This is a genomic window from Leifsonia sp. CL147 (assembly GCF_900114565.1).
Classification (GTDB): domain Bacteria; phylum Actinomycetota; class Actinomycetes; order Actinomycetales; family Microbacteriaceae; genus Leifsonia.
In genome coordinates this window covers 1-55,822 of sequence record NZ_FOTM01000006.1, presented here as the reverse complement: position 1 = coordinate 55,822, position 55,822 = coordinate 1, and the positions used below count along the sequence as shown (strand labels likewise).

General features: G+C 70.8%; 55 protein-coding genes and 1 tRNA gene (1 of these 56 cut by a window edge). 23 read left to right on the top strand and 33 right to left on the bottom strand.

Features of this window, described 5'->3' with window-relative positions; genetic code table 11:
- Positions 1-238: the 3' end of a DNA recombination protein RmuC gene (rmuC, locus tag BM287_RS07255; protein WP_090037623.1), read on the top strand. Its footprint begins 1,172 nt before the window's first position; only the last 238 of its 1,410 coding nucleotides appear in the window; the start codon falls outside the window, past its left edge; the stop codon is at positions 236-238.
- On the opposite strand, the gene glpX is transcribed toward rmuC, so the two are convergent.
- Positions 239-1,240, bottom strand: coding sequence for a class II fructose-bisphosphatase (glpX, locus tag BM287_RS07250; RefSeq protein WP_090037626.1), 1,002 nt, complete (start codon positions 1,238-1,240; stop codon positions 239-241).
- 226 nt (positions 1,241-1,466) lie between these two features.
- On the opposite strand from glpX, the gene fbaA reads away from it, so the two are divergent.
- Entirely contained in the window at positions 1,467-2,510 is a 1,044-nt protein-coding gene (gene fbaA / locus BM287_RS07245; RefSeq protein ID WP_090037630.1) for a class II fructose-bisphosphate aldolase, read from the top strand.
- Positions 2,511-2,590: 80 nt separating this feature from the next.
- A complete protein-coding gene (locus BM287_RS07240; RefSeq protein WP_244528000.1) occupies positions 2,591-3,313 on the top strand; it encodes a DUF6264 family protein in 723 nt (240 codons plus the stop codon).
- Between the two features lie 22 nt (positions 3,314-3,335).
- Here BM287_RS07240 and BM287_RS07235 read toward each other — a convergent pair whose 3' ends face one another.
- A complete protein-coding gene (locus BM287_RS07235; protein ID WP_090037633.1) occupies positions 3,336-4,199 on the bottom strand; it encodes an SDR family oxidoreductase in 864 nt (287 codons plus the stop codon).
- Between the two features lie 92 nt (positions 4,200-4,291).
- On the opposite strand from BM287_RS07235, the gene BM287_RS07230 reads away from it, so the two are divergent.
- Positions 4,292-4,675, top strand: a complete 384-nt coding sequence (locus BM287_RS07230; protein WP_090037636.1) for a winged helix-turn-helix transcriptional regulator — start codon at positions 4,292-4,294, stop codon at positions 4,673-4,675.
- Between the two features lie 32 nt (positions 4,676-4,707).
- Here the strand turns inward: BM287_RS07230 and BM287_RS07225 are convergent, their stop codons facing one another.
- Positions 4,708-5,730 (bottom strand): 4-hydroxy-3-methylbut-2-enyl diphosphate reductase, encoded by a 1,023-nt coding sequence (locus tag BM287_RS07225; protein ID WP_090037807.1) that lies wholly within the window; start codon positions 5,728-5,730, stop codon positions 4,708-4,710.
- Between the two features lie 132 nt (positions 5,731-5,862).
- On the opposite strand from BM287_RS07225, the gene xseA reads away from it, so the two are divergent.
- Genes xseA through BM287_RS07200 form a run of 5 tightly spaced genes read left to right on the top strand, consistent with a single transcriptional unit; the run spans position 5,863 to position 10,197 of the window.
- Entirely contained in the window at positions 5,863-7,197 is a 1,335-nt protein-coding gene (xseA, locus tag BM287_RS07220) for an exodeoxyribonuclease VII large subunit (protein ID WP_244528029.1), read from the top strand.
- Position 7,198: 1 nt separating this feature from the next.
- Positions 7,199-7,468 (top strand): exodeoxyribonuclease VII small subunit, encoded by a 270-nt coding sequence (locus BM287_RS07215; protein WP_090037639.1) that lies wholly within the window; start codon positions 7,199-7,201, stop codon positions 7,466-7,468.
- Complete coding sequence (locus BM287_RS07210; protein WP_090037642.1) at positions 7,465-8,124, top strand: DUF4245 domain-containing protein; 660 nt, start codon at positions 7,465-7,467, stop codon at positions 8,122-8,124. Before BM287_RS07215 ends, BM287_RS07210 begins: the two co-directional genes overlap by 4 nt.
- A complete protein-coding gene (locus BM287_RS07205) occupies positions 8,124-8,756 on the top strand; it encodes a carbonic anhydrase (protein ID WP_090037645.1) in 633 nt (210 codons plus the stop codon). The genes BM287_RS07210 and BM287_RS07205 overlap by 1 nt, the downstream gene beginning before the upstream one ends.
- Positions 8,757-8,790: 34 nt before the next feature.
- Positions 8,791-10,197: a class II fumarate hydratase gene (locus BM287_RS07200; RefSeq protein ID WP_090037648.1), complete on the top strand. Its 1,407-nt coding sequence runs from the start codon at positions 8,791-8,793 to the stop codon at positions 10,195-10,197.
- A gap of 107 nt (positions 10,198-10,304) precedes the next feature.
- On the opposite strand, the gene BM287_RS07195 is transcribed toward BM287_RS07200, so the two are convergent.
- The 3 genes from BM287_RS07195 to BM287_RS07185 all read right to left on the bottom strand — a co-directional run bounded on the left by BM287_RS07195 (position 10,305) and on the right by BM287_RS07185 (position 13,924).
- Positions 10,305-11,669, bottom strand: a complete 1,365-nt coding sequence (locus BM287_RS07195) for a PhoH family protein (RefSeq protein ID WP_244528020.1) — start codon at positions 11,667-11,669, stop codon at positions 10,305-10,307.
- A 296-nt stretch (positions 11,670-11,965) separates the two neighbouring features.
- Positions 11,966-13,084 (bottom strand): aminotransferase class V-fold PLP-dependent enzyme, encoded by a 1,119-nt coding sequence (locus BM287_RS07190; protein WP_090037654.1) that lies wholly within the window; start codon positions 13,082-13,084, stop codon positions 11,966-11,968.
- A gap of 42 nt (positions 13,085-13,126) precedes the next feature.
- The gene (locus tag BM287_RS07185) at positions 13,127-13,924 is read right to left on the bottom strand and encodes an isoprenyl transferase (RefSeq protein WP_090037657.1); all 798 of its coding nucleotides are present in this window, start codon (positions 13,922-13,924) and stop codon (positions 13,127-13,129) included.
- Between the two features lie 74 nt (positions 13,925-13,998).
- Between BM287_RS07185 and BM287_RS07180 the strand changes: the two genes are divergently transcribed.
- The gene (locus BM287_RS07180; protein ID WP_090037660.1) at positions 13,999-14,844 is read left to right on the top strand and encodes a PAQR family membrane homeostasis protein TrhA; all 846 of its coding nucleotides are present in this window, start codon (positions 13,999-14,001) and stop codon (positions 14,842-14,844) included.
- A gap of 16 nt (positions 14,845-14,860) precedes the next feature.
- Here the strand turns inward: BM287_RS07180 and greA are convergent, their stop codons facing one another.
- On the bottom strand, positions 14,861-15,352 hold the full coding sequence (gene greA, locus BM287_RS07175; protein WP_090037810.1) for a transcription elongation factor GreA: 492 nt from the start codon (positions 15,350-15,352) through the stop codon (positions 14,861-14,863).
- Between the two features lie 123 nt (positions 15,353-15,475).
- Positions 15,476-15,877: a DUF4307 domain-containing protein gene (locus tag BM287_RS07170; RefSeq protein WP_090037663.1), complete on the bottom strand. Its 402-nt coding sequence runs from the start codon at positions 15,875-15,877 to the stop codon at positions 15,476-15,478.
- A 140-nt stretch (positions 15,878-16,017) separates the two neighbouring features.
- On the opposite strand from BM287_RS07170, the gene BM287_RS18060 reads away from it, so the two are divergent.
- Together BM287_RS18060 and BM287_RS18055 are read left to right on the top strand one after the other, a co-directional pair.
- Positions 16,018-16,413, top strand: coding sequence for a hypothetical protein (locus BM287_RS18060; RefSeq protein WP_244527998.1), 396 nt, complete (start codon positions 16,018-16,020; stop codon positions 16,411-16,413).
- Positions 16,410-16,880: a hypothetical protein gene (locus BM287_RS18055; protein WP_244527996.1), complete on the top strand. Its 471-nt coding sequence runs from the start codon at positions 16,410-16,412 to the stop codon at positions 16,878-16,880. The genes BM287_RS18060 and BM287_RS18055 overlap by 4 nt, the downstream gene beginning before the upstream one ends.
- A gap of 9 nt (positions 16,881-16,889) precedes the next feature.
- Here the strand turns inward: BM287_RS18055 and BM287_RS07160 are convergent, their stop codons facing one another.
- Together BM287_RS07160 and BM287_RS07150 are read right to left on the bottom strand one after the other, a co-directional pair.
- Positions 16,890-18,977, bottom strand: a complete 2,088-nt coding sequence (locus tag BM287_RS07160; protein ID WP_170857465.1) for a cell wall-binding repeat-containing protein — start codon at positions 18,975-18,977, stop codon at positions 16,890-16,892.
- A gap of 266 nt (positions 18,978-19,243) precedes the next feature.
- On the bottom strand, positions 19,244-19,873 hold the full coding sequence (locus BM287_RS07150; protein WP_090037669.1) for a LysE family translocator: 630 nt from the start codon (positions 19,871-19,873) through the stop codon (positions 19,244-19,246).
- A 110-nt stretch (positions 19,874-19,983) separates the two neighbouring features.
- Between BM287_RS07150 and BM287_RS07145 the strand changes: the two genes are divergently transcribed.
- Entirely contained in the window at positions 19,984-20,454 is a 471-nt protein-coding gene (locus tag BM287_RS07145; protein ID WP_090037672.1) for an Lrp/AsnC family transcriptional regulator, read from the top strand.
- On the opposite strand, the gene BM287_RS07140 is transcribed toward BM287_RS07145, so the two are convergent.
- Positions 20,451-21,356 (bottom strand): SDR family oxidoreductase, encoded by a 906-nt coding sequence (locus BM287_RS07140; RefSeq protein ID WP_090037675.1) that lies wholly within the window; start codon positions 21,354-21,356, stop codon positions 20,451-20,453. The genes BM287_RS07145 and BM287_RS07140 overlap by 4 nt on opposite strands.
- Positions 21,357-21,457: 101 nt before the next feature.
- On the opposite strand from BM287_RS07140, the gene BM287_RS07135 reads away from it, so the two are divergent.
- Positions 21,458-22,024 carry a TetR family transcriptional regulator gene (locus tag BM287_RS07135; RefSeq protein WP_090037678.1) on the top strand — a complete coding sequence of 189 codons (567 nt, stop codon included), beginning with the start codon at positions 21,458-21,460 and terminating at the stop codon, positions 22,022-22,024.
- A 498-nt stretch (positions 22,025-22,522) separates the two neighbouring features.
- Here the strand turns inward: BM287_RS07135 and ilvA are convergent, their stop codons facing one another.
- The 6 genes from ilvA to BM287_RS07105 form a co-directional block, all read right to left on the bottom strand.
- The gene (gene ilvA, locus BM287_RS07130) at positions 22,523-23,785 is read right to left on the bottom strand and encodes a threonine ammonia-lyase (protein ID WP_090037682.1); all 1,263 of its coding nucleotides are present in this window, start codon (positions 23,783-23,785) and stop codon (positions 22,523-22,525) included.
- Between the two features lie 58 nt (positions 23,786-23,843).
- Entirely contained in the window at positions 23,844-25,157 is a 1,314-nt protein-coding gene (locus BM287_RS07125) for an AI-2E family transporter (protein WP_090037685.1), read from the bottom strand.
- A gap of 103 nt (positions 25,158-25,260) precedes the next feature.
- Positions 25,261-26,328, bottom strand: a complete 1,068-nt coding sequence (locus tag BM287_RS07120; protein WP_090037688.1) for an ABC transporter ATP-binding protein — start codon at positions 26,326-26,328, stop codon at positions 25,261-25,263.
- 1 nt (position 26,329) lies between these two features.
- Complete coding sequence (locus BM287_RS07115) at positions 26,330-27,187, bottom strand: ABC transporter permease (protein ID WP_090037690.1); 858 nt, start codon at positions 27,185-27,187, stop codon at positions 26,330-26,332.
- A complete protein-coding gene (locus tag BM287_RS07110) occupies positions 27,175-28,170 on the bottom strand; it encodes an ABC transporter permease (protein ID WP_090037693.1) in 996 nt (331 codons plus the stop codon). The genes BM287_RS07115 and BM287_RS07110 overlap by 13 nt, the downstream gene beginning before the upstream one ends.
- The gene (locus BM287_RS07105; protein ID WP_090037696.1) at positions 28,149-29,285 is read right to left on the bottom strand and encodes an ABC transporter substrate-binding protein; all 1,137 of its coding nucleotides are present in this window, start codon (positions 29,283-29,285) and stop codon (positions 28,149-28,151) included. The genes BM287_RS07110 and BM287_RS07105 overlap by 22 nt, the downstream gene beginning before the upstream one ends.
- Positions 29,286-29,426: 141 nt before the next feature.
- Between BM287_RS07105 and BM287_RS07100 the strand changes: the two genes are divergently transcribed.
- The gene (locus BM287_RS07100) at positions 29,427-30,656 is read left to right on the top strand and encodes a winged helix-turn-helix domain-containing protein (RefSeq protein WP_090037699.1); all 1,230 of its coding nucleotides are present in this window, start codon (positions 29,427-29,429) and stop codon (positions 30,654-30,656) included.
- Positions 30,653-31,099 carry a hypothetical protein gene (locus BM287_RS07095; protein WP_090037702.1) on the top strand — a complete coding sequence of 149 codons (447 nt, stop codon included), beginning with the start codon at positions 30,653-30,655 and terminating at the stop codon, positions 31,097-31,099. Before BM287_RS07100 ends, BM287_RS07095 begins: the two co-directional genes overlap by 4 nt.
- 24 nt (positions 31,100-31,123) lie before the next feature.
- Here the strand turns inward: BM287_RS07095 and BM287_RS07090 are convergent, their stop codons facing one another.
- The 3 genes from BM287_RS07090 to BM287_RS07080 are packed head-to-tail and all read right to left on the bottom strand — an operon-like array spanning position 31,124 to position 33,401.
- Positions 31,124-31,858, bottom strand: a complete 735-nt coding sequence (locus BM287_RS07090; RefSeq protein WP_090037705.1) for an ABC transporter permease — start codon at positions 31,856-31,858, stop codon at positions 31,124-31,126.
- The gene (locus tag BM287_RS07085; RefSeq protein WP_348271698.1) at positions 31,855-32,739 is read right to left on the bottom strand and encodes an ABC transporter ATP-binding protein; all 885 of its coding nucleotides are present in this window, start codon (positions 32,737-32,739) and stop codon (positions 31,855-31,857) included. The genes BM287_RS07090 and BM287_RS07085 overlap by 4 nt, the downstream gene beginning before the upstream one ends.
- A gap of 35 nt (positions 32,740-32,774) precedes the next feature.
- Entirely contained in the window at positions 32,775-33,401 is a 627-nt protein-coding gene (locus BM287_RS07080) for a TetR/AcrR family transcriptional regulator (RefSeq protein WP_244527992.1), read from the bottom strand.
- A 164-nt stretch (positions 33,402-33,565) separates the two neighbouring features.
- On the opposite strand from BM287_RS07080, the gene BM287_RS07075 reads away from it, so the two are divergent.
- From BM287_RS07075 to BM287_RS07065, 3 genes are all read left to right on the top strand, one after another.
- A complete protein-coding gene (locus tag BM287_RS07075) occupies positions 33,566-34,132 on the top strand; it encodes a LemA family protein (protein WP_090037708.1) in 567 nt (188 codons plus the stop codon).
- A gap of 7 nt (positions 34,133-34,139) precedes the next feature.
- Entirely contained in the window at positions 34,140-35,021 is an 882-nt protein-coding gene (locus BM287_RS07070; protein WP_090037711.1) for a M48 family metallopeptidase, read from the top strand.
- A gap of 667 nt (positions 35,022-35,688) precedes the next feature.
- Positions 35,689-36,630 (top strand): patatin-like phospholipase family protein, encoded by a 942-nt coding sequence (locus BM287_RS07065; protein WP_090037714.1) that lies wholly within the window; start codon positions 35,689-35,691, stop codon positions 36,628-36,630.
- Positions 36,631-36,746: 116 nt separating this feature from the next.
- Here BM287_RS07065 and BM287_RS07060 read toward each other — a convergent pair whose 3' ends face one another.
- Genes BM287_RS07060 through BM287_RS07045 form a run of 4 tightly spaced genes read right to left on the bottom strand, consistent with a single transcriptional unit; the run spans position 36,747 to position 41,279 of the window.
- A complete protein-coding gene (locus BM287_RS07060) occupies positions 36,747-38,060 on the bottom strand; it encodes a D-arabinono-1,4-lactone oxidase (protein WP_090037717.1) in 1,314 nt (437 codons plus the stop codon).
- Positions 38,057-39,346, bottom strand: a complete 1,290-nt coding sequence (locus BM287_RS07055; RefSeq protein WP_090037720.1) for a type III PLP-dependent enzyme domain-containing protein — start codon at positions 39,344-39,346, stop codon at positions 38,057-38,059. Before BM287_RS07055 ends, BM287_RS07060 begins: the two co-directional genes overlap by 4 nt.
- Positions 39,346-40,602, bottom strand: a complete 1,257-nt coding sequence (locus tag BM287_RS07050; RefSeq protein ID WP_090037723.1) for an MFS transporter — start codon at positions 40,600-40,602, stop codon at positions 39,346-39,348. The genes BM287_RS07055 and BM287_RS07050 overlap by 1 nt, the downstream gene beginning before the upstream one ends.
- Positions 40,599-41,279, bottom strand: coding sequence for a TetR/AcrR family transcriptional regulator (locus BM287_RS07045; RefSeq protein ID WP_090037725.1), 681 nt, complete (start codon positions 41,277-41,279; stop codon positions 40,599-40,601). Before BM287_RS07045 ends, BM287_RS07050 begins: the two co-directional genes overlap by 4 nt.
- 152 nt (positions 41,280-41,431) lie before the next feature.
- Here BM287_RS07045 and BM287_RS07040 point away from each other — a divergent pair, with 152 nt between their 5' ends.
- Positions 41,432-43,825, top strand: a complete 2,394-nt coding sequence (locus BM287_RS07040) for an Ig-like domain-containing protein (protein ID WP_170857464.1) — start codon at positions 41,432-41,434, stop codon at positions 43,823-43,825.
- Positions 43,826-43,921: 96 nt separating this feature from the next.
- On the opposite strand, the gene BM287_RS07035 is transcribed toward BM287_RS07040, so the two are convergent.
- Positions 43,922-44,299 carry a YchJ family protein gene (locus BM287_RS07035; RefSeq protein ID WP_090037731.1) on the bottom strand — a complete coding sequence of 126 codons (378 nt, stop codon included), beginning with the start codon at positions 44,297-44,299 and terminating at the stop codon, positions 43,922-43,924.
- A gap of 375 nt (positions 44,300-44,674) precedes the next feature.
- Here BM287_RS07035 and BM287_RS07030 point away from each other — a divergent pair.
- Positions 44,675-44,748: transfer RNA gene (locus tag BM287_RS07030), tRNA-Leu, on the top strand.
- Between the two features lie 315 nt (positions 44,749-45,063).
- On the opposite strand, the gene BM287_RS07025 is transcribed toward BM287_RS07030, so the two are convergent.
- Positions 45,064-45,741, bottom strand: a complete 678-nt coding sequence (locus BM287_RS07025) for a response regulator transcription factor (RefSeq protein ID WP_090037734.1) — start codon at positions 45,739-45,741, stop codon at positions 45,064-45,066.
- 15 nt (positions 45,742-45,756) lie between these two features.
- Positions 45,757-47,046 (bottom strand): sensor histidine kinase, encoded by a 1,290-nt coding sequence (locus BM287_RS07020; protein ID WP_090037737.1) that lies wholly within the window; start codon positions 47,044-47,046, stop codon positions 45,757-45,759.
- A 162-nt stretch (positions 47,047-47,208) separates the two neighbouring features.
- Here BM287_RS07020 and BM287_RS07015 point away from each other — a divergent pair, with 162 nt between their 5' ends.
- Together BM287_RS07015 and BM287_RS07010 are read left to right on the top strand one after the other, a co-directional pair.
- Entirely contained in the window at positions 47,209-47,916 is a 708-nt protein-coding gene (locus tag BM287_RS07015) for an ABC transporter ATP-binding protein (protein WP_090037741.1), read from the top strand.
- Positions 47,913-49,205, top strand: coding sequence for an ABC transporter permease (locus BM287_RS07010; protein ID WP_090037744.1), 1,293 nt, complete (start codon positions 47,913-47,915; stop codon positions 49,203-49,205). Before BM287_RS07015 ends, BM287_RS07010 begins: the two co-directional genes overlap by 4 nt.
- Positions 49,206-49,901: 696 nt before the next feature.
- Here the strand turns inward: BM287_RS07010 and BM287_RS07005 are convergent.
- From BM287_RS07005 to eno, 6 genes are all read right to left on the bottom strand, one after another.
- Positions 49,902-51,320, bottom strand: a complete 1,419-nt coding sequence (locus BM287_RS07005; RefSeq protein WP_090037747.1) for an NAD(P)/FAD-dependent oxidoreductase — start codon at positions 51,318-51,320, stop codon at positions 49,902-49,904.
- Positions 51,321-51,358: 38 nt separating this feature from the next.
- Positions 51,359-52,621: a S8 family serine peptidase gene (locus BM287_RS07000; protein WP_090037750.1), complete on the bottom strand. Its 1,263-nt coding sequence runs from the start codon at positions 52,619-52,621 to the stop codon at positions 51,359-51,361.
- Between the two features lie 21 nt (positions 52,622-52,642).
- Positions 52,643-53,158, bottom strand: coding sequence for a DUF501 domain-containing protein (locus tag BM287_RS06995; protein ID WP_090037753.1), 516 nt, complete (start codon positions 53,156-53,158; stop codon positions 52,643-52,645).
- 34 nt (positions 53,159-53,192) lie between these two features.
- Positions 53,193-53,720, bottom strand: a complete 528-nt coding sequence (locus BM287_RS06990) for an FtsB family cell division protein (protein ID WP_090037756.1) — start codon at positions 53,718-53,720, stop codon at positions 53,193-53,195.
- Between the two features lie 108 nt (positions 53,721-53,828).
- On the bottom strand, positions 53,829-54,080 hold the full coding sequence (locus tag BM287_RS06985; protein WP_244527990.1) for a hypothetical protein: 252 nt from the start codon (positions 54,078-54,080) through the stop codon (positions 53,829-53,831).
- Positions 54,081-54,367: 287 nt separating this feature from the next.
- Positions 54,368-55,648, bottom strand: coding sequence for a phosphopyruvate hydratase (eno, locus tag BM287_RS06980; protein ID WP_090037762.1), 1,281 nt, complete (start codon positions 55,646-55,648; stop codon positions 54,368-54,370).
- Between the last annotated feature and the right edge of the window lie 174 nt (positions 55,649-55,822).

Here is a 55,822-nt window from a genome sequence, read left to right as displayed (position 1 = left end):
GTTCGAACGTCAGGTGTTCCCCGCGGCCCGCAAGCTCAACGCGCTCGACGAGTCGAAGGTCATCGGCGTGATCGACGGCATCGAGGAAGCACCCCGCGAGCTGACCGCCTTCGAACTCGTCAGCGAGCTCGAGCCGCGCGACCTGCACGGGATCGACAAGCTCGCGATCGAAGAGAAGGAGCGGGCTCACGCGATCGAGACCGAGCGCGATGCCGAGCGCGAGCCCGGCGTGGCGTGATCAGAGCTGGTCGGGCTCCAGCCACTTCTCGGCGAGGTGGTCGGCCAGCACCCGGCGCACGGTTCCCGACTTGGAGCGCAGCACGATCGACTCGGTGCGGATGATCGGCCCCTTCCGGCGCACGCCCTCGACCAGGCCGCCGTCCGTGACGCCTGTCGCGACGAAGAAGGTGTTGTCCCCCTTCACCAGGTCGTCGGCGCCGTAGATCCGGTCCATCTCGAGCCCGGCGGCGATCCCGGCGGCGCGCTCCGCGTCGTCCTTCGGCGCCAGCCGCCCCTGCATGAAGCCGCCCAGCGCCTTGATCGCGCAGGCCGTCGTGATGCCCTCCGGGCTCCCGCCGATGCCGACGCAGAGGTCGATGCGCGACTCGTAACGGGCCGCGTTGATGCCGCCGGCCACGTCGCCGTCCAGCATGAGGCGCGTTCCCGCACCCGCCGCCCGGATCTCCTCGATCAGGCCCTCGTGACGCGGCCGATCCAGCACAGCCACCCGGATCTCGCCCACGGGCTTGCCCTTCGCCTTCGCCAGCTCGCGGATGTTGTCCCCGATCGACTGCGACAGGTCCACCACCCCGCGGCCCTCCGGCCCGGTCACGATCTTCGACATGTAGAAGACGGACGACGCATCCAGCATGGTGCCGCGGTCGGAGACCGCGATCACCGACAGCGCGTTCTGGCGGCCGGCCGCGGTCAGCGACGTCCCGTCGATCGGGTCCACCGCGATGTCCACCGACGGCCCGCGACCGTTGCCGACGTGCTCGCCGTTGAACAGCATGGGCGCGTTGTCCTTCTCGCCCTCGCCGATCACGATCACGCCGTCGAAGTTGACCGTCCCGAGGAACTTGCGCATCGCATCCACTGCGGCGCCGTCGGCCGCGTTCTTGTCGCCGCGCCCGATCCACGGTGTCGCCCGGATCGCCGCCGCCTCCGTCGCCCGCACCAGCTCCATCGCGAGGTTCCGGTCGGGCTGGTGGTAGTTCGTGGCGATGTCGCTGATGGTCATGATGGGTCCTCCCGGACGGATTCGGAACGTCGTCGTCGATTCCGGCGCCGTATCGCCGCAGCCGGACGCTGTCAGTGTATCGACCGGCCCTCCACGCGGGACCCCGAGCGCGACGGGATGTGCACGAACGTCCACAGGCCAGCCCCTGTGCGCCGCCGGCTGGGTCGGCGCCGAGGGCGCCTCGGTATGATGAGGGCGTTCGACACCCACATCCCTAGGAGCTGTAATGCCCATCGCCACGCCGGACCAGTATGCAGAGATGCTCGACAAAGCGAAGGCCGGCGGATTCGCCTATCCCGCGTTCAACGTGTCGTCGTCGCAGACCATCAACGCGGTGCTGCAGGGGCTGACCGAGGCGGGCAGCGACGGCATCATCCAGGTCACCACCGGTGGCGCCGACTACTTCGCGGGCCAGACCGTCAAGGCCCGCGCGACCGGCGCACTCGCCTTCGCCCGCTTCGCGACCGAGGTCGCCAAGAACTACCCCGTCACGGTGGCGCTCCACACCGACCACTGCCCGAAGAACGCCCTCGACGACTTCGTGCTGCCGCTCATCGCCGCCTCCGAGGAGGAGGTGAAGGCCGGCCGCAACCCGATCTTCCAGTCGCACATGTGGGACGGCTCCGCCGTGCCGCTCGCCGAGAACCTCGAGATCGCGCAGCAGATGCTGAAGCGCACGCAGGCCATCAACGCGATCCTCGAGGTCGAGATCGGCGTCGTGGGCGGCGAGGAGGACGGCGTCAGCCACGAGATCAACGAGCACCTCTACACGACGCTCGACGACGCCATCCAGACCGTGGAGGCGCTCGGCTTCGGCGAGAAGGGCCGCTACATGGCCGCCCTCACCTTCGGAAACGTGCACGGTGTGTACAAGCCGGGGAACGTCAAGCTGCGTCCGGAGCTGCTCAAGGAGATCCAGGACGGGCTCGCCGCACGGTATGGATTAACAGCAACGAACGGCAACAGCCCCAAGCCGCTCGACCTCGTCTTCCACGGCGGCTCCGGCTCGACGGACGAGGAGATCGCGGAGGCCGTCCGCAACGGTGTCGTGAAGATGAACATCGACACGGACACCCAGTACGCGTTCACCCGTTCGATCGCCGGCTACATGTTGAGCAACTACGACGGCGTGCTGAAGATCGACGGCGAGGTCGGCAACAAGAAGCTGTACGACCCGCGCGCGTGGGGCAAGGTCGCCGAGTCGGCCATGGCGGCCCGCGTCGTCGAGGCCACCCAGCAGCTCGGCTCGGCGGGTCACTCCGGGAAGTAGTGGTCACGGGCGGCGGTCGCCGGACGCGCCGTCGCCCTCCCACCAGCACCCGCACCAGCATCAGCGAGGAGGCGGCCGCGATGGCCGAGCAGGAACCGCAGCCGGACGACCGGCCGCGGCCGAAGTACGGCGAGCTGGCCCCACCGGGCTGGGTGTGGCATCCGCCGGCCGACGCCGACCGGCTCGACACTTCGCGTCCGGCGCCGCACGACGAGCCGTCGGAGGCGCCGGCAGGTGCGCTTCCCCGTTTCGGCGAGTCGCAGCCGGGCGGCGCGCCGCATCCGGGTCCGGCCGGTCATCCGGCCCCGGGCGGTCAGTCGAGCCCGACGGCCCGGCCCGTGCCCACCTGGAACGTGACGCTCACCGTCATGCTCGCGGTCTTCGGCTTCTTCGGGATGCTGTACTCGATCGCCGCGCTGCAGGCGATCCCCGCATCCATGCAGCTGCTGCACACCACGAACGACCTCGGCGACTACACGCCCGCTCCGATCGTCGGCACGCTGATCCTCATCGGCTCGATCATCCTGGGCGCCGTCTGGGCGGCCTCGGCCGTGATCGCCGCGTGGCTGCTCATGAAGCGCCGCCTGGCGTTCTGGGTGCCGCTCGTCGCCGGGATCGTCGCGATGACGGTGCTGCTGATCTTCTCGGGCGCGGTGCTTGCCACGGACCCCGCTCTGCTGAGCTTCTACAGCGGCGTCACCCCGCCGGCGACGACGCCGACGACCCCGACGACCCCGCCGACGCCGACGACCCCGCCGACGCCGACGATCCCGCCGACGCCGGCATCGACCCCGACGCCATAGCGCCGGCGGGGTGACCCCAGGTTCAGGCCGCCGCGCGCGCCTGCGCCAGCCCGTCCGCCAGAGGCGTCGTCGGCCGGCCGATCAGCTCCCGCAGCGTCGGCGTGGCCTCTGCAAGCGCTCCATCCCTGATGTTGCCGTCGAGCGCGACCACGAAACCGGCGGTGCCGGCGTCCAGGCCCACCCCGGTCAGGATGCTGCCGTGCTCCTCCGGGGTCACCGACCGGTAGACGACCTCGCGGCCGAGGAGCTCGCTGGCCACCTCGGCCAGGTCGGCGAAGGTCCACGCGGTGTCGCCGCTCAGCTCGTACACGGCGCCCTCGTGGCCCGGCGTGGTGAGGACGACGGCGGCCGCTTCGGCGTAGTCGGCCCGCGTGGCGCTGGCGACGCGGCCCTCTCCCGCGCTTGCCACGATCTCGCCGGTCGCGGCCGCGGTGTCGAGGGTGCCGAGGTAGTTCTCGGTGTACCAGTTGTTGCGCAGCACCGTGACCGGCAGGCCGGACGCGGCGAGCAACCGCTCCGTCTCGGCGTGCTCGGGAGCGACCACCAGGTCGGTGTCCGTCGCCTTCGACGCACTGGTGTAGACCACGCGGCCGACTCCGGCGCGGACGGCCGCGTCGATCGCGTTGCGGTGCTGCTGCAGCCGCTGGCCGACCTCCGAGCCGGACACGAGAAGGAGGGCGTCGGCGCCGCTGAACGCCGCATCCAGAGTCTCGGGCTGCGCGAAGTCGATGACCCGGGTGTCGATGCCCTGCGCCGCGAAGGAGGCGAGCCGGTCGGCGTTGCGCCCCAGAGCGCGAAGATCGGAGGCGGGGATTCCGCGCTCGAGGAGGGACTCGATGACGAGACGGCCGAGCTGCCCGGTCGCGCCGGTGATGACAATGGTCATGTGGGTTCCTTTCGGTTGTTCATGGTCGGCAACCGGCAGGCTCGCACAATACTTCCCGAGGGGAGGTACCCACTTTTTGGTAAGCTACTGACGTGGACACCGGAATTCAGGCGTTGAACGGGCACGGCTTCACCGATGGCGTGCTCCCCTCGGAGTGCCCGAGCCGCATCGTGCTCAATCACATCACCAGCACCTGGGGCGTCCTCATCCTCGTCGCGCTCTCGCAGAGCGACCTGCGCTGGGGTGAGCTGCGTCGCACGGTGCAGGGCATCAGCGAGAAGATGCTGGCCCAGACGCTCCGGACCCTCGAAAAGGACGGCTTCGTCCTGCGCACCGCTCAGCCGACCGTCCCGCCACGGGTCGACTACAGCCTGACCGAGCGCGGCCGGGACGTGACCACCCACCTGATGCCCCTGATGGAGTGGATCTCGGACAACGCCGACGACATCCTCAGCGGGACCTCGCGCCCGAGCTGAGGGCTGAGGGCTGAGGCGGGGATCCGCCGCGCTCAGTGCACGCGGCCGCCGAGCGCCCGCGCGTCCTGCTTGCCGGTGATGTCCTTGCGGAGCTCCTTCGGCAGCGAGAACATGAGGTCCTCCTCGGCCGTCTTGACCTGCTCCACGTCGCGGTAGCCGGCACCGGCGAGGTCGTCCAGCACCTCCTGCACGAGCACCTCGGGAACGGACGCGCCGCTCGTCACACCGACGGAGGCGACGCCGTCCAGCCACTCCTGCTTGATCTCGCTCGCATAGTCGACGCGGTACGCCGCCGACGCGCCGTACTCGAGGGCGACCTCCACCAGGCGGACCGAGTTGGAGGAGTTGGCCGAGCCGACGACGATGACGAGGTCGGCCTGCTCGGCGACCTTCTTGATGGCCACCTGGCGGTTCTGCGTCGCGTAGCAGATGTCGTCGCTCGGCGGGTCCTGAAGGAGCGGGAAGCGCTCGCGGAGACGGCGCACCGTCTCCATCGTCTCGTCCACCGAGAGCGTGGTCTGGGACAGCCAGACGACCTTCTCCGGGTCCTTCACGACGATCGAATCCACGTCGTCCGGGCCGTTCACGAGGGTCACGTGCTCGGGCGCTTCGCCCGCCGTGCCCTCGACCTCTTCGTGGCCGGCGTGGCCGATGAGCAGGATCTCGAAGTCGTCGCGCGCGAACCGCACGGCCTCGCGGTGCACCTTGGTGACGAGCGGGCAGGTCGCGTCGATCGCGAGCAGGCCGCGGTCGGCAGCGGCACTCACGACCGCCGGCGACACCCCGTGCGCCGAGAAGACGACGTGCGCCCCGGGCGGGACCTCATCCACCTCGTCGACGAAGATCGCGCCCTGCCGCTCCAGCTCGGACACGACGTGCACGTTGTGGACGATCTGCTTGCGCACGTAGACCGGCGCGCCGTACAGCTCGAGCGCCTTCTCCACAGCCACGACCGCGCGGTCCACACCGGCGCAGTAGCCGCGGGGAGCGGCCAGCAGCACCCGCTTATGTCCGAGGACCGGGTTATCCTGAAGCCGTCCCCTCACCCCCGGCATGCGGGGAATCGGGAGGCTGATGGTTGTGTCGCTCACCCGATCGATCCTACGTGAGCACACTGGAGACGGAATGGGAGGGCGCTTGTGACTCAGGTCGCCGACAGCGGCACCGCACAGCCCTCGACCGTCACCATGCAGCCGGCTCCCCCGACCGTCGACGCGCCGTGGCCGGTCGCCCTGCTCAACAACAAGATCAAGGGATGGATCGAGCGGCTCGGCACTGCTTGGGTCGAGGGCGAGATCACGCAGTGGGGCACCTCCGGGGGCAACGTCTACGGCAAGCTCAAGGACCTCGACGAGGACGCCACGATCAGCTTCACGATCTGGTCGTCCGTGAAGGCGCGCATCCCGGCCGATCTGAAGCAGGGCGACCGCGTGGTCGCGGCGATCAAGCCGAACTTCTGGGTCAAGGGCGGCACCCTGACCATGCAGGTCTACGACATGAAGCACGTCGGCCTCGGCGACCTGCTCGAGCGGCTGGAGCGGCTGCGGCAGCAGCTCGCCGCCGAGGGGCTGTTCGGGCCCGACCGCAAGAAGCGCCTCCCCTTCCTGCCGCACACCATCGGCCTCGTGACGGGCAAGGACTCGGACGCCGAGAAGGATGTGCTGCGCAACGCGCAGCTCCGCTGGCCGCAGGTGCGGTTCCGCGTGGTGCACGCGGCGGTGCAGGGCGAGCGGACGGTCGCCGAGGTCATCTCCGCCATCCGGACGCTGGATGCGGACCCCGAGGTCGAGGTCATCATCGTCGCCCGGGGCGGCGGCGACTTCCAGAACCTCCTCGGCTTCAGCGACGAGCGACTGGTGCGCGCGGCGGCGGCGGCCCTCACGCCCATCGTCAGTGCCATCGGGCACGAGGCCGACCGTCCGCTCCTCGACGAGGTGGCCGACCTGCGCGCCTCCACCCCCACCGATGCGGCGAAGCGGGTCGTGCCGGATGTCGCCGAGGAGCTGGCGCGCGTGCAGCAGGCGCGCGCCCGGATCGGGATGCGCGTCACCCACCTCATCGCACACGAGATCGACCGGATCGGGCACCTGCGCACACGTCCCGTCCTCGCCTCCCCCGGGTGGATCGTGGATGCGCGTGCCCAGGAGCTCACACGGTACGTCTCCCGGGGGACGGAGCTGGTCGGCCGGTGCGTCGACCGCGAGACCACCCGCGTCGCAGAGCTGCGCGGGCAGTTGCGGGCGCTCTCCCCGCAGGGCACCCTCGACCGCGGCTACGCCATCGTGCAGACGGCGGCCGGGCACGTGGTGACCGAGCCGGCGGAGGCGCCGGCGGGCACCTCCCTGCGCCTCACGGTCTCCGGCGGCTCGTTCGCCGCGACCGCGGGAGACGAACTGCCCTCGCCGGCCGTCCCTCCACAGTCCGCGACCCGTCCACAGGCTGACGTTCCTCCACAGGCTGACGTTCCTCCACAGACCGACGTACATTCAGAGGCTCCAGCGGACCCTCAGCGGGCCAAATAGAATGGATGTCATGCCCACTTCCGAGACGTCCCCCGCGGGGGATCCGCTCAGCGCGCTGAGCTACGAGGAGGCGCGCGACGAGCTGATCCGCGTCGTCACCGAGCTGGAGCAGGGCACGTCGACCCTCGAGGAGTCCATCGCCCTGTGGGAGCGCGGCGAAGCACTGGCCCGGCACTGCGAGGAATGGCTGATCGGCGCGAAGGCACGGCTGGATGCGGCGCGAGCCGGCGCCGCCACGTCGCAGAGCGTGTCAGAAGCCGCGAGCGAATGAGCCCTCGCACCAAGCCGCCTGCGGTCGTCGCCGAGCTCGGCCGCCCGGAGACGCCGGAGGAGACCGCCGCCCGCAAGGCGGAGAACTCGGCGAACCATCGCAACCGGCAGACGATCAACAACCTCGTCTACTCCCTCATCGCGACGCTCGCGCTCGTGGCGGTCATCGTCCTCGTCGTGCCGCGCGGCAACCCGTCGGCCACCCGGCCCGCCGTCGACTACGCGGCCGCAGCCCAGCAGGCACAGGGCAGCGAACCGGATCCGCTCCTCGTGCCGAAGCTCCCCTCCGGCTGGACGTCGAACAACGCGGAGCTGCGCACCAAGACCGCCGACAGGGTCGACTCCTGGTACATCGGCCTGATCACCCCGAAGCAGCAGTTCATCGGCGTCACGCAGGGCTTCGGCGCCAACGACAGCTGGGTTTCCGACCAGGTCGCGAAGTCGGTCATCACGGGGACGCGCGACATCGACGGAATCAGGTGGGACGTCTACGACCATCGCGCCTCGGGCTCGGACGACGGCAACGTCGACTACGCCCTGGTCGCTCACGCGGGCGACAGCACGGTCATCCTGTCCGGCACGGCGGACGACACCGAGTTCCGTACGGTGGCGTCGTCGCTCGTCGGCCAGATCCATTCACTCGGAGGAGGAAAGTAGTGCCCACCACACGCCCCGGAAAGATCTGGACCGCCTTGCTCGAGGGCAACGCCCGCTTCATCGCGGGCGAGCCGCAGCATCCCCACCAGGATGTGACCCGCCGCGAGTCGGTCGCCGGCGGTCAGGAGCCCGTCGTGGCCATCTTCGGCTGCTCCGACTCGCGCCTGGCTGCGGAGATCATCTTCGACCTCGGGCTGGGCGATGCGTTCGTCATCCGCAACGCCGGTCAGGTCGTGTCCGGCTCGGTGCTCGGTTCGCTGGAGTACGCGGTGGCCGTCCTGCACATCCCCCTCATCCTCGTGCTCGGGCACGACAGCTGCGGGGCGGTCGCCTCGGCGATCGCCTCGCAGGCAGCCGACGCCGAGCCGCTTCCGCCGCACATCGCCGACCTGATCGCGCCGATCGTACCTGCGGTCCACCGCGTCACAGGTCCCGGTGCGGTCGACCCGCGCGTGGTCGACGCGTCCGCGGTCGGGCGGGAGCATCTGCGCGACACCGTCTCCGAGCTGCTCGCGCGGTCCGAGATCATCGCGTCCGCGGTCGCCGAGAACACTCTCGGCATCGTCGGCGCCAACTACCGGCTCGCGGAGGGCCGGGCGGTCCCCGACGTCGTCGTCGGCCTGAGCGACTGACCCGGCCCCCGCAAACAGAAAGGAAGAACACACCGTGGTGGACACCCAGGCTGACGCCGAGTACCGCATCGAACACGACACGATGGGCGAGGTGCGCGTCCCGAAGGACGCCCTGTACGGCGCGCAGACCCAGCGTGCCGTCGAGAACTTCCCGATCTCGGGCTCCGTGCTCGAGCCGGCGCAGATCGCCGCGCTGGCGCGGATCAAGAAGTCGGCCGCGCTCGCGAACGCCCGCTTGGGCGTCCTCGACCAGGAGGTGGCGGACGCCATCGCGTCGGCCGCCGACGAGGTCGCCTCCGGCGCCCACGACGCGGAGTTCCCCATCGACGTCTACCAGACCGGGTCGGGCACCTCGTCGAACATGAACATGAACGAGGTGCTGGCGACTCTCGCGTCCGGGCGGCTCGGCCGTCCCGTGCACCCGAACGACCACGTGAACGCGTCGCAGTCCTCGAACGACGTCTTCCCGACCTCGGTGCACATCGCGGTCACCGGCGCGCTCATCGACGACCTCATCCCGGCACTCGACCACCTCGCGGTGGCGCTGGAGGAGAAGGCGGAGCTGTGGGCGGAGGCGGTCAAGAGCGGCCGCACGCACCTGATGGATGCGACGCCGGTCACCCTCGGGCAGGAGTTCGGCGGCTACGCCGCGCAGGTGCGCTACGGCATCGAGCGGATCCGGGCAGCACTCCCCCGCGTCGCGGAGGTGCCCCTCGGCGGGACCGCCGTGGGCACCGGCATCAACACGCCCCTCGGCTTCCCCCAGCTCGTCATCGAGCTGCTGACGGCCGAGACCGAGCTTCCGATCACGGAGGCGCGCAACCACTTCGAGGCGCAGGCCAACCGGGATGCGCTGGTCGAGGCGTCCGGCGCCCTGCGGACCATCGCCGTCTCGCTGACGAAGATCTCCAACGACCTGCGCTGGATGGGCTCGGGCCCGAACACGGGTCTCGGCGAGCTGCACATCCCGGACCTGCAGCCGGGATCCTCGATCATGCCCGGCAAGGTGAACCCGGTCATCCCGGAGGCCGTGCTGATGGTCGCCGCGCGCGTCGTCGGGAACGACGCGACGATCGCGTGGAGCGGCGCGTCCGGTCTCTTCGAGCTGAACGTGGCCATCCCGGTGATGGGAACCGCGCTGCTGGAGTCCATCCGTCTGCTCACCCAGTCGAGCCGCGTGCTCGCCGACAAGACGGTCCGGGGCCTCGAGGCCAACCTCGAGCGCGCCCGCGCCTTCGCGGAGTCGAGCCCGTCGATCGTGACCCCGCTCAACCGGGTGATCGGCTACGAGTCGGCCGCGAAGGTCGCCAAGCACGCGGTCGCGAAGGGCATCACCGTACGGGAGGCGGTCATCGACCTCGGCTTCGTCGAGCGCGGCGAAGTCACCCTCGAGCAGCTCGACACGGCCCTCGACGTCCTCTCCATGACCCACCCCGGCTGACCCGCCCGCGCACAGCCCCACCGTCGAGTACACAAAGACTGCACGCGGAGAACGCTCTCCGCGTGCAGTCTTTGTGTACTCGATGGTGGGGCGTACCGGGCAGCGGGTCAGGCGAGCTCGTTGGCCTCCAGCATCTCGGTGACGAGGGCGGCGATCGCGGAGCGTTCCGAGCGGGTGAGCGTGACGTGGGCGAAGAGCGGGTGGCCCTTCAGCGTCTCGATCACGCTGGCGACGCCGTCGTGGCGGCCGACGCGGAGGTTGTCGCGCTGCGCCACATCGTGCGTGAGCACGACCCGCGAGTTCTGCCCGATGCGGCTCAGCACCGTCAGCAGCACATTGCGCTCCAGCGACTGCGCCTCATCCACGATCACGAAGGCGTCGTGCAGCGAGCGGCCGCGGATGTGCGTGAGCGGCAGCACCTCGAGGATGCCGCGGTCGAGCACCTCGTCGAGCACGTTCTGCGACACCAGAGCGCCGAGCGTGTCGAACACCGCCTGGCCCCAGGGATTCATCTTCTCGCCCTGGTCGCCGGGCAGGTAGCCGAGCTCCTGGCCGCCGACCGCGTACAGCGGACGGAACACCATGATCTTCTTGTGCTGCCGGCGCTCCAGCACCGCTTCCAATCCGGCGCACAAGGCCAGGGCCGACTTGCCGGTTCCCGCGCGTCCGCCCAGCGACAGGATCCCGATCTCCGGATCGAGGAGCAGGTCGATCGCGAGCCGCTGCTCCGCCGAGCGGCCGTGCAGCCCGAACACATCGCGGTCACCGCGGACGAGCTTGACCTCGCCCTCCGCGACCACGCGCCCGAGGGCGGAGCCGCGGTCCGAGTGGATGACGAGGCCGGTGTTCACCGGAAGCCCGGCGACCGCGTCGGTGCGCATCCACTCGTCTTCGTAGAGGGACGCCATCCGGTCGCTGCCGAGGTCGATCTCCGCGAGCCCCGTCCATCCCGAGTCGACGACCTGCTCGTGCCGGTACTCCTCCGCCGCCAGCCCGATGGAGGCGGCCTTCACCCGCAGCGGCAGGTCCTTGGAGACGACCGTGACGTCGAGACCGTCGTTGGCGAGGTTGAGGGCGACGGCGAGGATGCGGGAGTCGTTGTCGCCGAGCTGCATCCCGCTCGGCAGGACCGACATGCTGGAGTGGTTCAGCTCCACTCGCAGGGATCCGCCCTCACCGACGGGGATCGGGAAGTCGAGCCGTTCGTGCTCGACCCGCAGGTCATCGAGGTTGCGCAGCGCCTGCCGCGCGAAGTACCCGAGCTCGGGGTCGTTGCGCTTGCCTTCCAGCTCGCTGACCACGACGACCGGGATGACGACAGCATGCTCCGCGAACCGGAAGATGGCCTTCGGGTCGGAGAGCAGGACGGACGTGTCGAGCACGTACGTGCGCTCACTCGTCTTCGCCGCGCCTGCCGCCGAGCCGTTCGACCGGGTTGCTGCCTGTCGGGTTGTTGATTCCGCCACGACCACTCCCACCCCGCCGCTCCCTCAGGAGCCGGCGGATCTCTCTGGCGAGTCGGCCGCTTGGGTTTCGAAACGAACTTACGTGGCCGTCTCGATCGGGCGCGGTGCCCGATACCGCGAACCTACGCCCGGCCGCCGACACCGGTCGACCGGCTTGCCGCGTGTCGTGTTTCGTGCGCGTGAACATTCGCCCCCCGTTCGGGAACGCGCAGGGGACGGCAGTCCGCGACTGCGCGCCGGCGGCGCCCGGCCGCGCAGTCGCCCAAGCGCCCAACCGCGGTCACCCAATCGCCCAACCGCGCTCAGGCGACCGACGCGTACGACGTGAATGCCGCCCGGAGCATGTCGAACGTCTCCTCCGTCGTCCCGGCGTGGACGCTCAGGCGAACGCTGGCCGCCCGCACCGACGCCGTCACGCCGTGGTTGTGGAGGGAGGCGCTCAGCGCGGTGAGCTGCTCGGGCAGCGGCTCCAGCACGACGATGCCGGCGCGCTCGTTCCCGCTGCGCGAGGAGGCCACCGGCACGGCGAACTCGTCCGCCAGCTGGAGGATCCGCTCGGCGTTGTCCGCCACAGCGGCCGCGACCGCCCCGACGCCGACGGCCGCGACCTCCTCCAGCGCCGCAGCGAAGCGCGCCTCGGCGATGGGATCGGGGTTGGAGATCGAGAAGGCGCTCGCACCGCGCACCGGGTCGCGCACCTCGTCCCAGGGCTGATCGGGGCCGGAGCCCGTCCAGCCGCTGAACACGGGAGTCAGATGGTCGAGTGCCCGCTCGCTGAGGGCGAGGAATCCGGTGCCCCAGCCCGCGCGCATCCACTTCTGGCCGCCCGATGCGACGACGTCGGCGACCTCCCACGGCGCGTCGACCACGCCGAACCCCTGGATGGCGTCCACGATCAGGAGGCGGTCGCCGATGATCTGGCGGATGCCGTCGATGTCCGCGAGGTAGCCCGTGCGCGAGTCCACCAGGCTGACCATCACCGCGACCGTGCTGTCGGTCAGCTGCTCCCGGATGCCCGACGGCGTCACCCGGCCCTGGTCGGTCGCGAGCCAGGTCGGCGTGATGACACGGAGCGCCTGCGCCGCACGCTCGGCCGCGTAGGTGAGCGAGGGGAACTCCGAGAGCGCGACGAGCACCTCGCCGCCCGTGAGACCGAAGGCGGCGTGCAGCAGGCCGCTGGAGGCGTTCGGCTGGAACACGACCTGGTCGGCCGGGAACCGCGTGAGCGCGCTGACGCCGTCGCGCACCCGCTGATCTTCCGCGCGCATCCGCTCGATGGTGCCGTGGCGCGCTTTGGAGAGGATCTCGTACTGCCCGATCGTCTCGGCGCGAACCGTCGCCGAGAGCGGACCGACCCTTCCGTAGTCCAGATATCCGGGCTCTTCACGGAAACCGCTGCTGTACTCCTCGACCGTCGTCACCAGTCGATTCTGCCGGATGCCGTCCTCAGCCACCGAACCGGCTCAGCCGCCGAACCGCCGCTGCCGACGCGAGTAGTCGCGCACGGCACGGAGGAAGTCGACCTCGCGCAGGTCCGGCCCGAGCGCCTCCACGAAGTAGAACTCGCTGTGCGCGCTCTGCCACAGCATGAAGTCGCTGAGCCTCTGCTCCCCGGAGGTCCGGATGACGAGATCGGGATCCGGCTGGCCTCCGGTGTAGAGGTGCTCGCCGATCAGGTCGGGCGTGAGCAGGTCGGCCAGCGTCTCGAGGCTTCCGCCCTCGGCGGAGTGCGCCGCCACGATGCTGCGCATCGCATCCGTGATCTCCTTGCGGCCGCCGTAGCCGACCGCGAGGTTGATGTGCATCCCCGTGTTGCCCGTCGTGCTCTTCTCGGCGTCCGCCAGCGCCTCGACCAGGCGAGGGGGGAGCCCGGTCGTCGTGCCCACGTGCTTGACCTTCCAGTCGCCGTAGCGGGAGAGGTCGCCGGCCAGCTGCGCGATGATCTCGATGAGGTCGCCGAGCTCCGCGCTCTCGCGGTTCGTCAGGTTGTCGGAGGACAGGAGATAGAGGGTGACGACCTCGATCCCGAGCTCGTCGCACCACTCGAGGAACTCGCGCATCTTGGCGGCTCCCGCCCGGTGGCCGTGCGCCACCGTGCTGAGTCCCGCCTGCCGCGCCCAGCGCCGGTTGCCGTCGATGATCATGGCGACGTGCTTGGGAAGCGCCTCACGGTTGAGCGAGCGCTTGATCCGCTTCTGGTAGAGACCGTAGAGCAGCCCGCTGGGCTGCAACCGGCCCTCCGGGGTCTGTCGTCTGCTCACGCTGCTACGTTAGCGCGGGCACCACGGGCGCGGCTCACAGCATCCCGGCACCGCCGTTCCCCTACGCTGGGGCCATGTCGTCCCGAAAGAGTCCGCGCCACGGCAGCACCGGGGATCACGGCGACCCGGAGGACGTCGCCGAGTTCCTGAACGAGCCGAAGAACGCGCTGGATGCGTCGGATGCCGCCGTGCAGGCGGACGAGCACGACGCGCGTGACGGCGGTCCCGAACTGCCCAATATCCCGCTGCTGGATGCCTCCCCCGCTCATCCGGCCGACATCCGGCCAACGTGGCGCGGATGGATCCACGCGGGGACGTTCCCGGTCACGATCGCCGCGGGCATCGTCCTCATCGTGCTCGCCCACGGCGCGCCCGCGAAGTGGGCCTCGGCCGTGTTCATGCTGACCTCGATGCTGCTGTTCGGAAACTCGGCGCTCTACCACCGCTTCGACTGGCGACCGCGCACGAAGGTGCTGCTCAAGCGCATCGACCACGCCAACATCTTCCTGCTCATCGCGGGGACCTACACTCCGCTCGCCGTGCTGGCGCTGCCGCCGAGCAAGGGCATCCTGCTGCTCTCGCTGGTGTGGGCGGGGGCGCTGATCGGCATCGGCTTCCGCGTCTTCTGGATCTCAGCCCCGCGCTGGCTGTACGTGCCGATCTACGTCGCGCTGGGATGGGCGGCCGTGGCGTACGTCGTCGACCTGCTGCACGCCAACGTCGCCATGATGATCCTGGTGCTGATCGGCGGTCTGCTCTACACGATCGGCGCGGTGATCTACGGGATGAAGCGGCCCAACCCGTTCCCGGGGCGCTTCGGCTTCCACGAGATCTTCCACACGCTGACGGTGCTGGCGTTCCTCTGCCACTGGAGCGCGACCCTCCTGATCGCGCTCCACCCCGCCTACAACGCGGGCTGAGTCACTGGCCGCTGAGTCACTGGCCGGTGTAGGTGTCGACCTTGACGATCTTGACGGGGATGCGGCGGCCGTTCGGCGCCGTGTACTCGGTCGTGTCGCCCACCTTGAGGTCGAGGATCGCCGCGCCGAGCGGGCTCTGCTCGCTGTAGACCGGAAGGTCGGTGCCGGAGGCGATCTCGCGGTTGCCGATGAGGAACACGCTCTCGTCACCCGCGATCGTGGCGGTGATGACGGTCCCCGGCTCGACGACTCCGTGGCTCTCGGGAGCCGCGCCGACGCTGGCGTGACGCAGCAGGTTGGTGAGCTGGACGATGCGGGCCTCGATCTTGCCCTGCTCCTCCTTGGCCGCGTGATAGCCGCCGTTCTCCTTGAGGTCGCCCTCTTCCCGGGCCGCCTCGATGCGCTTCGCGATCTCGTTACGGCCGTTGACGCTGAGCTCCTCGAGTTCGGCCGAGAGACGGTCGTACGCGTCCTGGGTCAGAAACGTGACCTGAGACTCCTGAGACATGATGAACTCCTTCGCGCCTGCGGCTGACGCCACTGCAGTTGATAGCACCGTGGCTGAGAGGCCGATCCGGTACCGGTGCTAAAGTCGACGCCCCGGCCACGGCCGGGGCGTATCCGCACAATACTAGGTCAGCCAGCAGGTGTTGATCAAACCCGTGTTGGGCTTCATGATGGTGCGGATGGCCTCGGTGTGAGTGGTCACACGCGTATCGGAACCCGGGTACTGGACGATGCGCCAGCCGACGATCGCGAAGTCCTCGTTGAGGGCCTGGATGGCGCAGGTCACCGGAGTCCCCACGGGGGCGTTGATCGTGAACGAGATGTCGACGTGGTGGTCGTCCGGGATCGTGTATGCGGTGTCTGTCGTCTCCAGGTTGGCCTGGTCGTTGTCCCAGCCGGCCCAGAACACCCACGCGGTGACGACCACGAGCACGGCGAGCGCGCCGCCGACGAGCAGCCAGCGGTCGCGCCGCTTGCGTCGTGGCGTGCGGCCGTACCGGGTATCGAGCGTCGGGGTCGCCGTCATGCCGTCCAGCTCCGCCTCCCGCTCGGGAGCCTCCCGTCGGGCGACGGTAGGCTGAAACCAGACTAGGAGAGAAAGCTGTGAATGCCGCCGCGCGAGCGGCCGGCCGCAGTTCTCCGATCGACGCGAAAGTGGAGACCGCGATGCCCGAGACCGACGCCCTTCTGCACGCCTGGGTACGGCTGGCAGCGACGCCCGCGCCGACGCCGTCGGGCGCACCCAGCGACGACTCGGTGACGCCGGGTGTCGTCGGCTTCGCCGTCACCTTCGTTCTCGCTGTGGTGGTCGTGCTGCTCGTGATCGACATGGTGCGCCGCATCCGCCGCGTCCGGTACCGCGCGGAGATCGCGGAGAAGCTGGACGCCGAACAGTCGGCGGCCGGACAGACGGAGGCCGGACAGGCGGACGCCGGACAGGCGGACGCCGGACAGGCGGACGCCGGACAGGCGGACGCCCGACAGGCGGACGCCCGACAGGCGCGTCCCGAGGGGCTGGAGACGCCGGACGGGGACGAGCAGCCGCCCGCTCCGGCTCGATGAAGCGCACGACCGGTGCCCTGGCCGCCGCCGTGGCGGCCGTCGTGGTCGTCGCCGGCGCGGTGATCGTGGCCGCCGTGACGCAGCACCCGAACGATCTCCGGTCCGCTGCGTCCGGTATCCCCGCTTCGTCCGAGGGAACCTCGCACGGCGGCTCCACTCCTCCCAGCCCCGTCCCGTCTCTCTCCCGGGCGGACGCCGCAGTCCTCGACTACGTGCACACCCTCCCCACCGTCGACGACGTGACCGCAGACACGGTCGGCGAGTTCACCGAGCTGACCTGCGCCACCCTCCGGTCGCCGAAGATGTCGACCGACTTCTATGCGCAGCTGGTCGCGATCGAGACGAAGGGGTACTCGCTCACCCCGGAGAAGGCCAACGAGCTCCTCGGGGTGACCGCGCGCGCGGCGTGCCCGGACGCGACCCGCGTGGTGGACAGCCGCGGTGCCCAGCAGGCCGTCGCCCCCTGAGTCCCGAGGTCAGCAGGCGTTCCCCCGGCCGACACCGTCGCTCACGACGCTCGTGCCGCCGACGATGGTGGTTGCGTCGACACTCAGGGTGTGGAGCCGATCGGCTTCCGGTTTGACCAGACAAGAGCCGTTGGTCAGCAGCAGCGGAAAGTGCGCGGTCCCTCCCCACGCCGCTCCGGTGAGCGCGTCCGGGAAGTTCAGCCCGGATGCGATCAGCGCCGTCGGCGCGCTCGCGAACGCGAACGCGGCCACTGCGGCGTTCGTGGCGAAGCGGTCGCCGCCGGCCAGGCGCTGGACGGGTGCGATCCTCCGGAGCACGGCATCGAGGCCGGAGGGAATCGCGTTCGGGCCGCCGACGACCGCGATGCGCTTCGGTGCCAGCGTGCCCAGCGTTGCGGCCACAGCGGAGCCGGACGCGTCGCCGCCCGGTGTCAGCAGCACGGGGCCGCCCTGGCTGCCCGCAGCTCCCGTCGCCGATAGTGCGTCCGGAAAACTGGAGCCGCTCGCGACGTAGGCGATCGGCACAGGGCCCGCAGCGAAGGCGTACTGGGCGACGCGCCGGCTGGTGTCGTAGCGGTCGCTCCCCGCCAGGCGCACCACGGTCGGCGCGAGAACCGAGAGCGCATCCGACACCGCGGGCGAGACGGCGCTCACTCCGCCCACGACGACGATGCGGCCGGGATGGAGCCGGGCGATCTCAGCGGAGACGACGCCGGGCAGCCCGCCCGGGGACGTCAGCAGGAGCGGTCCGCCCTGGGCCGCAGCAGCAGCGCCGGCGGAGAGCGCGTCAGGGTAGTTGACGCCCGATGCGACGTAGACGACCGGCGCGCTGCCGGGGTACGCGGCCCGAGAGACCGCGACCGCCGTGTCATACCGGTCACCGCCGCTGATCCGGGTGCTGGGGAGGTGCTGGTGCCGCACATCGAAGCTCTGGATGCCCATGAAGAGCGAGCTCTGGTTCGCGGGCGAGATCTCCGGCGTGTCCAGCCAGCCGTAGTTCGCGGCGAAAGCGCCGACCGAACCGTCAGCGGGAAAGGCGCCGTGCAGCACGTTCGCGGGCACGGCGGTCGTCTCGCTTGCGCCCGGATCCGTCCGGCAGGTCGCGACCGACTGGAGGCGCAGTCCGAAGTCGGTGTTGCGGAGGGCGTCGGCCACAGCGGCGTGATCGGCGTGCGTGTAGACGAAGCAGTCCTTGTCGGAGATGTTGCTGTAAGCGGAGACGATTCCCGCGTCGGGCAGTGTCGTGTCCACGCCCAGTGCCGCCCTGTTGGCGAGGACCGTTCGCATCGCCCACGCGACCTTCGCCTGCGTGAGGTCGCCGTCTCCCAGGTCGAAGTCGACGAGGGCGCCGCGGCCGAGGCGGTCGGTCCAGACCTGTGCGGTCGTGTCCGTGAATGGCAAACCAATGGGCGACGCGGTGGCCGGTGAGGTCGGGGGTCCGGAGGGGGACGCGGATGCCTGCGGCGCGGAACCGATCGCCGGCCGGTCTTCCGGCACCCGGGGCTCGCGCGCGAGCGCCACGCCCTGCGACGGGAAGGGTGGGGTGACGACAGGCGGCCCGAACGCACCGGGCATCGTCGGATCGGATGCGGACATCGCAGAGAAGTAACCGAGCCAGGAATTGAGCCTGGCACGCTCGCAGGAAGCGGTGTGCATCCCCAGAGGCGCCGGATCGGCCGGTGCAGCGCCGCCGAGGAGGCTCAGCTCGTACCCGACCGCCCCGCAATGGTATGTGGACTCGCCGCGCGTCATCAGGACGAACATCTTGTACAGGTCGGGTCTGTTGGCGTAGAAGGAGGCCGCCTCGAACTCGTCGTCGGGGTGAGGGATGGCGATGTACAGAACGCGGGAAGGGGGGCCGGCGAAGGTGCTCGGCACCGGCGTGTCGGTGGGCGCCGGCGTGTCCGTGGGCGCCGGCGTGTCGGTGGGCGCTGCGGTATCCGTCGGTGCCGGCGTATCCGTCGGCGCCGGCGTATCCGTCGGCGCCGGCGTGTCGGTGGGCGTCGGCGTATCCGTCGGCGCCGGCGTATCCGTCGGTACGGCGGCATCCGTCGGTGCGGCGCTATCGGTCGGCGTCTCCGCCGATGCAGTTGCCACAGAGCGGACATCGCCGGACGCCGTCGCAGGGATTGCGGCCGGAAGCACCGAGAAGCCGCTCAACGAGGTCACGGCCGCGACGAGCGCCAGGCTGGAAATGGCGCGCGCAGTGAGCGCGCGCAAGCGGGGAGGCGGCAATCGGGACCTTTGGCTGCATCGGCCCGGTACGAAACCTGGGCCTGTTCGGGTAGCCAGCCAACGTGGACCGACTGGTTCGTATTATTACATCGGATATCCGCACGAAACGGCAGCCACCTCTTTTAGGGTCAGGATGCGGACAGCCACTGCACCGCTCGTTCCACGAGGAGAGCCAGACCGATGAGAGTCATCGCGGCGCCCGAGATGCGCGCGACCACCGCCGCACTGCGCGGACGGCCGACGAGCACGAGACGGGACAGCAGCGCCACCCCCGAGTAGACGAGTGCGCAGGTCGCGACGAACAGACCGCCGAGAAGCAGCATCTGTGCGGCCGGGGGCCAGGATGTGTCCCGCGAGGTGAATTGCGGCACCAGCGCGAGCAGCACGAGCAGACCCTTCGGGTTGAATCCGGACACGCCCGCGCCGCGGAAGAACGTGCTCCACGCGGAAGCGACGGCCTCGCCCGGAGCGGTCAGGGGAGCCGGCGCCCGCAGCAGGCCGTTCAGCCCGATCCAGATGAGGTACAGGGCACCGCCGATCGTCAACGCGCCGAGCAGCAGCGGGTTCGCGGCCACGAGGGCTCCGACCCCGACGGCGACCGCGAGCACGACGACGGCATAGCCGGTGACGATCCCGGCGATCGAGGGGACGGCGCGGCGACGTGCACCCGCAGCGATGGCGAACGCCCAGTCCGCGCCGGGCGTCAGGACGAGCAAGGTCGACACACCCCAGAATCCGAAGATCGCCGCTGCTGTCATCGTCCGCCTCCACTCGCCTCTCGGTGATGGGCAGGAATCTATGCCAATCGGCGACGAAGGTGCTTGCCAATAGTGAGCAATCCTGAGCAGACCGTGGAAGAATCCACCCCATGGATGCCATCGACCGCGAAATCCTTTCGGTGCTTCAAGAGGACGGGCGCATCAGTCTCACCGACCTGGCCGACCGGGTCGGCCTGACCCTGTCCCCTTGCCACCGGAGGGTCCGCGAGTTGGAGCGCTCGGGGGCGATCGAGCACTACCGCGCGGTGGTCTCCCCCGCCGCGGTCGGCCTCGACTTCGAGGCGATCGTCTTCGTCCGCATCGACCGGACCGATCCGGACACCGTCGGCGCCTTCGAAGCGGGTGTCCTCGACATCCCGAACGTCGTGCAGGCCGAACGGCTGTTCGGCGATCCCGATTACATGCTCCGGGTGCTCACCACGGACCTCCCGGCGTACCAGGAGCTGTTCGACGGCCCGCTCGGGGCCCTCCCGGGTGTGCGCAAGCTCTCGTCGACCCTCGTGATGAAGCAGGTGACCGGCCGGCGCGCACTCCCGACCGGCCACCCGCGCAGGACCTAGCCGGCGACGGGAACCGGCGAGTAGGCGCCGGCGGCGATGTCCTCGAGGAGGGTCGGTCCGGTGGGGGTCCAGCCGAAGCGCTCCCGGGTGAGCGCGCCGGAGGCGACGATGTCCATCCCGAAGAACGCGCCGATCCAGCCGAAATGCGACTCGGCGTCTTCCGGGGCGATGGATGCGGAGGGCAGCTCGAGCGCGGCACCCAGCGCCTCCGCGATGGCACGCGACGGGATGCCCTCCTCGCCGACCGCGTGGACGATCCCGCGGGCGGGCGCCTGCTCGAGCGCGAGGCGGACGAGCCGTGCGGCGTCGCTGCGGTGGACAGCGGGCCAGCGGCTGGAGCCGTCGCCGATCCAGGCGGCCACTCCGCGCTCGCGGGCGATGCGGGCGAGCTGGGCGGTGAAGCCGTGGTCGCCCATCCCGTGAACCGTCGGCGAGAAGCGCAGGGCGACGGGCCGCACGCCGCGATCGGCGTACTCGAAGGCGAAGTTCTCGCCTCCGCCGCGCGGCGCATCCGGTCCGGAGAACGGCGAGGGATCGTTCTCGGTGAACAGGACGCCCGGGCTTCCGGCGAGCCCGGACGCGAACAGCAGAGCACGCCCCGAGCCGGCGAGCTCGTCGCCGATGGCCTGAACGACCGCGCGCTCCGTGCGGCCGGACTCGGCGAAGCGGTCGAAGTCGTGCTTGAAGCCCAGGTGGATGACGGCGTCGGCCGCCGCCGCTCCCGACCGGATGCTCTCGAGGTCGTCGAGCGAGCCGGGATGCGGCTGGGCGCCCGCTGCGCGGATGCGCTCCGCGGACGCGCCGGACCGCGCGAGGCCGATGACCTCGTGGCCGGCCTCGATGAGTTCGGGAACGACGGCCGAGCCGATCCAGCCGGATGCTCCGGTGACGAAAACACGCATTGTGTGACCTCCAGTTGTCGTGATGTCAGTGACTGTCATCGACACTATCACTCATGTCAGTGACTGTCATCAGTGCGCGCTTTCGTCGGTAGACTGTCGACATGGGACGTTGGACACCGGACGCGCAGCTCCGCCTCAGAGCGGCAGCTCTCGAGCTCTACCGCGAGCGCGGCTTCGAGCAGACGACGGTCGCCGACATCGCGGAGCGCGCCGGCCTGACCGAGCGCACGTTCTTCCGGCACTTCTCCGACAAGCGCGAGGTCCTCTTCGCCGGATCCGCGGACCTGCAGGATGCGGTGGTCGCCGCCATCGCTGAGGCGCCGGCCGACTCCTCCCCGCTCGCCGCCGCGGGCGAAGGGGTGCTCGCCGCCTGCCGGCTCATCGCCCACGTGAACGCCGACGACTTCTCGCGGCTGCGTTCGGCCGTCATCGCCGCGACGCCGAGCCTGCAGGAGCGCGAACTGCTGAAGCTCGCCTCCCTCGCCGCCGCTTCCGCCGCGACCCTGCGCGAGCGCGGTGTGAGCGAGCCCGGCGCGAGCATCGCGGCCGACGCGGCGGTCTCCGCGTTCCGCATCGGCTTCGAGCGGTGGGTCGCCGAGCCGGACGGCGGCACCCTGGAGCAGCGGGTCGCCGTCGCTCTCGAGGCCGTCCGTGCCCTCGCTCGCTGACCCCCCCTCCCTCCGCCGCTCTCCGCCGCCCCGCCTCCGCTCTACGCCTCCCCCCTCTCCGCTCTCCGCCTCCCCCTCCACGTGCGACATTCGTGACGAATGTCGCGTTCAACCCGGTCAGAAGGCACATTCGTCACGAATGTCGCCTTTGCCCCAGCCCCAGCCCCAGCCGGAACGCACATTCGTCACGAATGTCGCCTCGAACCCAGTCGGAAGGCACATTCGTGACGAATGTCGCGTTGAGCCCCGCCAGAATGCACATTCGTCACGAATGTCGCCTCGAACCCAGCCAGAATGCACATTCGTGACGAATGTCGCGTTGAACCCGGCCGGAATGCACATTCGTCACGAATGTCGCCTTTGCCCCGGACCCGGCCGGAAGGCACATTCGTGACGAATGTCGCGTTAAGCCCCGTCAGAACGCACATTCGTCACGAATGTCGGCTCCCGGCGAAGACGCGATCGAGCGGTGCGTGCGAAGGCGGCGCGTGAGCGGCGTCAGGAATCGTCTTCGACGACGGGGTCGTAGCCGGCGGCCCGCAGCGCGTCGATGACGTGCCCGCGGTGCTCGGTGCCGCGGGTCTCCACGCTGACGTCGAGCTCGACCTGGCTGAGCTGCATCCCGCGTCCGTGCCGCGTGTGCAGCACCTCGACGACGTTCGCGTTGACGCCCGCGAGGATCTCCGCGATGCGGGCGAGCTGGCCGGGACGGTCGGGCAGCATGATCGTGAGCTTGAGGTACCGGTCGGAGGCCGCGAGTCCCTGGCTGATGACGCGCTGCATCAGGAGCGGGTCGATGTTCCCCCCGGAGAGGATGGCGACGGTGGTCCCGTCCGCCGGCACGAGACCCGCGAGGATGGCCGCGACGCCCGCCGCGCCGGCAGGCTCCACCACGAGTTTGGCGCGTTCGAGCAGCAGCACCATGGCTCGCGCGATGTCGTCCTCCGACACGGTGACCACCTGGTCCACCGCATCCCGGACGATCTCGAAGTTCAGCGCGCCCGGCCGGCTCACGGCGATGCCGTCGGCGATGGTCCCGACCAGGGCGATGTCGGTCGGCTCCCCCGCTGCGAGCGACGGCGGATACGCGGCGGCGTTGGCCGCCTGCACGCCGATGATCCGGACCGTCCGCCCGTCCACGGCGGCGCGCTGCTTCATGGCGCTCGCCACCCCGGAGATGAGTCCGCCGCCGCCGATGGGGACGAGCACGGTCGCGACATCGGGGACGGCGTCGAGGATCTCGAGCCCCAGCGTTCCCTGCCCGGCCACCACATCCGGGTGGTCGAACGGCGGGATGAGCACAGCTCCCGTCTCGGCGGCGAAGTCCGCGGCCGCACGCAGAGTCTCGTCGACGATGCTGCCGCTGAGCACCACATCCGCTCCATAGGCGCGCGTCGCCTGGAACTTCGGGATGGCGACCCCGACGGGCATGAAGATCGTCGCGTGGATGCCCAGCTCGCGAGCCGCGAACGCCACGCCCTGCGCGTGGTTCCCGGCCGAGGCGGCGACGACTCCCCTGGCGCGCTCCTCGGCGCTGAGCTTCGACATCCGGTTGTAGGCGCCGCGGATCTTGTAGGAGCCGGTGCGCTGGAGGTTCTCGCACTTCAGCAGGACCGGAGCACCCAGGAGGTCACTGAGATACCGCGAGCTCTCCATCGGCGTCGGCTGGGCCACATCGGCGACGACGGCACGCGCGGCCTCGAACTCGTCGAGGCTCGGGCCTGCGAACGGAGTACGCGTGTCGGGGGTCACGGTTGCCACGGGAACAGCCTACCGGCGCTCGTATTCTGCGCACCGCATGGAGTTCAGCCCCCGCCGCTCACCGCCCAGCGCTGTCGGCTCCCGCGTCGCGGCTCCCCGCCGCTGTCCGCCGCACCCGACGGGGAACCGTCTGCCAGATGGCGGCGGGAGGCGCCGACCACTCCCCCGGCGGCCTGCCGCGCCACGCGCCGCCCGACACGTAGTGCACCATCACGTTGAGCACGGCGACGAAGGGGACCGCGAAGAGCGCGCCGGGGATGCCGGCGAGCAGCGATCCTGCCGCGACCGCGAGTACGACGGCGAGGGGATGCACTTTGACCGCCGTGCCCATGATGAGCGGCTGCAGCACGTGTCCCTCGACCTGCTGCACGAGCAGGACCACGCCGACCATGATGAGCGCGAACACCCAGCCCTTGAACACCAGTGCGACGAACACGGCGATCGCCCCGGTGAGCACCGCGCCGACGACGGGGATGAACGACCCGAGGAACACCAGCACGGCGATCGGGAGCACCAGCGGCAGCCCGAGGATGAACGCTCCCAGCCCGATCCCGAGCGCGTCGATGGAGGCGACCAGGATCTGCACCTTCACGAAGTTGCGCAGGGTCACCCATCCGGCGCGGCCCGCGCCATCCACCGCCGCGCGGGCATTGCGCGGGAAGACCCGGACGATCCAGTTCCAGATCCCGCGGCCGTCGATCAGGATGAACAGCGTGCTGAACAGGGTCAGCAGGAACCCGGTGAGGACGTGGCCCAGCGTCGATCCGACGGAGAGCGCTCCGGAGACGAGCACCTGGCTGTCCGACTGGAGCGACGACCAGGCCGATGCGAGCGCACTGTCGAGCTGGTCCTCGGAGAGACCGAGCGGTCCGGTGGTGAGCCAGCTGCGGAACCCGCTGAACGCATCCACCGACTGCTGCTGGAGGTCGTGGCTCTCGCGGGCGACCTGCCAGATCGCGAGATAGAACAGCCCGGTGACGACGACGATGAGCGCGAGGAGCACCGTCACGATGGCCAGCCATTTCGGCCAGCGGTGGCGGACGAGGGAGTCCTTGAACGGGACGAGCAGCGCCGAGAGCAGCACGGCGATCAGCACGGGGATGACGATGAGACGCAGCTGCACGATGAGGAAGATCAGCACGGCGACGACAGCGCCGATCAGGAGCAGTCGCCAAGACCAGGCCCCGGCCAGGCGGACGCCGCGCGGCAGCGACTCGTCCACCGGCCCGGTCGGCTCCGTCGGCTCGCCGGGGTCGCGCCGGCGGCGCTGGAACCAGGACCGCGCCGGTGCCTGGTTGGACTGCGGATCGACGGCCGGGCCGTGGCCGGGAGCGGACGCGGGCGGCGGGAGGGGACGCTCGGTGTCAGGCATGCCGCCAGTGTAGGGCGGCGTCCGGGACGGACGGCGTTCCGGGCACCGCCCTCGGTGCCTTCACAGCGGCGGCCGGTTCGAGGCCGGACGAGCCGCGCTTCCCTCAGCCGGCGGCACGAGCTGCGACCGTCACCGGAGAGCCGGCCAGGCCGACGGCGATCCGCTCGCCCGGCTCGGGACGCTGCCGAGCACCGTGCTGCACGGACAGCTCGGTGCCGTCCTCGAGCCGCACGCGGGTGCGACGCAGCGCACCGAGGAAGCTCGTGGTGAGCACGACCGCCGGGATGCCGTCCGTCGCGAGCAGCACGTCCTCGGGCCGCAGGTATGCGGTGACCGGCCCATCGGCGGTCGGCGAGGCCAGCGGGACGTCCTGCCCGAGCACGCGCAGCCGGCCGCCGTCGACCGTGCCGTCGACCCGGTTCGTCAGGCCGACGAACTCGGCCACGAATGCGGTCGCCGGCCGGTGGTAGAGCTCCTCCGGCGTGCCGATCTGCTCGATCCGGCCGGCCCGCATCACCGCGACGCGGTCGGCGACGGCGAGCGCCTCCTCCTGGTCGTGCGTGACGAAGAACGTCGTGATGCCGAGCCCGGTCTGGATGCGCCGGATCTCCTCCCGCAGCTGCACCCGCACCTGGGCGTCGAGGGCCGACAGCGGCTCGTCGAGCAGGAGGACGCGCGGCTCCGTGACGAGCGCGCGGGCGAGCGCCACGCGCTGCTGCTGACCGCCGGAGAGCTGGTGCGCGTATCGGCCGGCGTGGTGGTCGAGGCCGACCAGCTCCAGCGCCTCGGCGGCACGGCGACGGCGGTCCGCGGCCGCGACCTTCCGCATCCGCAGGCCGAACTCCACGTTCTGCCCGGAGGTCAGGTGCGGGAACAGCGAGTACGACTGGAACACCATCCCGAGGTCGCGCCGGCTGGTCGGCTCATCGGTGACCTCCCGGCCGTCGATCAGGATGCTGCCGCTGTCCACCCGCTCCAGGCCCGCCAGGGCGCGGAGGGCGGTGGTCTTGCCGCATCCGCTCGGGCCGAGGAGCGCGATGAGCTCGCCGGGGGCCGCAGCCAGGTGGAGGCCGGACAGCCCGGCCCCGCCGCCGAAGTCGCGCACGAGGTCGCGCAGCTCGACGGTCGACCCGGTGCGGGAGGAGAGGGCGGTGGTCTCGACGGCGGTCATGTCAGCCTTTCGCGGTGCGCCGGCGTCGCACGCTCACGAGGCGGTCGACGACGACGAGGAGGACGAACGCGAACACCAGCGCGAGAAGCGCGAAGATGACCGCGACGAAGGGGTCGGACTGCGACACCAGCAGCAGGGAGGTCTGCAGGTTGACGCGGGAGAGCAGCGAGGCGATCGTGAACTCGCCCAGCACGACAGCGACGGAGAGGGCGGAGGCGGCGAGGATGCCGCGCCGCAGGTTCGGCACGAGGACCCGGAGGAACACGGTCCCCACGCCCGCGCCCAGCGACCGGGCTGCCTCGCTGAGCGTGACCATATCCACCGCGCCGACATTGCTCTGGATGGCGCGGAAGGCGTACGGCAGCACGGTGATCCCGTAGGCGAAGGCGAGCGTCCAGGAGCCGGACCCGAAGAGCTGGGTCACGACCGCGTAGGTCGGCGCGAGGCCCACCACCATGACGATCGCGGGGATCATGATCGGCAGCAGGCAGACCGCCTCCAGGAGCCGCCGCAGCTTCGGGAACCGCAGCTCGACCAGCACGATGGTCGGCAGCAGCACCAGGAGCACGATCGCGACCGTGACCACAGCCAGCACCAGCGAGTTGCCGAGTCCCTGATAGACGCGGTCGTAGCGGGTGGTCCCCCCGGAGAACAGCGCGACCCAGCGGTCGAGGCTGTAGACGCCGGGCTTGGCGCTGCGGAGGGTGAACTCCACCATCGAGAACAGCGGGATGAGGAAGAACAGGCCGAGCACCGTCCAGATGACGGCGCGCACGGCAGGGCCGGGGCCGAGGCGCAGCTGCGGTGCCCTGCGCTGTCGCCGCGGACGCGCCTCCACGGACCGGGTCATCGCTGCCACCGCGCGGTCCGGCGCACGAGCGCCGAGTAGGCCACCATCACGACGACCATGACCAGCAGCATCCCGAGAGCCATCGCCCCGGCGAGGTTCGCCCGGCCGAGAACCGTCTCGCTGATGAGCGCCTGCCGGATCTGCAACGACACGATGTTGTTGGCCTGGCCGACCAGAGCGGCGGCCGTCGCATAGGAGGAGAACGCGTTCGCGAACAGGAGCAGCAGGCTGCCGAGGAACGACGGGAGGAGGATGGGCCCGCCCACGCGCCTCCAATACGTCCAGCGGCTGCCCCCGAGGGTCGCCGTCGCCTCCAGCCACTGCGGTCGCAGGCCCTCGAGCGCCGGCATGAACGTGATCACCATGAGCGGGATCTGGAAGTAGAGGTACGGGAGGATGAGGCCCGGCACGGTGTAGAGCCAGACGCCGTTCTCGTAGATGTTCACGTGCGCGACGGTGCGGAGCAGGACGGTGACCAGACCCTGCGCGCCGATGGTCGCGATGAAGGCGAACGCGAGCATGACGCCGCCGAACTGGGCCAGGACGCTGCTCGCCGAGTCCACCAGGGAGCGGGCGACGCCGCCCTGCCGGGCGCCGAGCATCGCGAAGCAGAGCGCCGCGCCGGCGAGGGCGCCGACGACGGCGGTGACCGCCGACAGCCAGAACGCGCCGAAGAACGAGCCGGCGATGGCCGGCTCCGCGAGGCCCGTGAGGTTGGACAGCGTGAACCGGCCCTGCCCATCCACGAAGCCGCTGGCGACCGCGACGACGGTCGGGACGGCGAGGAACACCACGACGCAGAAGGCGAACGGGGTCAGCCCGAGGAGCGCCGCGGCACCGGTCCTGCGGCGTTTGCGTGGGCGCGCGGCCACACGACGGGACGACGACGGCTGCCGCCGGGTCTCCGTGTCGGAGACTCCGGCGGCAGCGCCGACCGCAGGCGCCGCGGCGCCTGTGATGGTCTCGGTCATCAGCCGACCGCGTTGGCCCACGTGGAGTTCAGGAGCGTGCCCGCGTCCGTCGCCTGCTTGTCGCTCATGACCGCCATCTTGTCGAGCGTGCCCGGGAAGTCGGCAGTGTCCAGCGTCCCCGCCTTCTGCATCGCGTCGACGCGCACCGGGTAGGCGCCGCCCTTCAGCCACGCGTTCTGGGCGGCGTCGCTGTAGAGGTACTCCTCCCACAGCCGAGCGGCGGCCGGGTGCGGCGCATCCTTGCTGATCGCCTGGTTGTAGTAGCCGACGTAGGCGGTGCCGGGAAGGACGACGTACTTCCAGTCCACGCCGCCGGACTTGATCGTGGCCGAAGTGGCGTAGCCCTTCTGGTTGAACGACCAGTCGAGCAGCACCGGCGTCTCCCCCGAGGCGATGGTGTTCGGCTTGCCGTCCGCGGCGTTCCAGTTGCCGGCCTTCTTCAGCTTCGAGAACCAGTCGACGCCCGGAGTCAGGTCGTCGAGCGTCCCGCCGTTCTGCAGGGTCGCGTAGGCGACGGCTCCGGCCGCGGCGGCCGCCTGCGTCGGGTTGCCGTTGAGCGCGACGGCTCCCGTGAACTCCGGCTTCAGCAGGTCGCTGAAGGACTTCGGTGCGGTCTTGATCTTGTTCGCGTCGTAGCCGACGGCCATGACCCCGTAGTAGCCGACCTTCCAGAGGCCGGTCTTCTCCTTCTGGGCGTCCGGGATGTCGTTCCAGCCGGCCGGCTTGTACGCGGCGAAGTACTGCGTGTTGGCGAGGGCGACCGACGAGCCGATGTCGAAGGTGTCCGGAGCGGTGTCCTGGCCCTTCAGCTTCTTGGCGGCGTCGATCTCCTCCTGGCTGGAGGCGCTGTCCTGGCTCGGATTGATGGTGATCCCGTACTTCTTGGTGAAGCCGTCGAAGATCTCCTGGTAGTTCGCCCAGTCGCCCGGCGTCGCGATGATGTTGAGGCTGCCCTCCTTCTTCGCGGCGGCGATGAGCGCATCCATCCCTCCGGCCGACGCTGCGTCGGTGGCGGTGGCGATCGAGGCGTTGTCGGCGGTGCTGGCGCTCGCCCCGCCGGAGCAGGCGGAGAGCGAGAGTGCGACGACGGCGGCCGCGGCGGCGAAGCCGGCGACTCGTGCGCGCTTAGTGGTCACGGGTTTTCCTCCAGTGCACGGTGTCGTCCGGGCGGATCGCCCGGACCTCGTCAGGCTAGGAAGCGGATGCGTCCGGCCGGCCGCGAGCCGGTAACGGGTCGGTGAACGTCCGATGTCCGGGGTTGTCGATAGTGTCGGTCCGTGGTCGAACAGGTCTCCCCCGCTCTCGCCCGGCGGATCGCGCTCGCCGCCCAGGGCTTCGGGAGGCCGCGGCCGGCCGTGGTCGGCACCCGGCAGCTGAACGGGCTGGTCGATCGGCTGGGGCTCCTGCAGATCGACTCCGTCAACGTGTTCGAGCGCAGTCACTACCTGCCCGCCTTCGCACGCCTCGGCGGCTACGACCGAGCGCTGCTCGACCGGCTGACCTTCGACGCCCGCGGTCCGCACACGGAGTACTGGGCGCACGAGGCCGCCTTCGTGCGCAAAGAGGACTGGCCGCTGTTCGCGTGGCGGATGCGGGAGTTCCGGGAGCGGCTGAACGGCCCGGCGGGCTGGTTCGAGGTGAACCAGAGCACGGTGGAGTGGCTGCGCGGGGAGCTCGCCGAGAAGGGGCCGCTCGTCGCCGGCGAGATCGAGCACGACGCCAACCACCGGACCGGGCCGTGGTGGGGATGGTCCGACGTGAAGCGCGCTCTGGAGCGGATGTTCGTGTGCGGCGAAGTGGCGATCGCCGGCCGGACACGGTTCCAGCGGCGCTACGGTCTGGCGGCCGATGTCCTGCCCGCGAGCGTCCTCGACCGGACCGTGCCGGAGGAGGACGCGGTCCGCGAGCTGCTGCGGCGGGCGGCGGTCGCGCACGGCATCGGCACGGCACGCGACTTCGCCGACTACTACCGCATCAAGGGTCCGCGCGTCGCGGTCGCGCTGCAGGAGCTCGAGGATGCCGGCGAGCTCGTCCCGGTGCGCGTGCCCGGCTGGGAGAGCGCCGGGCGGCCGCTTCGCGCCTGGATGCATCGCGACGCCCGCAAACCGCGTCTTCTCGAGGCGGCCGCGCTGCTGTCGCCCTTCGATCCGGTCGTCTGGTACCGCGACCGGGCGCTGCGGATGTTCGGCTTCCACTACCGGATCGAGATCTACACGCCGGCGCCCAAGCGCGTGTACGGGTACTACTCCCTCCCGATCCTGCTGGACGACGCGCTGGTCGGCCGGATCGACCTGAAGAGCGACCGCCAGGCCGGCGTGCTGCGGGTGCAGTCCGCGTGGACCGAGCCCGGTGCGCCGCCTGCGACGATCGACCGTCTCCTCCCGCTGCTGGCCGAGACGGCGGCCTGGCAGGGCCTGGAGCGGGTGGAGGTGGCGGAGGGCGCCCGGGGCGACCTCGCGCCGCGGCTCGCGGACGGGCTGCAGCCGGGGGTAGGGTGCGGGGCATGACGTCACCGCTGGACTACTTGGACGAGGCCGGGGCCGACGAGGCCGATTATGAGACACCGATGCGGGAGCTCTACGCGTACCGCGACGGCGACACCTGGTTCGACGGCATCGTGACCGGGGTGAGACCGCACGGCGCCGGGAACGGCGGGACTCTCGTCCAGTTCGACGGACGGCTCTGGGTGCCGGTCCGCGAGGTGCGGCCGTCGGACCACTACATCGCCGTGCTCCTCAACCCGGACTCGGAGGTGTACGCCGAGGTGGTGCAGTCGTATGTCGACGGCCGGCCGAAGGACGTCATCCGGGACGTCTCGCTGGTCGGAGAGGACAACGTCGGCACCGAATGGCGGCCGATCGACGAGCCCCGCGTCGGAAGTCGCGTCCGCTACCGCTACACGGGCACCGCCGAGCTGCAGGTGCCCGACGGCGCGGAGGCGTCCGCCTGATCGCGCGGCGGCGACGGACGCGCCTCAGGCCGTCCGGCGCTGGAGCGTGAGCGCGCCGAGGACCACGGCGCCGAGCGCGTAGGCGCCGATGATGAGCAGCTGGCCACCGATGTAGGCCGCGTCGTGGGTGTTCGTCGCCACCGCGTTCAGCGCATCCACCGCGTGCGACAGCGGCAGCCAGTCGCTGATCTCCTTGAGGCCGGAGGGCAGCTGGTCGCGCGGGAAGAAGATCCCGCCGAGCAGGATCTGCGGGAAGACCAGCAGCGGCATGAACTGCACCACCTGGAACTCGGTTCGCGCGAACGCGCTGGCGAACAGGCCGAGGGTGCTTCCGAGCACGGCATCGGTCACGGCGACGGCGACGAGCAGCCACGGGTCGCCCTTCACGTCGAGTCCGCAGACCCAGAGGGCGTAGGCCGACGCGATCAGCGCCTGGACCACCGCGATCAGTCCGAACGCGATGGTGTAGCCCAGGATGAAGTCGCCGCGCCCGAGCGGCATCGACAGGAGCCGTTCCAGCGTCCCGGTGCGCCGCTCCCGCAACGTCGTGATCGAGGTCACGAGGAACATCACGATGAACGGGAACAGGGCGAGGATGGCCGGACCGATCGTCGCGAACACCGGGGTGTCGGTGAAGATCCAGGCCACGAGGCCGATCAGGAGGGCCGGAACCACGAGCAGCAGCCCGATCGTGCGGGGGTCGTGGCGGATCTGGTTGAGGACGCGGCCGGCGGTCGCGAACACGCGCGTCGGGTTCATCGCGCCTCCTCCTCGTGTGCGGCACGGTGGTCGTGCCGGTGGTCGCGGTCGCTCCCGTTCGCGGGCTCCGTCGCCTCCGTCGCCTCCGTCGCCTCCGCCTCGTCGGCCTCCTCCGCCGCCGCATCCTCCGGCTCCGTCAGCGCGTGGCGTGCGTGGCGGCGCCGCAGGAGGGCGAGGAAGGCGCCCTCCGCATCCGCCGCTCCGGTCTCGGCGAGCAGCTCCTCGGGCGTTGCGTCGGCCAGCACCGCGCCCTCCCGCATCAGGATGAGGCGGTCGCAGCGGCTGGCCTCGTCCATCACATGACTGGAGACCAGGAGGCTGGTGCCCGCGTCCGCGAGACGGTGGAACAGCGCCCACAGCTCGACACGGAGGAGCGGGTCGAGCCCGACCGTCGGCTCGTCGAGCACGAGGAGGTCGGGCGAGCCGAGCAGCGCGGCGGCGAGCGAGACCCGGCTGCGCTCCCCGCCCGAGAGCGACGAGACCAGGCGTCCCGCGTGCTCCTGGAGATCCGTGGCGGCGATCGCGCTGTCCACGTCCGCGCGCGCGGCGCCGAGGACCCGGCGGAAGTAGTCCAGGTTCTGCCGGATGGTGAGGTCGTCGTACACGCTGGCCGCCTGCGTGACATAGCCGACGCGGTGCCGGAGGGCCGCCGAGCCGGCCGGCTGCCCGAGGACGGACACCGTGCCGCCCTTCACCTTCTGCACGCCGACGATGGCGCGCATGAGGGTCGTCTTGCCGCATCCGCTCGGCCCCAGCAGACCGACCACCTGACCGCGCGGGACGTGCAGGTCGAGCCCGTGCAGGACCTCGACGCGGCCCCGGCGCACGCGCAACCCTTCGATCGCGATCGCGGTCGACCGGGTGTCCTCCGGCGAATTCATCATGTGCTGAATTATTCGCCCGCGAGAGGCGCGCGTCAAGCGACAGGCGAGCCGGGATCCCCGAACAGCTGCCACTGCAGCACCGGCCCGACGCGCCGGGCGAGCTCGTCCGCCGGCGCGCTGGCGATCGGCTCGACCTGCAGCGCGTAACGGGTCATCATGACGCCGACCAGCTGCGAGGCGGCGAGCTCAGCCCGCAGACGCGCGTCCGGCCCGTCGGACAGCGCAGCGAGCTTGGACAGCACCTCCCTCGTCAGGAACTCGCGCACCATCCGCGTGCCCGGTCCGCTGCCGAGCACGGTCCGGAGGATGACGACCATGCGCCGCGCGGCCTTCTCGTCGTCCAGGCGCTCCAGCAGGTAGCGCACCAGCGACTCCCCCACCGCCTCGCGCGGACCGGCGAGCACGACCTCGAGGACGCGGTCCGGACGCAGCGGCGCCTCCATCGTGGCCGCGAACAGGTCGGCCTTGCCGTCGAAGTAGTGGTGGACGAGCGCGGAGTCGACCCCGGCGGAGCGCGCGACGGCCCGCAGCGAGGCCGCCTCGTACCCGCGCTCGGCGAACTCGTCGGCGGCCGCGCGCAGGATGGCGGCACGCGCCGAGGCGGTCCCGCGATCCTTGCGCGGGCGGCCCGGGCGGCGGCGTTCGTCGACCTCACTCACGAGGACATTGTCCACCCGTCGCGCGCATGGCGCTCGGCTGTCCACCAGCACGGGGGTTGCTTCGAGTGTGATGGGAACGAGGTGGGAGCACCCTGCCCCGAAGTTAGGATGTGACCTGCGCACTTGCACCATCCCTGCGCCTGCACACAAGGAGTTCTGCGAACATGGAATGGCTCATTCCGGTCATCATCATCGTTGTGATCGTGGCGATCATCGGGATCTATCTGTGGGCCACCTACAACTCCCTCGTGACACTGAAGGTCCGCGTCGACGAGGCGTGGAGCGACATCACGGTGCAGCTGAAACGGCGTGCCGACCTCATCCCGAACCTCATCGAGACGGTGAAGGGATACGCGGCGCACGAGCGCGGCGTGTTCGAGTCCGTCACGCAGGCGCGCGCCGAGACGCTCTCCGCGCAGACGCCGGGTCAGGCGTCCGTCGCCGAGAACCACATGCAGACGGCTCTGAAGAGCATCTTCGCCGTCGCCGAGGCGTACCCGCAGCTGCAGGCGAGCCAGAACTTCCTCCGGCTGCAGGCCGACCTGGTCGACACCGAGGACAAGATCCAGGCGTCGCGCCGGTTCTACAACGGCGGAGTGCGGGAGTTCAACACCAAGATCACGGTGTTCCCCAACAACCTGTTCGCCCGTCGCCTGGGCTTCACCGAGCGCGAGTTCTTCGAGGTCGACAACCTCGCCGCGATCGCCGAGCCTCCGCGCGTTCAGTTCTAGGGCGTCGATGTACAGGGCTATCGCCAGGAACAAGCGCAACACCGTCTTCATCATCCTGCTGTTCCTGATCCTCATCGGTGCGCTCGGGTGGCTCGCGTCGCTCATCTACCACAGCTACACGATCCTCGTCGTCGTGCTGGTGGGCGCCATCCTCTACGCGCTGTTCCAGTACTACCTGGCGAGCAGTCAGGCGCTGAGCATGTCGGGAGCGATCCCGATCACGAAAGCCGACAATCCACGGCTCTGGAACGTCGTCGAGAACCTGTCGATCACGACCGGCACGCCGATGCCCGCCGTCTACATCGTGAACGACCCGGCTCCCAACGCGTTCGCGACCGGCCGTGACCCCCAGCACGCCTCGGTGGCGGCGACGACCGGCCTGCTCGACCTCATGACGGACGCGGAGCTCGAGGGCGTCATGGCGCACGAACTCGGCCACGTCCGCAACTACGACATCCGGCTCGGGATGATCGTGTTCGGCCTCACGGTGGCGATCGGGTTCATCGCGGACATCTTCCTGCGCATGGCGTTCTTCGGCGGCAACCGGAACAACAACAACGGCGGCAACCCGGTGGTGCTGGTCTTCGGTCTGATCGCGGCCATCGTCGCCCCGCTGGTCGCGACGCTCGTGCAGCTGGCCGTCTCGCGGCAGCGGGAGTACCTCGCCGACGCGACCGGCGCCATGACGACCCGCCACCCGGACGCGCTCGCGAGCGCCCTGCTCAAGCTCGAGGCCTACGGCCGGCCCATGCAGAAGCAGAACTCGTCCATGGCGCACCTGTGGATCAACGACCCGCTCAAGCCGGGCCTCATGGCGCGACTGTTCTCGACGCACCCGCCCATCCCGCAGCGGGTCGAGCGCCTCCAGGAGATGGGCAGCAGCTTCTAGCCGCCGCCCGCGCCCGTGCGGCCGGCAGCGTCTGCGGCGGTTCGGGCGGCAGCGTCTGCGGCGGTTCGGGCGGCAGCGTCTGCGGCGGTTCGGAACGTGTGCGTGCGCGCGAGCAGCCGCATACGTTACGAACCGCAGCAGACACCCCGAGACGGCTCCGGCCGCGCCCGGCGCGCGGGATGTGCGCCCGTGCGGGCGGCAGCGCTCCGGCCGTGCGGGCGGTGGCGTCTGCGGCGGTTCGGAACGTGTGCGTGCGCGCGAGCAGCCGCATACGTTACGAACCGCAGCAGACACCCCGAGACGGCTCCGGCCGCGCCCGGCGCGCAGGATGTGCGCCCGTGCGGGCGGCAGCACTGCGGCCCTGCGGGCGGCAGCGCTGCGGCCGTGCGGGCGGCGGCGTCTGCGGCCGTGCGGAACGTGTGCGGGCGCGCGAGCAGCCGCATACGTTACGAAACGCAGCAGACACCCCGAGACGGCTCCGGCCGCGGCCGCCGCGGCCGCGGCCGGGGTCGGGATGTGCTAGCGTTTCCGCGATCGTGTTCCATCGACAGGAGGTGAGACCCATGTATGCAGTATCCGCAGTGGGCGCTCCCTCGCCGTCCACGATCCGCGACTGAGGTAGTCGCCACCGGGAGCGCCCTCCACGCAATCGCGAAAGGCGACTCCCATGAACACAACACCTTCTCAACTCACGCATCCGCACGAACGCGCGCTGGTGCTCGGCGGCGGCGGATCGACAGGCAACGCCTGGCTGATCGGCATCGTCGCCGGCCTCTTCGACGCTGGACTGGATGTGACACAGGCCGACCTGACCATCGGCACCTCGGCCGGTTCCACCGCCGCGGCCCAGTTCGCGGGCGCAAGCCCGGCCGACCTGTTCGCCGCCGCCGCGGCAGCTCCCCCGGCCCGGACGGCACCGCCCGGCGCAACCGCGCCGGGACCGGCATCGCCCGCATCCGACTCCCGGCCGGCGCCGCTGCGACCGACGGCCGAGCACTTCGAGCGGATGCTGGCCACCATCGCCGCCTCCGCCGACGCGGCCGACTACCGCCGCCGCATCGGCGCGGTCGGACGGGAGCGGGAGGAGGCGTCGGATGCGTCCGTCCGGGACGGCTGGCGCTCGGCGGTGGCCGCCCGGCTTCCTCGCCCCGGCTGGCCGGAGCGCCGGATACTCATCACGGCGATCGATGCGACCACCGGCGATCCGGTCGTCTTCGACCGGGACAGCGGAGTCGACCTGGTGGATGCGGTGGCCGCGAGCTGCGCGGGCAGCGTCGCGTACCGCATCGGCGAACGCCTGTACCTCGACGGCGGCTACCGGTCGAACGCCGAGAACGCGGATCTCGCCGCCGGCCACGACCGGGTGCTCGTGCTGTCGCCGCTCGGCGCCCGCTCCCTCACTCCCGAGGATTGGGGGACCCATCCCTCCACCCAGGTGGAGGAGCTGCGCGCCCACGGAAGCCGGGTCGAGGTCGTGATCCCCGACCCGGACGCGGAGCACCTGTTCGGCACCAACGGGATGAACGTGTCGCTGCGACCTGCCGCCGCCCGAGCCGGCTACGACCAGGGCCGGGCCCTCGCCCCGAGTCTCGCCGCCTTCTGGAGCTGAGCCGGCGCATCCCATCGATGGGACGCAACGCGCCGCCCGTCCGCGGATCGGGCGGCGTGTCGCGTCCCATCGCCTCCACGACGGCCCCGCAAGGGCGAGGCGCGAGGTCGCCCCGGCTACGGGCCGAGGACGCGCCGCAGGTAGGCGTTCTCGAAACGGCGGTCGGGATCGAGACGGTCGCGCACTGCGAGGAAGTCGTCGAAGCGCGGGTACAGCGCGCGGAGGTCGTCCGCATCCCGGGTGTGCAGCTTGCCCCAGTGCGGGCGCCCCTCGTGGGCGACCATGATCTCCTCCACGGCGCCGAAGTACTCGCGATGGTCCTCGCGGTAGTACCGGTGCACCGCGACGTACCCGGTCTCGCGTCCGTACGCCGTCGACAGCCAGTTGCCGTCGGCCGCCGCGCTGCGGACCTCGATCGGGAACGAGATGCGCCATCCACGCCGCTCGATCAGCGCCTTCACCTCGGCGAGCGCCTCCGGCACCGCCTCCCGCGGCAGCGCGTACTCCATCTCGCGGAACCGCACGGTCCGGTTGCTGACGTAGACGCGCGGCGAGTGATCGATGAACTCGCGGTTGCCGGTGAGCCGCTGGGCGAGGCGGCTGAACGGCGGGATGATCGCCGGCGCGACCGTGCCGGCCGCGCAGACTCCGCGGTAGACGCCGTTGGCGAGCAGTTCGTCGTCCACCCAGCGTCCCGCGCGCGACAGCGGTTTGCGGTCGGCCGTCAGCGGCAGCCGGGTGTTCGTCTTGGTGAGCGCCGTCTCCGTGTGCGGGAACCAGTAGAACTCGAAATGGTCTTCGCGGGCCGACCGATCGTCGTAGCTCTCCAGCACCTCCCGCAGCGGCTCCGGACGCTCGACGGCGTGGAGCAGGAACGCCGGGACGCATTGGATGGTCAGGTCGACGATCACCCCGAGGGCGCCGAGCCCGAGACGGGCGGCCGGGAGCAGTTCCGCGTTCTCCGTCTCGTCGATCCGCAGCAGCTCCCCGGTGCCGGTGACAAGGGTCAGCCCCACGATCTGGGTGGCGAGTCCGCCGAACGATCCGCCGGTGCCGTGCGTCCCGGTCGAGGTGGCGCCGGCGATCGACTGCTTGTCGATGTCGCCCAGGTTGGCGAGAGCGAGCCCATGCTGCCGGAGCAGCCTCGGCAACTGGTGCAGCCGGGTCCCGGCGGCGAGCGTGACGCGGTCCCGTTCCGGGTCGACCGCCACGATCCCGGTGAGGTCGTCGAGGTCGAGCTGGACGCCCGGAGCGACCGCGATGCCCGTGAAGCTGTGGCCGGCTCCGACCGCTTTGATGCGCATCCCGGTGGAGGCGGCGGCTCGCACCGCGCGCTGCACGGCTTCCGCCGTCGCCGGCCGCTCGACCCGCTGGGGACGCACGCGCTCGGTGCGGCTCCAGTTGCGCCACAACCCCCCGGCCGCCGTCACAGGAAGACCTTCCCCTCGCCGCGATAGCTCGGAGTGTCGCCGACGACGCGCGCACGCCCATCCACAGTGTCGACCAGCTGGTAGCCGTCGACGTGCTCGCTGAGCTCGCCGGACTTGGTGTGCCGCAGCCAGACGCGATCGCCGATCCGCAGAACGCCCGCCGTCGCTCCGGTGAGCGGCGTCTGCACCTCGCCCGCCATCTCGCGCGCCACCATCGAGAGCCCGGTCGGCCACGCCACCATCGGCATCCGGTCGGGTCCCGGCGGTCCGGAGGCGATCCAGCCGCCACCGAGCAGCGTCGCCGTCTCCGGGTTGGGCCGCCGCACCACCGAGAGGGCGAAGGATGCGGCGGGCGCCGGATGGAACGAGCGGTACGTGTCGAACAGGTGCCCGCCGAAGAGCCCGCTGCCCGCGGCGATCTCGGTCACCGACTCGTCGGAGGCTGTGAACTCGACGGAGCCGGTCCCGCCGCCGTTCACGAACTCGAGATCCGCCACGCCGCGCACCGCGGCGACCGCCTCCCCCCGCCGGCCGAGCAGTTCGTCGCGGGAGTTCTGCTGCATCCAGCGCAGCGTGGCCCGCCAGGCCGGATTGCCCCGCGGATTGTCGCCCTGGCCGGCGATCTGCGCTTCGTATCCCATCATCCCGACCAGCCGGAAGCCGGGGCGCCGGACGATCTCGACGGCGAGCGCCCGAGCGGAGGCCGGGCTGTGCACCGGCGAGCGGAAGACGCCCACGTGCCCGAGGACGGGCGCGAACCACGACGAGTCGAGCTCCAGGCAGAGACGGATCGCCTCCCGCTGGGACGGCGGCACGACCGCGTCGATGAAGTCCAGGTGCGAGAGGGAGTCGATCATCAGCGTCACCCGGGAGGCGAGCTCCGGGGATGCGGCCAGCCGCGCGATGGCGACGCGGTCGGTCGTCGGGTAGCCCACCACCACATCCTCGATCGGTGGATGCTCCGCGTCGCCCTCCGCCAGCCACAGCGCTTCGCGGAGGGTGTACGCGAGCACGCCGGCGTATCCGGGGAGGGCGAGCACGGCATCCAGGACCGATCGCACCCGAACCGACTTGGAGGCGACGCGGATGGGCTTGGCGGGCCCGCTCGTCCCCGCCGCGCGCCGCAGCAGGTCGTGCGCGTTGTGGCGCAGCGCCGGCACGTGCAGCACGGCGAGCGGCGGGTCGAGCCGGGCGGTTGCGGCGGAGAGGGACGGCCAGAACACGTCCGGCGCGGTCCACGTGCGCTCCGCGGGAGCGGGAGGCGTCGAGAGGTCGAGATCGGTCACTAGCGCACCGCTTTCACTCGGGCGACCGCGAGCGCCCCGGCGAACGCGAACACGGCGGACAGGACGAACAGGCCGGCGAAGCCGCCCAGCGCCGCGACGATCAGGGCGCCGAACAAGGGCGCGACAGCCTGTGGGACGGCGAGGGCGATGTTCATGATGCCGAGGTCCTTCCCCCGGCTCTCCGGATCGGGGAGCACCTGCGTGGCGAGCGCCTGATCCACGGAGAGGAAGCAGCCGTAGCCGATCCCGAGCAGTGCGGCGGCCACCATCGCCACGGAGAGTTGCGGCACGAACGCCAGCAGCAGCGCCGCGACGCCCTGCACGGCGGAGGAGGCGAAGACGAACGCCTTGCGCCGGCCCAGGCGGTCGGAGAGCCGGCCGAGCACCAGCGACGCGATGATGACGAACACCATGTAGATGAGGATGAGGACGAGGAGGTCGTCGTCCGCGTTCGGGTCGCGCAGGCCGAACTCGAGGAAGTACAGCAGAAGGGTGGTGCCGAAGGCGTTGCCGAAGTTGACCAGGACCCGGCTGAGCAGCGTCCAGCCGAAGTCGGGATGCTGGCGCGGGCTGATCCAGAGGCCCTCGATGACGCCGCGGAACGACATCCGGTCGCGCAGTTCCACGGGAAGGACCGCGTCGGGCAGGAACAGGAACGGCAGCAGGAGGACCAGGAGCACGACGGCCATGGCGGTGTAGCCGAGGAGCGCTCCGGCGACGACGTAGGTGACGAGCGCGACACCGAGGATGATGCCGATCGCCTGCGGGGCGCTGATCCAGCCGCTGACGTACCCGCGCTGGTCGACCGGAACCTGATCGCTGATCGTGGCGGTGAGCGCGGCGGTGAGCATGCAGAAGCCGGTGAGCGCGAGGCACCAGAAGACGCCGATCCCGACCAGGCTGGTCTGCAGTCCGAGCAGCACGAGCGACGCGGCGAAGACGAGCGCGCCGGCCGCGATCCACGGGCGCCGCCGGCCGAAACGGCTCGTCGTCCGGTCGGAGAGCGCGCCGGTCAGCGGGTAGGCGATGATCGCGCAGACTCCCGAGATCCCGGAGATCACACCGAAGGCCAGGACGTTCTCCACCCAGGCGGTCGTGTGCAGCTGCGCCTGCACCTGGTCGGGGAGGAGCTTCTGGACGGGCGCGAGCTGCGCCATCCACACCCCCAGCCAGGCGACCGCGAACGCGGCGATCCACCGGCCGGGGACCTTGCGGATCGGCTCGGCGAAGACCGGGGGCGTCGTGGTGTTCGTCATCGTGCACCTGCCTTCGTGGGGGTGGGAGTGGCGGTGGGAGTGGGGGTGGGCGTGGGGCCGGGGGTGGGGGTGGCAATCGGTGTCGCGAGGGCGGCGAGGGCGTCGGCGGCGACATCCATCGTGGCGGCGGCCGCGGCATCGTCACGGGTGACCAGCCAGGCGATGGTGAGGCCGTCGGAGAAGGCGACGAGGATCCGGGCGACCTCGGCGAGGGGCCGCCTCCACTCGCTTCCGGTCAGCCGGGCGACCTCCTCGGCGGCCAGCGCGGCGACCTCGTGGTAGCGGGCGTACTGGCGACGCGCCAGCGACTCGAAGCCGGGTTCGCGCAAGGCCCACTGGGTCAGCTCGAACATCGCCTTCTCGCGGTCGGGATCCGAGCGCACGCCGTCGAGGTAGTGCTGCAGTCCTGCGCGGATCGCCTCGCGCATCCCGAGGGCCGGGACATCGCCCGCGAAAGCCGGCGCGAAGTCGCGCTGCTCGCTCTCGACGGCCGCCTCGATGAGTTCCGCCATCAGGGCGTCGCGGGAGGCGAAGACGTAGTGGAAGCTGGCCAGCGGCATCCCGGCCTCGGCCACGATGCGCCGTGTGGTGGCGGCGGCGACACCGTCGCGCGCGACGACCCGCAGGGCGGCCTGCACCAGTGCGGTGCGGCGGTCTACGACCGGGATGCGCGCCATCCGGACTCCTGAGGTCTGCCGCGCGCCGTCGCGCGGGAGAAAAGTGGGACACCTGACCCAGATCACAGTATGCCGCAAATACCGGCGATTCGTTTGACAGCGCTGGCGGCCACCCCCTGGAATGGGGTGGAATGCGGGGATTTTCGAGCGATGTGTCACCACCAGTCCGGCCACGGGGGTCGAGCGGACTGGTCTCCGTCGTATCCATCTTCGCCCGCGCCGCGGTACTGCTCGGCGTCGCCGGGCTGATCGCATCCCCGGCCCCCGCCTCCGCATCGCCGTACCCGTCCGCAGCCACCTCCTCCCGTCTCGCCTCGACCGCAGCAACCTCCGCAGCGATCGCCACCGCGACCTCCGCAGCAACCGCCACTGCAGCATCCACCGCGACCTCCACCGATGCGCCCTCGGCCGGCGCTCCCGCCGGCACGGCCACCCCGTCGGGCTCGCCGACGCCGACGCCCACGCCCACTCCGGGGCCGCCCGCGCTCGACCGCCTCCCGAGCCGTCTGGTGACGTCGTTCCCGCTCGTCGTCTCGGGAACGGGAACGCCCGGCGACGTCATCGACGTCTCCGGCGGCTCATCGCCCGGTGCAGCGGAGAGCTGTCGCGCTCCCGTCGGATCCGACGGTCGCTGGAGCTGCGACCTGCAGTCCCTGCCGGACGGGCCCGGTGTGCCGGTCCGAGCCGAGTCCTCGGCGACGAGCACCTCCGCCGTCGGCCGAGTGGATGTGCTCGGCCCGCCGGCGATCGCCGGCGACGGCGTGACGGCGAGCGGCGGCGGTGTCCGCGGAACTGCGTACCCGAATGCGCGCGTGACGGTCACGGCCGACACCGGCGCCTCGTGCACCTTCCCGGCGGACTCCTCCGGCAACTGGGGATGCGTCCTCGGCGGCACCCTGCCCGACGGCCGGCACACGGTCACCGCGACGCAAGTGGCGGGATTCTCGCCGCAGAGCTCCGGCAGCAGCCCGCCCTCGGTCATCGACGTGGACCGCACCTCACCCGCCGCGCCCAGCATCACCAGCCCCGCCGGCGGCACCACCGCCCGGGTCGGTACAGCGGTCGCCTTCTCCGGCGGCGGAGAGACCGGCGACCACGTGACGCTGTACGCGACGTCCGCGCAGGGTTCGCTGGTCGTCTGCACGGCCGACGTCGCGGCCGGCGCGTGGAGCTGTCCGGGCACCCTGCCCGAGGGCCGCTACACGGTCTCGGCACTGCAGCGGGACGCGGCCGGCAACGTCAGCCCCGGCAGCAACGTGATCGGGTTCAGCATCTCGCCCGCCGCCGGCGCCTCCACTCCCTCGCCGACGCACACTCACAGCCCCACCGCAACGGTGCCGGCGACTCCCACCCCGGCGACTCCCGGTGCGGTGCCGCCGGCCGACCCGCCTGACGGCACGAAGGGATGGATCGAGACGCCGTTCACGACGGCATCCGCCCCGGTCGTCTCGGTGGCCGCACTGCCCGGGTGGATGCGCGCTCTCGGACTCGCCGTGGCGGCGCTGCTCCTCCTGGTGCTGCCTGCGCGGCTGCTGACCGCCGGGATCGCGCGGGGCCGCTCGAGCCGGACGGATGGGTCTCGGCGACCTTCTCTGTTCGGGCGCAATCGGCCGCGATCGGAGGTGTCGGATGCGTCGGCGCTGTTCGGCGGTTCGGCGCGGTCGGCGGGATCGGCGGGGCCGGCCGGGTCGGCGGGGCCAGCCAGGTCGGCGGGGCCGGCCGGGTCGGCGGGGCCGGCCGGGTCGGCGATGTCGGCGGGGAGCGCATCCATCGGGGTGACCTGGGCCTCGCCGGATCCAGCCGACCGACGGCCGCTCCGGCTCGGACTCGCGGTCATGGCGGGTGCTGCGGTGCTCGTGACCCTGTCCACGCCGGTGTCCGACCCGGCCGTCTACCTCCGTGTGCTTCTCGCCGTGACGATCGCCGTCACGGCGGTGAACGCGCTCTGGCTGTTCGCCGGTCGGGGGCTCGCCCCGCACCTCGGCCTTGCGGTGCCGCGCGTGACCGTGCGCCCGGGCATGCTCGCCATCGTCGCGGTCGCCGCCCTCGGCTCGCGGCTGCTCGGCCTCTCCCCCGCGCTGCTCTTCGCGCTCGTCGTCGGGCTCGCGCTGGCACCGCACGCCGGACGTGTCCGCCGCGGGCGCATCGCCGCCGCGCAGGTGTCCGCCGTCGCGGCGCTCGGCGTGATCGCCTGGCTGACGGTCGGCCTCCTCCCGTCGCCGACGGGAGCGTTCACGGCCTTCCTGATGGAGACGGCGAACGCGCTGGCCATGGTCGGGATCGGTTCGGCGTCCATCCTCCTGCTTCCGCTCGGCGGACTGCCCGGGCGGGCGATCGCCCAGTGGTCGCGGTGTCTCTGGGGCGGTCTCAGCGTGGTCGTCTACACCGTCCTGTTCGCTCTGCTGCTCCCGGTCGCCTCCCTCGTCGAGAACGGGATCGGCATCCTCGTCGTCGTGGGGGTCGCCGCCGGATTCGCGGCGGCGAGCCTGGTGGTGTGGCTGTGGCGGCGGTACGTCGCGCCGTCGCTCGACCGGCCGCTCCCGTAACGGCGCTCGCCTGCAGCGACCGCGCCGGCGCATCGGTGGGACGCGACACGCCGTCTCCGCGTCGCTGGGACGGCGTGTCGCGTCCCAGCGATGCGGTTAGGGATGCGGCAGCGCGTCCACGTAGAACCAGTCCCGGCCCTCCCGCAGGAATCGCGAGACCTCGTGGATGCTGCCCCGCTCGGTTCCCCGATAGTGCGCTACGAACTCGACCACACCCTCCCGGTCGAACGGGCCACCGCGCTCGGTCCGTTCGATGTCGAGCCGGTACCAGCGCAAACCGGGGTCGAGGTCCACGGCAGCGGGCCGGGTGGAGGGGTGCCAGCTGCGCAGGAGGTAGTCCGCATCCCCGAGGGCGAAGGCACTGAACCGGGACCGCATCAGCCGCTCGGCGGTGGGCGCAGGCTCGCCGCGGTGGAGCGGGCCGCAGCAGGCGTCGTAGCTCTCGCCGCTGAGGCAGGGGCAGCGCGTGGTCACCGTCCGAGCCTAACGGGGCTCCCGATCCCTCCGGACGCGCCGGACAACGGGCCCCGAACAAGAAGACCCGGCCGGCACCCGCGTCGGGGGATCTCGGGCACCGGCCGGATCGGGGACACCTCACCAGAGGGTGTCTGCCGACAGTGTGCCGAACGTGTTTGAGGAACGACCTTGGATGCGCTGAGCGCGTTCTCAGACGCGGCGCCCGATGCCGACGGTGTAGCGTTGCCTGCATGGAAGGTCTGCTCATCGGATTCATCTGGCTCGTCATCATCGTCGGCGGCTCGCTGGCCACTGCGGCCATCATCCAGATGGTCAAGTCGCCGTACCGCGACCGCTAGAGCACCGGCGCAGCCTCCTCAGCTTCGCCGCCTCGCCCCCATAGCCCAATCGGTAGAGGCAGGCGACTTAAACTCGCCCGAGTGTGGGTTCGAGTCCCACTGGGGGTACCGACATTCGTGACGAATGTGCCGTTCCCCGCGGGCGGACGCGACATTCGTCACGAATGTGCCGTTCCCCGCGGGCAGACGCGACATTCGTCACGAATGTGCCGCGCCCCGCGGGCGGAAGCGACATTCGTCACGAATGTGCCGTTCCCCGCGGGCAGAAGCGACATTCGTGACGAATGTGCCGTTCCCCGCGGGCGGAAGCGACATTCGTCACGAATGTGCCATTCCGCGCGGGCAGAAGCGACATTCGTCACGAATGTGCCGTTCCGCGCGGGCGGAAGCGACATTCGTCACGAATGTGCCGCGCTCTGAGGGTCAGCGGGGGCGCGGGATGCGCAGGCCGCTCTCGTAGGCGGCGATGACGAGCTGCGCCCGGTCGTGCGCGTAGAGCTTGGTCATGATGCGGCTGATGTGGGTCTTGACGGTGGCCGGCGAGATGACGAACCGGGCCGCGATCTCCGCATTGCTGAGACCCTCCGCGACCACCTGGAGCACCTCCCGTTCGCGGTCCGTCAGCTCCTCGAGACCGTGCGGCGGCCGTCCGCCGGACGGGTCCTGCGCGGCCGGACGCACATAGCGGTCGATGAGCACGTGGGTGGCTCGCGGTGAGAGCAGGGACTCGCCGGCGTGGACGGTACGGATCGCGGAGAGCAGGTCCTCGGTGCTGGTGTTCTTCCCGATGAAGCCGCTGGCGCCGGCCCTCAGGGCATCCAGAACGTACTCGTCCTCCTCGAAGGTGGTGAGGATGAGGACCCGCACGTCGGCGAGCTCCGGGTCGGCGCAGATCGTCGCCGTCGCCTCGATGCCGTTCGTGTTCGGCATCCGGATGTCCATGAGCACCACCTCCGGGTGGAGCCGGGCGGCGAGGTCGACCGCCTGCTCTCCGTCGCTCGCCTCGCCGACGACAGTGAGATCCGGCGCGAGGTCGACCAGGGAGCGGACGGCGGACCGGATCAGTTCCTGGTCGTCGGCCAGGAGCACGGAGATCGTCATGACCTCATTCTCTCGTCAAGCGCCACCGGCGACCGGGGAAGCGGTCAACGGCAGGAACGCCCTGAGCACGTATCCCGTCGCGGTCGGGCCGGCCTCGACGCGACCGCCGACCGCGCCGACCCGCTCGCGGACGCCCTGCAGGCCGTGGCCCGACCGGGGCAGGCCGTCGCCGGACGCCCCCGGGCCGGACGCCCCCGGGCCGGACGCCCCCGGGCCGGCCGCCGCGGCGCCGGCCGCCGCCGGGCCGCTCGCCCCGGGGCCGCTCGCCGCGGGGTTGGTGACGGTGATCGTGAGCAACTCCGGCGTGTACTGGAGCAGCAGGTGGGCCCGGCCCTCGCTCCCGTGCTTGTGCGCGTTGGTGAGGGCCTCCTGAACGACACGATAGGCGACCCCGGAGACCGGGTCCGGGAGGCTGCCCGCCGTCCCCTCGGTGCGGGAGGTGACGGCCAGGCCGGAGGCGGCGAATCCGGCGAGCAGCGCATCCACATCGCTCATGGACACGCTCGGCGTCGTCGGGAGGCCATCGGCACCGGCGTCCGCGCGCAGCAGGGAGAGGAGGTCGGCGATCTCCGTGAGAACGGTCCGCGCGGCTGTGCTGATCGTCGTGAGCGACCGCTCGGCGAGCGCGGGGTCGGCCCGGACGGCCTGCGTGGCGACGTTGGCGTGCAGGTTGATCACGGTGATCTGGTGGGCGACGGTGTCGTGCAGGTCCCGCGCGATCCGGAGCCGCTCCTCGACGACGCGCCGGCGCGCCTCCGACTCGCGGGTGTCCTCGGCACGCAGGGCCCGTTCGGTGATCGCCGAGATGTACGCGCGACGCGAGCGGGTGGCGTCCCCGGCGATCGCTGCCGCCGCGACGACGGTGGTGAGCGGAAGGACGCGCACGTCCAGGACATGCACTCGGCTCACGACGACCTCGACGATGAGCAGCACCACCACGGTGACCGGGATCGCGATCAGCGTCGTCCGGCGGGAGGCGCGGAGCGCGAGGCCGAACGACGCGATCACCACCGGGACGATGAGCGGGAGCAGCTCCCGGTCCACGATCAGTCCGGCGATCAGCACCCCCACGGTACCGGCCAGGACCGCCGTCGGCCGGCGTCGGCGGAACAGGAGGATGGCAACGGCCGCGAGCGGGAACACCACGAGCCACGGCGCCTGCATCAGGGGCGACGGGACAGCCCGGTGGTCGGAGGGATCACCGGTCGGCAGCAGCGTGACGCCGATCACGATGACGGCGACGATCGCATCCATCACGGGGCTCGGCGGACGCCGGCGCGTCCGTTCGGCAGGGCGAGGATTCATAGGACTTCCAGGATGTCGTGCTGCCGCGGATTCCGCATACCCCCACAGGTGTAGGCGCAAGATACTCCGGCTGGGGCAGCGCAGATGCGGCCGTGGGCCGACGCGCCGGCGACCGTCGGAAGGGAGGCTGTGAGTACCCCATCCGCCGACACGAAAGCCATCATGACGACTCCCATCCTGCAGGTGCGTGACCTGCACAAGTCCTACGGCCGAGGGCCGAACCGCTTCGACGCGCTGAAGGGGGTGTCATTCGATGTCTTCGAGGGCGAGTCCCTGGCGATCGTCGGGAAGTCGGGATCCGGGAAGTCCACCCTGATGCACCTGCTCGCGCTGCTCGACCAGCCGACGCGGGGCTCCATCCTTCTCGGCGGTCAGGAGACGTCCACCCTGCGCGGGGCGGCACTGAACCGCACCAGGAACAAGACCTTCGGGTTCGTCTTCCAGCAGTTCTTCCTGACGGCGAACGCCAGTGTCCTCGACAATGTCGTGCTGCCGATGAAGATCGCCGGGGTCGGCCGAGGGGAACGGAACCGGCGAGGCCGTGCCGCGCTGGCCGAGCTGGAGCTCGACGCGAAGGCGAAGAGCAAGGCGGTCAGCCTGTCGGGGGGCCAGAAGCAGCGGGCCGTGATCGCCCGCGCCCTCGTGAACAACCCGCGCGTGATCTTCGCCGACGAGCCGACGGGCAACCTCGACACGGCCACCGGCGCCGTGGTGGAGGACATCCTCTTCACCCTCAACCGGACCCAGGGCATCACGCTGATCGTCGTCACCCACGACGAGGACCTCGCCGCGCGCTGCGACCGCAGGATCTACGTGCGCGACGGACTGATCGTGAACCGGGTCGAGGACGATGAGGAGCTGGCCGCATGAAGACCATCGACGTGATCTCCAGTGCGATCGGGAACACCTTCCGGTCCAAGACGCGCACCATCCTCACCATCCTCGCCATCTTCATCGGCGGCTTCACCCTGACGATCACCAGCGGGCTGGGGACAGGCATCAATCGCTACATCGACGACACGGTCGCCTCGCTGGGCGCCAGCGACGTGATGACCGTGACCCGTCCGGTGAAACAGGACACCTCGAGCGGACCGGTGAAGTACCAGCCCGGGCAGGTCACCTCCGGCCGGGGGCCGGCCGGCCCGCAGACGCTCAACCCGATCGGCCCCGCGCAGCTGACGCAGCTCGCCGGCATCCCGGGCGTGAAGTCCGTGCAACCGGTCAAGTCCGTCCGGGTCGACTATGTGCGTGCCGGTGACGGGACCGAGTACCAGATCGGCGTCGGCTCGTTCGTGGCCGGGATGAAGGTGCAGCTCGCAGCGGGTGCCCAACCCTCCGAATCCTCCGCGCAGCGACAGGTCGCCCTCCCGGTCGACTACGTGAAACCGCTCGGATTCAGCAGCGACAGTGACGCCATCGGCAAGGAGGTCCAGTTCGGGCTCACCGACGCCGGCGGTGCCCGTCAGACGGTCACAGCGACCGTCGTCGGGATCGCCGAGGCCGGACTGGGCGGGACCGGAACGAGCGCCTCCCCGAACCAGGCGACGACGGATGCGCTGTTCGCGGCGCAGAGCACCGGCCTCAGCGCGGACACGGCGTCGTCCTACACGTCGGCGACGATCCGCTTCGACGACACGGCGGGCACCGCATCCACTCAGTCCCTGAAGGACCGGCTCAGCGCGGCAGGCTACACCGGGACGACGCTGCAGGACACCCTCGGCAGCTTCAAGAGCATCATCGACGCGATCGTGCTCGTGCTGAACGCGTTCGCGATCATCGCGCTCCTCGCCGCGAGCTTCGGGATCGTGAACACCCTGTTCATGTCCGTCCAGGAGCGCACCCGCGAGATCGGGCTGATGAAGGCGATGGGGATGGGCGGCGGCAAGGTCTTCGGGCTGTTCAGCTTCGAGGCGACCTTCATCGGGCTCCTCGGATCGGCCGTCGGCGTGGGACTCGGGATGCTGGCGGGCACCGCAATCGGCTCGGCGCTGGGCACCTCCCTGTTCTCCAGCCTCCCGGGACTCACGCTGATCGCCTTCAACCCTGTCAACATCCTCTGGATCGTGCTCCTCGTCATGGGGATCGCGTTCCTCGCCGGGACCATCCCGGCCGCGCGGGCGGCGCGACAGGACCCGATCGAGTCGCTCCGGTACGAGTAGGGCGGGACGGGGTCGGCCGCGGCTCGACGGCGACGAAAAGGGAGGTGTCCGCGGCCCGGTGCGGCCGTGGACACCTCCCTCGCTCGCATCGGGCGGCGTGTCGCCGCCTCCCCGCCTCCGTTTCCCGCAGACCGGGCAGACCCCGGGGGAGGCGAGGAAACGGAGGATGCGCGATGCGACACGCCTCGATCGGGCCGGTTCGGGAGGCGATCGGGCTCGGTACGCCGCGCGACCTCCTCCCTTTCCGGCCGAGGATGACGCGAGCAGGAGTCGCACCATCGCGGGAGCACAATCCCGGTCGTCGGAGAGGCCGAAGCCGAGGTCGGCGCACGGCCGGGCCCAGACCGGCCGCGTCGTCCACGGCCGCGCGCCGGCCGGGCAAGCCGGCGCCGCCGGCACCGGCGGCACCGCCTCCCGCCGCGAGGTGCTCGTTGTTGCAGACGACACGCCGTAAGCCACTGCAACAACGAGCACTTCGGCCGAAGGAGACACGGCCGCAACGGAAGCTCGGCCGCAACGGAAGCGCCAGCCACAAGGAAAGCGCCAGCCACAACGAAAGCGCCAGCCGCAACGGAAGCGCCGACCGCAAGGGAGGCGCCAGCCGCAACGGAGGCGCCGACCCAAACGGAGGCGCCCGCAGGGACGCCGAAGGCCCGGTCCCTCAGGGACCGGGCCTTCGTGCTGCGTCGCCGGGCGCTACTTCGCGGAGACCTCCGCGGGCTGCTTCACCGCAGTGGCAGCCTTGGTGCGAGCGGGAGCCTTCTTCGCGGGGGCCTCCGGGGCGGCCTCGATGGCCGGCTTCGGGCGGGCCGCGAACTCCTCGAAGTTCGCGCGCGGGTGCTGTACGGCCTCCAGCGACACGATGTCACGGCCGAGCCAGAAGTTGTTCCACCAGCCCCACAGGACGCGCCACTTGCGCTCCCACGACGGCATCGCCAGGCCGTGGTAGCCGCGGTGGGCGAGCCAGCCGAGGACGCCCGTGATCGCGATCTTGCCGCTCTGCAGCACGCCGATGCCGACGCCCAGACCGGCGACCGCGCCGAGGCTCTTGTGGTAGTACTGGCGCGGCAGCTCGCCGCGCAGCGATGCCACGATGTTCTTCGCGAGGAGCTTGCCCTGACGCACGGCGTGCTGCGCGTTCGGCACGCAGTAGCCGCCGACGCCGGCACCGGTCAGGTCCGGGACGGCCGACACGTCGCCCGCGCCCCAGGCGTCCTCGATGATCTCGTCGTCGGTGCCGACGCGCAGGTCGGCGCGCACGCGCAGCCGGCCGCGCTCCTCGATGGGGAGGTCGGTGTGGCGCACGATCGTCGGGTTGGCCATGACGCCGGCGGTCCAGACGATGAGGTCCGTCTCGAAGCTCTCACCGGTCGACAGCTGGATGACACCGTCCACCGCGCTGGTGAGCTGCGTCTCGAGGTGGATCTCGGCCCCACGCTGTGCGAGGTTCTTGATCACCCAATGGCTGGTCTTCAAGGACACCTCCGGCATGATCCGGCCCATGGCCTCGATCAGGTGGAAGTGCGTGTCCTCGAACGACAGCTCCGGGTAGCGCTTGAGCAGGCTGCTCGCGAAGGAGCGGAGCTCCGCGAAGATCTCGATACCGGCGAAGCCTCCGCCGACGACGACGACCGTGAGCAAACGGTCCCGCTCCGGGCCGGCGGGGAGCCCTGCGGCCTTGTCGAAGTTGGTGAGGAGCTGGTCGCGGATGTACACGGCCTCCTCGATGTTCTTCAGCCCGACGGCCTGGTCCGCGACGCCCGGGATGGGGAACGTCCGGGACACAGCGCCCGCGGTCACCACGACGATGTCGTACTCGAACTCGTACGCCTCGCCGATCGGCGGCTGGATGGTCGCCACCTTGCGGGCGTGGTCGACGTACGTGACCTTCGCCGTGATGATGTTCGTCGTCGTGAGGTGACGACGGTGCGCGACGACCGCGTGACGCGGCTCGATCGAGCCCGAGGCGACCTCCGGGAGGAACGGCTGGTACGTCATATACGGCAGCGGGTCGACCATGGTGACCTCGGCCTCGCCCGGGCGGAGCTGCTTCTCGAGCTTCCACGCGGTGTAGAAGCCGGCGTAGCCGCCGCCGACGATCAGGATTTTGGGCACAGTGATGCGTCTCCTCAACACGAAAGTTTGGGCCTACTTTACTCCCTGCTGCGTGTTCGCCTGAAATGCTGCCACGCCCCGACCCCGCCGAGGGCGGAGAGAGCGAGAAAGCCGGCGATCAGGCCGAACGGCAGCCAGAAAGTGGTGAGGACGCTCCATTGCGGCCAGAAGAACCAGTTCCATGGTAGCGCGCGCTCGGGGCTCAGCTTGGCGGGCGCCGGTGCAGCTTGCGCACCGCCGGACGACGGGGCCGGCGTGGCGAGCGACTGCGCACGGCGGTGGATGCGGATCCAGTCGCCGAGATCGCCCATCGGGTTCGCGGCGACATGCGGCACGTTCGCGGTCACGGCGGCCGCGGCATCCAGGAGCCCGTAGCCGTAGATGGGGCTGGGGACGGCCCCTCCCGCGGGCCGGGCGGTCCGGATGATCCGCTCGATCACATCCGCCGCACTGAGCTCGGGATGCGCGGCGCGGACGAGCGCGACGGCGCCCGAGACGAGCGGCGCGGCACCGCTCGTCCCCGCCCACTGGACATAGCCTCCACCCGGATTCGCGCCGACCAGCTGCTCGCTGGGCGCCGAGACACCGATGGTGATGCCCTGGGCCGAGGCGTCGAAACTCGCCTTGCCGGCCCGGTCGACGCCGGCGACGGTGAGGACGCCCGGAATCGTGGCCGGCGCCCCGACCTCGTTGGTGCCGCTCCCCCGGTTGCCCGCGGCCGCGACGATGACCACGTCGTGCGCGAACGCGTACTGGAACGCCTCATCCCAGCTGGTCGGCCAGTCGAGCGTGTTGCGCGTGAGGGACATGTTGATCACCCTCGCGCCGTTGTCGACCGACCAGTGGATCGCCTGCGCGATCTGGTCGTCGCTGTCGATCGGTCCCATCGCCGTGCCGAGCGCGACCGAGGCGGTGAGGATGCTGGCCTCGGGCGCAGCTCCGACGACGCCGCTGGTCGGCCCGGTGCCACGCCCGGCGAGGAGGGAGGCCACCCACGTCCCGTGGTTCGCGCTCTCGGCGTCCCCCAGAGGCTTCTGGCCCGTCGCGGTGCCGACGCCGGAGACGTCCGTCCCGCCCACGACGGCGCCCGCCAGATCGGGAACGGAGCCGTCGACGCCCGTGTCGATGACGGCGACCTTCACGCCGGCGCCACGGGTCGTGTTCCACGCCTGTGCGAAGCCGTAGTCGTTCAGCCAGTATTCGAGGTCGCGCACCTGGTCGGCGTGCGCGGCGGTCGCGGGAAGAAGCGTGGATGCGAGGGCCACCGCCACGACGGCGGCCGCCGTCGCGAAGCGGTGCATCCGGTCCCCCACCGAGCGCCCCTAGCCTGCGACGTCGATGCGGCACTCGCAGACGGCCGGCGACCAGCCTCCGCGGGCGAGCGCCAGGTCGCCGATCGGGTTCACGCCGGGTCCGGCGGCGAGTGCATGGGCGGCGAGGGCGTGCAGGCACTTCACGCGGGACGGCATCCCACCGGCCGAGATGCCGGCGATTTCGTCGACGACGGCGATCGACTCCCGGTCGGCCAGGTACTGCTCGTGGGCCGCGCGGTACCGGGCGCTCAGCTCGTCGTCACCGGCCAGGAGCTCGTTGTACTCGCCCATGACCTGATCGGCCTCGAGGGCGGACATGGCCGCCGACGCCGCCGGATGCGTCAGGTAGTAGAACGTGGGGAACGGCGTCCCGTCGTCCAGCCGCGGCGCCGTCGATACCACGGTCGGGCGCCCGCACACGCAGCGCGCGGCGATGCCGACGACATTCCGCGCCGGGCGGCCGAGCTGCTGGGACACGACGGCGATGTCGTCATCGGACACGGGTGCGAACGGTGGTCTGGTCATTGCGGGATGCGCCTCTTCGGCTTGCGTGCTGGGCTTATTTCGTGGGGGCGGGCGTCGCCGTGGGAGGGGGGACGGGGCCGGGCGTGCCGCTCAACTGCTGCGGTGTCGCATCCGTCAGTCCGGCTCCCATGATGGAGCCGAACAGCGACCCGACCCAATCCGTCCGGGTCTTCACCAGTTTGGATGTGACCGGTGTCGTGTCCTGCTTGGCGGCCGGCGGACGGTCGTCGATGACGAGGTAGCTGACCTCGCCCGGCATCACGTAGTACAGCCGGTCGCGGGCCTGGGCGCGGAGGTAGCTGGGGTCGTTCCAGCGGGCACGCTGGTCCGTGAGCGTGTTGACCTGCGCGGCCAGTTCGTCCACCTGATGCTGCTGGTCGGCGATCTGCTGGCGCTGCGCGAGGAAGGCCTGCACCGTGGGAGCGAGGATGAGGACCGCGAGCACGAGCACGCCCATCATCACCAGCGAGAACGCCGAGAAGTGCAGCTGCCGCAGCCACCGGCCGGTCTCGGTGGGACGCGACAGGCGCACCGGGACGCGGCGCGTGCGCGGCTTCGGCATGGCCCCTCCCTCTTGGCATGCTCGGCGGTCCGGGGCCGGACCGGCCCCCTCTCATCGTAGGCGATCGCCTCCGTCGGCCCCGTTGCGCTCAGGGGTGTCGGAATGCGCTCAGCCGCCGTTCAGGATGAACGCCAGCCGCACGACGCCCAGCACGACGAAGGCTCCCCCGCCCACCGCGAAGATCGCGCCGAGGGTCCGTGCGTCGCGCGCGCGGAACCGCCGCCGCGCATCCGCGTCGGCGAAGAAGGCGGACGCCCGCCCCGGACGCAGGATCAGGAGCAGCCCGAGCAGCGCGAACAGCGCCGCCAGCACCACGAACAGCACCAGCGGCACCACGTCGGACCCGGCCGTCACGCCCATCCCTGCACCCTACCCACCCCGTCCGCCGGTCCGCCGGTCTCCGAGCCCGCGGCCCCGCCGAAGTGCTCGTTGTTGCACGCGCTTCCGGCGTGTCGCGTGCAACAACGAGCACTTCGGCCAGGGTAAAAGGCACGGGAGCGGGGAGGGACGTGGAACGGCCCCCGAGGCGGAACCCCGGGGGCCGAACTCAGCGCGCGAACGCGGGCGCGCGAACGCGGGCGCGCGAACGCTAGCGCGCGAACGCTAGCGCGCGAACGCGGGCGCAGGCCCGCGTTACGGGAGCGCCGCTACGCGGTGAAGCGCGGGAAGGCGCTGCGGCCGGCGTAGACGGCGGCGTCGCCCAGCTCCTCCTCGATGCGGAGCAGCTGGTTGTACTTGGCGACGCGCTCCGAGCGGGCCGGAGCGCCCGTCTTGATCTGGCCCGAGTTCGTGGCGACCGCGAGGTCCGCGATCGTGGTGTCCTCGGTCTCACCGGAGCGGTGCGAGAGCACGGCGGTCATGCCGCTGCGCTGCGCGAGCGACACGGCGTCGAGCGTCTCGGTGAGCGTGCCGATCTGGTTCACCTTGACCAGGATGCTGTTCGCCGCGCGCTTCGTGATGCCCTCGGCGAGGCGCTTCGGGTTGGTGACGAACAGGTCGTCGCCGACCAGCTGCAGGGTGGCGCCGAGCTCGGCGTTCAGGTGGGCCCAGCCGTCCCAGTCGTCCTCGGCCAGCGGGTCCTCGATCGAGACCAGCGGGTAGTTAGCCGCGAGGTCCTGGTAGTAGGCGCTCATCTCGGCCGCGCTGCGGTCCTGGCCCTCGAAGCGGTAGACGCCGTTCTCGAAGAATTCGGTGGATGCCACATCCAGGCCGAGCGCGATGTCCCGTCCGACGGTGAAGCCGGCCTTCTCGATGGCCTCGGAGATCAGGTCGAGCGCTGCACGGTTGTGCTCGAGCTCCGGCGCGAAGCCGCCCTCGTCGCCGAGGCCCGTGTTCAGGCCCTTCGACTTCAGCAGCGCCTTGAGCGAGTGGTAGGTCTCGACCCCCCAGCGCAGGCCCTCGGAGAAGGTCTCCGCGCCGATCGGCAGGACCATGAACTCCTGGATGTCGACGCCGGTGTCCGCGTGCGCTCCGCCATTGATGATGTTCATCATCGGGACGGGCAGGACGTGCGCGTTCGGGCCGCCGAGGTAGCGGAACAGCGGCAGGTCTGCCGAGTCGGCCGCGGCCTTGGCGACGGCGAGGCTGACGCCGAGGATGGCGTTCGCGCCCAGGCGCTTCTTGTTGTCGGTGCCGTCGAGCGCGATCATCGCGTCGTCGACGAGGCGCTGGTCGGCGGCGTCGAAGCCTTCGATCTCGGGCCCGATCTCGTCGAGCACCGCATCCACGGCCTTGAGCACGCCCTTGCCCTGGTAACGGTCCTTGTCGCCGTCTCGCAGCTCGTAGGCCTCGAACGCCCCGGTGGATGCGCCGGACGGGACGGCGGCGCGGCTGACCGTGCCGTCCTCGAGGAGCACCTCGACCTCGACGGTCGGGTTACCGCGCGAGTCCAAGATCTCGCGAGCGCCTACAGCTTCGATTGCAGCCACAACTGTCTCCTTGCGTGGTTTTTTGTGGGATTCCGGTCACAGTCTACTGACGCCCTTGGGACGCGCGGCACGGGCCCCGGGTCAAGTCCCGGGACGTGGTGTAGTCGTTGTTGATCCTTCTGGGTGTTGTTAGGCGCTGAGTTCGAGGATCGTGTCGGTGTTCACCTCGGTTCC

What these genes read in the sequence shown, in the direction of transcription:
- BM287_RS07025 (WP_090037734.1), bottom strand. Translation starts at nt 45,741, where the DNA reads ATGACGATCTCCGTGCTCCTGGCCGACGACCAGGAACTGATCCGGTCC.
- BM287_RS07000 (WP_090037750.1), bottom strand. Translation starts at nt 52,621, where the DNA reads ATGCACCGCTTCGCGACGGCGGCCGCCGTCGTGGCGGTGGCCCTCGCA.
- BM287_RS18055 (WP_244527996.1), top strand. Translation starts at nt 16,410, where the DNA reads ATGAAGCGCACGACCGGTGCCCTGGCCGCCGCCGTGGCGGCCGTCGTG.
- BM287_RS07125 (WP_090037685.1), bottom strand. Translation starts at nt 25,157, where the DNA reads ATGCCTGACACCGAGCGTCCCCTCCCGCCGCCCGCGTCCGCTCCCGGC.
- BM287_RS07140 (WP_090037675.1), bottom strand. Translation starts at nt 21,356, where the DNA reads ATGCGTGTTTTCGTCACCGGAGCATCCGGCTGGATCGGCTCGGCCGTC.
- glpX (WP_090037626.1), bottom strand. Translation starts at nt 1,240, where the DNA reads ATGACCATCAGCGACATCGCCACGAACTACCACCAGCCCGACCGGAAC.
- BM287_RS07015 (WP_090037741.1), top strand. Translation starts at nt 47,209, where the DNA reads ATGACGACTCCCATCCTGCAGGTGCGTGACCTGCACAAGTCCTACGGC.
- BM287_RS07065 (WP_090037714.1), top strand. Translation starts at nt 35,689, where the DNA reads ATGAACACAACACCTTCTCAACTCACGCATCCGCACGAACGCGCGCTG.
- BM287_RS07075 (WP_090037708.1), top strand. Translation starts at nt 33,566, where the DNA reads ATGGAATGGCTCATTCCGGTCATCATCATCGTTGTGATCGTGGCGATC.
- BM287_RS07085 (WP_348271698.1), bottom strand. Translation starts at nt 32,739, where the DNA reads ATGAATTCGCCGGAGGACACCCGGTCGACCGCGATCGCGATCGAAGGG.
- BM287_RS06995 (WP_090037753.1), bottom strand. Translation starts at nt 53,158, where the DNA reads ATGACCAGACCACCGTTCGCACCCGTGTCCGATGACGACATCGCCGTC.
- BM287_RS07235 (WP_090037633.1), bottom strand. Translation starts at nt 4,199, where the DNA reads ATGACCATTGTCATCACCGGCGCGACCGGGCAGCTCGGCCGTCTCGTC.
- xseA (WP_244528029.1), top strand. Translation starts at nt 5,863, where the DNA reads ATGCAGCCGGCTCCCCCGACCGTCGACGCGCCGTGGCCGGTCGCCCTG.
- fbaA (WP_090037630.1), top strand. Translation starts at nt 1,467, where the DNA reads ATGCCCATCGCCACGCCGGACCAGTATGCAGAGATGCTCGACAAAGCG.
- BM287_RS07215 (WP_090037639.1), top strand. Translation starts at nt 7,199, where the DNA reads ATGGATGTCATGCCCACTTCCGAGACGTCCCCCGCGGGGGATCCGCTC.
- BM287_RS07010 (WP_090037744.1), top strand. Translation starts at nt 47,913, where the DNA reads ATGAAGACCATCGACGTGATCTCCAGTGCGATCGGGAACACCTTCCGG.
- BM287_RS07020 (WP_090037737.1), bottom strand. Translation starts at nt 47,046, where the DNA reads ATGAATCCTCGCCCTGCCGAACGGACGCGCCGGCGTCCGCCGAGCCCC.
- BM287_RS07050 (WP_090037723.1), bottom strand. Translation starts at nt 40,602, where the DNA reads ATGACGAACACCACGACGCCCCCGGTCTTCGCCGAGCCGATCCGCAAG.
- BM287_RS07095 (WP_090037702.1), top strand. Translation starts at nt 30,653, where the DNA reads ATGACGTCACCGCTGGACTACTTGGACGAGGCCGGGGCCGACGAGGCC.
- BM287_RS07120 (WP_090037688.1), bottom strand. Translation starts at nt 26,328, where the DNA reads ATGACCGCCGTCGAGACCACCGCCCTCTCCTCCCGCACCGGGTCGACC.
- BM287_RS18060 (WP_244527998.1), top strand. Translation starts at nt 16,018, where the DNA reads ATGCCCGAGACCGACGCCCTTCTGCACGCCTGGGTACGGCTGGCAGCG.
- BM287_RS07240 (WP_244528000.1), top strand. Translation starts at nt 2,591, where the DNA reads ATGGCCGAGCAGGAACCGCAGCCGGACGACCGGCCGCGGCCGAAGTAC.
- BM287_RS07135 (WP_090037678.1), top strand. Translation starts at nt 21,458, where the DNA reads ATGGGACGTTGGACACCGGACGCGCAGCTCCGCCTCAGAGCGGCAGCT.
- BM287_RS06985 (WP_244527990.1), bottom strand. Translation starts at nt 54,080, where the DNA reads ATGGGCGTGACGGCCGGGTCCGACGTGGTGCCGCTGGTGCTGTTCGTG.
- BM287_RS07145 (WP_090037672.1), top strand. Translation starts at nt 19,984, where the DNA reads ATGGATGCCATCGACCGCGAAATCCTTTCGGTGCTTCAAGAGGACGGG.
- BM287_RS07090 (WP_090037705.1), bottom strand. Translation starts at nt 31,858, where the DNA reads ATGAACCCGACGCGCGTGTTCGCGACCGCCGGCCGCGTCCTCAACCAG.
- BM287_RS07225 (WP_090037807.1), bottom strand. Translation starts at nt 5,730, where the DNA reads ATGCCGGGGGTGAGGGGACGGCTTCAGGATAACCCGGTCCTCGGACAT.
- BM287_RS07180 (WP_090037660.1), top strand. Translation starts at nt 13,999, where the DNA reads ATGTCGTCCCGAAAGAGTCCGCGCCACGGCAGCACCGGGGATCACGGC.
- BM287_RS06990 (WP_090037756.1), bottom strand. Translation starts at nt 53,720, where the DNA reads ATGCCGAAGCCGCGCACGCGCCGCGTCCCGGTGCGCCTGTCGCGTCCC.
- BM287_RS07210 (WP_090037642.1), top strand. Translation starts at nt 7,465, where the DNA reads ATGAGCCCTCGCACCAAGCCGCCTGCGGTCGTCGCCGAGCTCGGCCGC.
- BM287_RS07150 (WP_090037669.1), bottom strand. Translation starts at nt 19,873, where the DNA reads ATGACAGCAGCGGCGATCTTCGGATTCTGGGGTGTGTCGACCTTGCTC.
- greA (WP_090037810.1), bottom strand. Translation starts at nt 15,352, where the DNA reads ATGTCTCAGGAGTCTCAGGTCACGTTTCTGACCCAGGACGCGTACGAC.
- BM287_RS07170 (WP_090037663.1), bottom strand. Translation starts at nt 15,877, where the DNA reads ATGACGGCGACCCCGACGCTCGATACCCGGTACGGCCGCACGCCACGA.
- BM287_RS07045 (WP_090037725.1), bottom strand. Translation starts at nt 41,279, where the DNA reads ATGGCGCGCATCCCGGTCGTAGACCGCCGCACCGCACTGGTGCAGGCC.
- BM287_RS07070 (WP_090037711.1), top strand. Translation starts at nt 34,140, where the DNA reads ATGTACAGGGCTATCGCCAGGAACAAGCGCAACACCGTCTTCATCATC.